53 protein-coding genes and 1 pseudogene are annotated in these 57,671 nt (G+C 76.4%); 14 read left to right on the top strand and 40 right to left on the bottom strand.

What is annotated here, in order from left to right:
- The first annotated feature begins 61 nt into the window (after positions 1-61).
- Entirely contained in the window at positions 62-1,489 is a 1,428-nt protein-coding gene (locus tag HK417_RS26590) for an FAD-dependent oxidoreductase (protein WP_222269563.1), read from the top strand.
- Positions 1,490-1,881: 392 nt separating this feature from the next.
- Here HK417_RS26590 and HK417_RS18975 read toward each other — a convergent pair whose 3' ends face one another.
- A complete protein-coding gene (locus HK417_RS18975) occupies positions 1,882-2,463 on the bottom strand; it encodes a TIGR03086 family metal-binding protein (protein ID WP_222269561.1) in 582 nt (193 codons plus the stop codon).
- On the opposite strand from HK417_RS18975, the gene HK417_RS26585 reads away from it, so the two are divergent.
- On the top strand, positions 2,451-3,095 hold the full coding sequence (locus tag HK417_RS26585) for a response regulator (protein WP_222269559.1): 645 nt from the start codon (positions 2,451-2,453) through the stop codon (positions 3,093-3,095). The two genes, HK417_RS18975 and HK417_RS26585, sit on opposite strands and share 13 nt — an antisense overlap.
- Here HK417_RS26585 and HK417_RS18965 read toward each other — a convergent pair.
- From HK417_RS18965 to HK417_RS18950, 4 genes are read right to left on the bottom strand one after another with little or no spacing between them, the layout of a single operon-like run.
- Positions 2,984-5,092 (bottom strand): hypothetical protein, encoded by a 2,109-nt coding sequence (locus tag HK417_RS18965; protein WP_222269557.1) that lies wholly within the window; start codon positions 5,090-5,092, stop codon positions 2,984-2,986. The two genes, HK417_RS26585 and HK417_RS18965, sit on opposite strands and share 112 nt — an antisense overlap.
- Positions 5,093-6,376 (bottom strand): sensor histidine kinase, encoded by a 1,284-nt coding sequence (locus HK417_RS18960; protein ID WP_222269555.1) that lies wholly within the window; start codon positions 6,374-6,376, stop codon positions 5,093-5,095.
- A gap of 28 nt (positions 6,377-6,404) precedes the next feature.
- A complete protein-coding gene (locus tag HK417_RS18955; protein ID WP_222269553.1) occupies positions 6,405-7,184 on the bottom strand; it encodes a sporulation protein in 780 nt (259 codons plus the stop codon).
- Between the two features lie 42 nt (positions 7,185-7,226).
- Positions 7,227-7,904, bottom strand: coding sequence for a response regulator transcription factor (locus tag HK417_RS18950; RefSeq protein WP_222269551.1), 678 nt, complete (start codon positions 7,902-7,904; stop codon positions 7,227-7,229).
- Between the two features lie 197 nt (positions 7,905-8,101).
- On the opposite strand from HK417_RS18950, the gene HK417_RS18945 reads away from it, so the two are divergent.
- A complete protein-coding gene (locus HK417_RS18945; protein ID WP_222269549.1) occupies positions 8,102-8,971 on the top strand; it encodes a CPBP family glutamic-type intramembrane protease in 870 nt (289 codons plus the stop codon).
- A gap of 5 nt (positions 8,972-8,976) precedes the next feature.
- Here the strand turns inward: HK417_RS18945 and HK417_RS18940 are convergent, their stop codons facing one another.
- Together HK417_RS18940 and HK417_RS18935 are read right to left on the bottom strand one after the other, a co-directional pair.
- Positions 8,977-9,183, bottom strand: a complete 207-nt coding sequence (locus tag HK417_RS18940; protein ID WP_261327275.1) for a DUF1932 domain-containing protein — start codon at positions 9,181-9,183, stop codon at positions 8,977-8,979.
- Positions 9,184-9,278: 95 nt separating this feature from the next.
- Complete coding sequence (locus HK417_RS18935) at positions 9,279-9,659, bottom strand: hypothetical protein (protein ID WP_222269547.1); 381 nt, start codon at positions 9,657-9,659, stop codon at positions 9,279-9,281.
- Between the two features lie 249 nt (positions 9,660-9,908).
- Here HK417_RS18935 and HK417_RS18930 point away from each other — a divergent pair, with 249 nt between their 5' ends.
- Positions 9,909-10,736, top strand: a complete 828-nt coding sequence (locus tag HK417_RS18930) for a helix-turn-helix transcriptional regulator (protein ID WP_222269546.1) — start codon at positions 9,909-9,911, stop codon at positions 10,734-10,736.
- An 8-nt stretch (positions 10,737-10,744) separates the two neighbouring features.
- On the opposite strand, the gene HK417_RS26580 is transcribed toward HK417_RS18930, so the two are convergent.
- Positions 10,745-11,050, bottom strand: coding sequence for a response regulator transcription factor (locus HK417_RS26580; protein WP_222269544.1), 306 nt, complete (start codon positions 11,048-11,050; stop codon positions 10,745-10,747).
- A 62-nt stretch (positions 11,051-11,112) separates the two neighbouring features.
- Between HK417_RS26580 and HK417_RS26575 the strand changes: the two genes are divergently transcribed.
- The 3 genes from HK417_RS26575 (at position 11,113) to HK417_RS18910 (ending at position 15,564) form a co-directional block, all read left to right on the top strand.
- Entirely contained in the window at positions 11,113-11,334 is a 222-nt protein-coding gene (locus tag HK417_RS26575; protein WP_222269542.1) for a hypothetical protein, read from the top strand.
- Positions 11,335-11,972: 638 nt separating this feature from the next.
- Positions 11,973-12,659, top strand: coding sequence for a hypothetical protein (locus HK417_RS18915; protein WP_222269540.1), 687 nt, complete (start codon positions 11,973-11,975; stop codon positions 12,657-12,659).
- 61 nt (positions 12,660-12,720) lie between these two features.
- Positions 12,721-15,564 carry a BTAD domain-containing putative transcriptional regulator gene (locus HK417_RS18910; RefSeq protein WP_222269538.1) on the top strand — a complete coding sequence of 948 codons (2,844 nt, stop codon included), beginning with the start codon at positions 12,721-12,723 and terminating at the stop codon, positions 15,562-15,564.
- Here HK417_RS18910 and HK417_RS18905 read toward each other — a convergent pair.
- The 3 genes from HK417_RS18905 to HK417_RS18895 all read right to left on the bottom strand — a co-directional run bounded on the left by HK417_RS18905 (position 15,500) and on the right by HK417_RS18895 (position 20,077).
- Positions 15,500-16,987 carry an FAD-binding oxidoreductase gene (locus HK417_RS18905; protein WP_222269536.1) on the bottom strand — a complete coding sequence of 496 codons (1,488 nt, stop codon included), beginning with the start codon at positions 16,985-16,987 and terminating at the stop codon, positions 15,500-15,502. The two genes, HK417_RS18910 and HK417_RS18905, sit on opposite strands and share 65 nt — an antisense overlap.
- Positions 16,988-17,074: 87 nt before the next feature.
- Entirely contained in the window at positions 17,075-19,201 is a 2,127-nt protein-coding gene (locus HK417_RS18900) for a putative bifunctional diguanylate cyclase/phosphodiesterase (RefSeq protein ID WP_222269534.1), read from the bottom strand.
- A gap of 69 nt (positions 19,202-19,270) precedes the next feature.
- Positions 19,271-20,077: a glycerophosphodiester phosphodiesterase gene (locus tag HK417_RS18895; protein ID WP_222269532.1), complete on the bottom strand. Its 807-nt coding sequence runs from the start codon at positions 20,075-20,077 to the stop codon at positions 19,271-19,273.
- Between the two features lie 163 nt (positions 20,078-20,240).
- On the opposite strand from HK417_RS18895, the gene HK417_RS18890 reads away from it, so the two are divergent.
- Positions 20,241-20,540 (top strand): hypothetical protein, encoded by a 300-nt coding sequence (locus HK417_RS18890; RefSeq protein ID WP_222269530.1) that lies wholly within the window; start codon positions 20,241-20,243, stop codon positions 20,538-20,540.
- A gap of 6 nt (positions 20,541-20,546) precedes the next feature.
- Here HK417_RS18890 and HK417_RS18885 read toward each other — a convergent pair whose 3' ends face one another.
- The 3 genes from HK417_RS18885 to HK417_RS18875 form a co-directional block, all read right to left on the bottom strand.
- Entirely contained in the window at positions 20,547-22,202 is a 1,656-nt protein-coding gene (locus HK417_RS18885; protein WP_222269528.1) for a bifunctional 3'-5' exonuclease/DNA polymerase, read from the bottom strand.
- A 39-nt stretch (positions 22,203-22,241) separates the two neighbouring features.
- The gene (gene ggt / locus HK417_RS18880; RefSeq protein WP_222269526.1) at positions 22,242-24,077 is read right to left on the bottom strand and encodes a gamma-glutamyltransferase; all 1,836 of its coding nucleotides are present in this window, start codon (positions 24,075-24,077) and stop codon (positions 22,242-22,244) included.
- Positions 24,078-24,290: 213 nt separating this feature from the next.
- The gene (locus HK417_RS18875; RefSeq protein WP_222269524.1) at positions 24,291-24,863 is read right to left on the bottom strand and encodes an AAA family ATPase; all 573 of its coding nucleotides are present in this window, start codon (positions 24,861-24,863) and stop codon (positions 24,291-24,293) included.
- Between the two features lie 216 nt (positions 24,864-25,079).
- Between HK417_RS18875 and HK417_RS18870 the strand changes: the two are divergent.
- Positions 25,080-25,991: pseudogene (locus tag HK417_RS18870) on the top strand (DUF222 domain-containing protein); the annotation flags it as partial.
- Between the two features lie 314 nt (positions 25,992-26,305).
- On the opposite strand, the gene scpB reads toward HK417_RS18870, so the two are convergent.
- The 8 genes from scpB to HK417_RS18830 form a co-directional block, all read right to left on the bottom strand.
- Positions 26,306-27,226: an SMC-Scp complex subunit ScpB gene (scpB, locus tag HK417_RS18865; protein ID WP_222269522.1), complete on the bottom strand. Its 921-nt coding sequence runs from the start codon at positions 27,224-27,226 to the stop codon at positions 26,306-26,308.
- Positions 27,223-28,044 (bottom strand): segregation and condensation protein A, encoded by an 822-nt coding sequence (locus HK417_RS18860; protein ID WP_222269520.1) that lies wholly within the window; start codon positions 28,042-28,044, stop codon positions 27,223-27,225. Before HK417_RS18860 ends, scpB begins: the two co-directional genes overlap by 4 nt.
- A 121-nt stretch (positions 28,045-28,165) precedes the next feature.
- Positions 28,166-28,690, bottom strand: coding sequence for a hypothetical protein (locus HK417_RS18855; RefSeq protein WP_222269518.1), 525 nt, complete (start codon positions 28,688-28,690; stop codon positions 28,166-28,168).
- Positions 28,687-29,574: a ParA family protein gene (locus HK417_RS18850; protein ID WP_261327273.1), complete on the bottom strand. Its 888-nt coding sequence runs from the start codon at positions 29,572-29,574 to the stop codon at positions 28,687-28,689. The genes HK417_RS18855 and HK417_RS18850 overlap by 4 nt, the downstream gene beginning before the upstream one ends.
- Before the next feature lie 226 nt (positions 29,575-29,800).
- Positions 29,801-30,796 carry a site-specific tyrosine recombinase XerD gene (xerD, locus tag HK417_RS18845; RefSeq protein ID WP_308123707.1) on the bottom strand — a complete coding sequence of 332 codons (996 nt, stop codon included), beginning with the start codon at positions 30,794-30,796 and terminating at the stop codon, positions 29,801-29,803.
- A complete protein-coding gene (gene ald / locus HK417_RS18840) occupies positions 30,766-31,875 on the bottom strand; it encodes an alanine dehydrogenase (protein ID WP_308123706.1) in 1,110 nt (369 codons plus the stop codon). Before ald ends, xerD begins: the two co-directional genes overlap by 31 nt.
- Before the next feature lie 153 nt (positions 31,876-32,028).
- Positions 32,029-32,568 (bottom strand): dihydrofolate reductase family protein, encoded by a 540-nt coding sequence (locus HK417_RS26570; protein WP_222269514.1) that lies wholly within the window; start codon positions 32,566-32,568, stop codon positions 32,029-32,031.
- The gene (locus HK417_RS18830) at positions 32,565-33,500 is read right to left on the bottom strand and encodes a helix-turn-helix domain-containing protein (RefSeq protein WP_222269511.1); all 936 of its coding nucleotides are present in this window, start codon (positions 33,498-33,500) and stop codon (positions 32,565-32,567) included. Before HK417_RS18830 ends, HK417_RS26570 begins: the two co-directional genes overlap by 4 nt.
- Before the next feature lie 125 nt (positions 33,501-33,625).
- Here HK417_RS18830 and HK417_RS18825 point away from each other — a divergent pair, with 125 nt between their 5' ends.
- Positions 33,626-34,255, top strand: coding sequence for a hypothetical protein (locus HK417_RS18825; protein ID WP_222269509.1), 630 nt, complete (start codon positions 33,626-33,628; stop codon positions 34,253-34,255).
- Positions 34,256-34,268: 13 nt separating this feature from the next.
- Here the strand turns inward: HK417_RS18825 and HK417_RS18820 are convergent, their stop codons facing one another.
- The 10 genes from HK417_RS18820 to steA form a co-directional block, all read right to left on the bottom strand.
- Positions 34,269-34,682 (bottom strand): GlcG/HbpS family heme-binding protein, encoded by a 414-nt coding sequence (locus tag HK417_RS18820; protein ID WP_222269507.1) that lies wholly within the window; start codon positions 34,680-34,682, stop codon positions 34,269-34,271.
- 46 nt (positions 34,683-34,728) lie between these two features.
- On the bottom strand, positions 34,729-36,417 hold the full coding sequence (locus HK417_RS18815) for a serine/threonine-protein kinase (protein WP_308123705.1): 1,689 nt from the start codon (positions 36,415-36,417) through the stop codon (positions 34,729-34,731).
- A gap of 134 nt (positions 36,418-36,551) precedes the next feature.
- On the bottom strand, positions 36,552-37,148 hold the full coding sequence (locus tag HK417_RS18810) for an NUDIX domain-containing protein (protein WP_222269505.1): 597 nt from the start codon (positions 37,146-37,148) through the stop codon (positions 36,552-36,554).
- Positions 37,148-38,869, bottom strand: coding sequence for a CTP synthase (locus HK417_RS18805; RefSeq protein WP_308123704.1), 1,722 nt, complete (start codon positions 38,867-38,869; stop codon positions 37,148-37,150). Before HK417_RS18805 ends, HK417_RS18810 begins: the two co-directional genes overlap by 1 nt.
- A complete protein-coding gene (locus HK417_RS18800; protein ID WP_222269503.1) occupies positions 38,844-41,240 on the bottom strand; it encodes a hypothetical protein in 2,397 nt (798 codons plus the stop codon). Before HK417_RS18800 ends, HK417_RS18805 begins: the two co-directional genes overlap by 26 nt.
- Complete coding sequence (locus HK417_RS18795) at positions 41,237-42,397, bottom strand: glycosyltransferase family 4 protein (RefSeq protein WP_222269501.1); 1,161 nt, start codon at positions 42,395-42,397, stop codon at positions 41,237-41,239. Before HK417_RS18795 ends, HK417_RS18800 begins: the two co-directional genes overlap by 4 nt.
- Entirely contained in the window at positions 42,390-44,024 is a 1,635-nt protein-coding gene (murJ, locus tag HK417_RS18790; RefSeq protein ID WP_222269499.1) for a murein biosynthesis integral membrane protein MurJ, read from the bottom strand. Before murJ ends, HK417_RS18795 begins: the two co-directional genes overlap by 8 nt.
- A gap of 43 nt (positions 44,025-44,067) precedes the next feature.
- On the bottom strand, positions 44,068-44,904 hold the full coding sequence (locus HK417_RS18785; protein WP_222269497.1) for a hypothetical protein: 837 nt from the start codon (positions 44,902-44,904) through the stop codon (positions 44,068-44,070).
- Entirely contained in the window at positions 44,901-45,854 is a 954-nt protein-coding gene (locus HK417_RS18780; RefSeq protein ID WP_222269495.1) for a copper transporter, read from the bottom strand. Before HK417_RS18780 ends, HK417_RS18785 begins: the two co-directional genes overlap by 4 nt.
- Positions 45,851-47,035: a putative cytokinetic ring protein SteA gene (gene steA / locus HK417_RS18775; protein ID WP_222269493.1), complete on the bottom strand. Its 1,185-nt coding sequence runs from the start codon at positions 47,033-47,035 to the stop codon at positions 45,851-45,853. Before steA ends, HK417_RS18780 begins: the two co-directional genes overlap by 4 nt.
- 173 nt (positions 47,036-47,208) lie before the next feature.
- On the opposite strand from steA, the gene HK417_RS18770 reads away from it, so the two are divergent.
- A complete protein-coding gene (locus tag HK417_RS18770) occupies positions 47,209-48,222 on the top strand; it encodes a TetR/AcrR family transcriptional regulator (RefSeq protein ID WP_308123703.1) in 1,014 nt (337 codons plus the stop codon).
- Between the two features lie 88 nt (positions 48,223-48,310).
- Here the strand turns inward: HK417_RS18770 and recN are convergent, their stop codons facing one another.
- From recN to HK417_RS18750, 4 genes are read right to left on the bottom strand one after another with little or no spacing between them, the layout of a single operon-like run.
- A complete protein-coding gene (recN, locus tag HK417_RS18765) occupies positions 48,311-50,113 on the bottom strand; it encodes a DNA repair protein RecN (RefSeq protein ID WP_222269489.1) in 1,803 nt (600 codons plus the stop codon).
- Positions 50,088-51,149 (bottom strand): NAD kinase, encoded by a 1,062-nt coding sequence (locus tag HK417_RS18760; RefSeq protein WP_222269487.1) that lies wholly within the window; start codon positions 51,147-51,149, stop codon positions 50,088-50,090. Before HK417_RS18760 ends, recN begins: the two co-directional genes overlap by 26 nt.
- Positions 51,146-51,943, bottom strand: a complete 798-nt coding sequence (locus HK417_RS18755; protein ID WP_222269485.1) for a TlyA family RNA methyltransferase — start codon at positions 51,941-51,943, stop codon at positions 51,146-51,148. Before HK417_RS18755 ends, HK417_RS18760 begins: the two co-directional genes overlap by 4 nt.
- Positions 51,943-52,179 carry a hypothetical protein gene (locus HK417_RS18750; protein WP_222269483.1) on the bottom strand — a complete coding sequence of 79 codons (237 nt, stop codon included), beginning with the start codon at positions 52,177-52,179 and terminating at the stop codon, positions 51,943-51,945. Before HK417_RS18750 ends, HK417_RS18755 begins: the two co-directional genes overlap by 1 nt.
- Before the next feature lie 271 nt (positions 52,180-52,450).
- Between HK417_RS18750 and HK417_RS18745 the strand changes: the two genes are divergently transcribed.
- Positions 52,451-52,768, top strand: coding sequence for a sterol-binding protein (locus tag HK417_RS18745; RefSeq protein WP_261327269.1), 318 nt, complete (start codon positions 52,451-52,453; stop codon positions 52,766-52,768).
- A 46-nt stretch (positions 52,769-52,814) separates the two neighbouring features.
- On the opposite strand, the gene HK417_RS18740 is transcribed toward HK417_RS18745, so the two are convergent.
- Both HK417_RS18740 and HK417_RS18735 read right to left on the bottom strand, forming a co-directional pair.
- Positions 52,815-53,879 (bottom strand): HAD-IIA family hydrolase, encoded by a 1,065-nt coding sequence (locus tag HK417_RS18740; RefSeq protein WP_222269479.1) that lies wholly within the window; start codon positions 53,877-53,879, stop codon positions 52,815-52,817.
- Between the two features lie 43 nt (positions 53,880-53,922).
- Positions 53,923-54,324 carry a tetratricopeptide repeat protein gene (locus tag HK417_RS18735; RefSeq protein WP_222269475.1) on the bottom strand — a complete coding sequence of 134 codons (402 nt, stop codon included), beginning with the start codon at positions 54,322-54,324 and terminating at the stop codon, positions 53,923-53,925.
- Positions 54,325-54,428: 104 nt separating this feature from the next.
- Between HK417_RS18735 and HK417_RS18730 the strand changes: the two genes are divergently transcribed.
- Positions 54,429-55,739, top strand: coding sequence for a DUF1015 domain-containing protein (locus HK417_RS18730; RefSeq protein ID WP_222269473.1), 1,311 nt, complete (start codon positions 54,429-54,431; stop codon positions 55,737-55,739).
- Positions 55,740-55,753: 14 nt separating this feature from the next.
- Here the strand turns inward: HK417_RS18730 and HK417_RS18725 are convergent, their stop codons facing one another.
- Positions 55,754-56,113, bottom strand: a complete 360-nt coding sequence (locus HK417_RS18725) for a single-stranded DNA-binding protein (RefSeq protein ID WP_222269471.1) — start codon at positions 56,111-56,113, stop codon at positions 55,754-55,756.
- An 84-nt stretch (positions 56,114-56,197) separates the two neighbouring features.
- Positions 56,198-57,052 carry a tetratricopeptide repeat protein gene (locus HK417_RS18720; RefSeq protein WP_222269470.1) on the bottom strand — a complete coding sequence of 285 codons (855 nt, stop codon included), beginning with the start codon at positions 57,050-57,052 and terminating at the stop codon, positions 56,198-56,200.
- Between HK417_RS18720 and HK417_RS18715 the strand changes: the two genes are divergently transcribed.
- A partial coding sequence (locus HK417_RS18715; RefSeq protein ID WP_222269468.1) for a hypothetical protein occupies positions 56,987-57,671 on the top strand: 685 nt, incomplete at its 3' end. The genes HK417_RS18720 and HK417_RS18715 overlap by 66 nt on opposite strands.

Genomic DNA, 57,671 nt, shown 5'->3' with positions numbered 1-57,671 from the left:
TGCTGCTGCTCTGTACAGCTTCCGGTCGATGGGCCTGGTCAGGTCGTGAGGCGGGTGAATCGTGGCCAGAAATTATGATCTTGTCGTTGTCGGAGCCGGGCCAGCCGGGGAGTCCGCAGCACAGATGGCGGCGAACCTGGGGTATTCGGTGGCGGTGGTCGAACGCGACACCGTCGGAGGGACGGTCGTGACCAGCGGCGGCGCCCCGACGAAGACCTTTCGGGAGGCCGCCCTCTATCTCAAGGGATTCGAGAAGGAGAGCACCTACGGGCTCTCGCTGGCCGCCCCACCCGAGCTCATGTACGCGGCGCTCACCACGCGGGTCCACGTGGTGAGCGCGGCCATGCAGCAGGCCACCTTGGACCGGCTGCAGACGTTCGGTGTGCAACTGGTGTCCGGATCGGCCCGGCTGGAGGACGGCCACACGGTGCTGGTGCGCTCGGCAACGGGCGAGGAGACGCGGCTGCGCGGCGAGCGCATCGTCCTCGCAACCGGATCACGATCGCTGCGTCCTGCCAGTGTGCCCTTCGAGGACCCGTCGGTCTTCGACTCCGAGCAGATCATGGAGATCAGTCGACGGCCCCGGGACATCCTGATCGTGGGTGGCGGTCCCGTGGGAGTCGAGTACGCCACGATATTCACTGCACTCGGGGTGCCGGTGACCATCGTCGACACTGGTCCCCGCTTGGTGTCGATGATGGACGAGGAGATCTCGGCACGTCTGGAGCAAGTGTTCCGACGACGCGGTACCGAGGTCATCACCGGCACCGGGATGGCGTCGGTGCAACGAGACGGCGACCGGCTGCGCACCATGTTGACCGACGACCGGGAGCTGCGGCCGGATGCCCTGCTCTTCGCTGCGGGTCGCAGGGTCGATGTCTCGGCCTTGGGTCTGGACACCGTCGGTATCGAGATCGACGGGCGGGGTCGGGTGGTGATCGGTGAGCGTGGGGAGACGAGCTGCCCTTCGGTCTTCGCCGCGGGAGATGTCACCGGCGCGGCGCTGGCATCGATCGCCACGGATCAGGGGCGGCAGGCGGTCTGCGGGGCCTTCGACCTTAACTTCTCCGTCCACGTCGACCAACTTCCGGTCAGCGCCGTCTACGGGATGCCCGAGGTCGCCCGGGCGGGTATGAGCGAGCAGGACTGCAAGTCGGCGGGCATTGCCTACGAGATCGGCCGTTGCGAGCTCGGCTCCACCCCGCGCGGTCTCATCGCCGGGGAAGACGGCCTGCTGAAGCTGGTGTTCCGGAGAGACGACGGAGTCCTGCTGGGCGTGCACGTGATCGGCCAGATCGCCTCCGAACTGACCGGCACCGGCCAGGCGATGATCCACGGTACGGCCACCATCGAGGACGTCCTTCGGATGTCCTACAACACGCCGACGTACACCTATGGCTACAAGCTCGCCGGCCTCGACGCCGTGCGGCGGTTCGACCCCGAGGTGCTCCGTGGCATGCGCCTGCCCTCGCGAGCCGATCGGGTGTGACCGCGCCCACGGTGCGGTGTCAGAGCCCCTCCGTGGACACCGGCCTGGCTGGACCACCCTCGGTCCGACCACCTGTGCACGGTGACCGCGGGCCGCCATCGGTGACGTCGGCAGTGGCGACGGGCCGCGCGTCGACGAGGACGTCGATGCGATCCAGCCCGAGGACGTCGTCCTGCAGCGTCAGGTCCCTCCGTCCCGTGGTCGCCGGGGTCACGCCCAGCCGCCGCCGCCGGGCGAGCAGCGCCCCGGCCGCATCGAGCAGGTCGACGTTCCCCTCTCGAGCACGCCCGCCGAGACGGTGTGGTCGGCGGGGAACGCGTCGTCGGCCGGTCGGCCTCCTCCTGCAGGACGACGGGCAGGCCGTCACCGCGCCGTCACTCGGCGGCGCGGGATCACGGCCTCCGGCCGAGGAGGGCAGCGAGCCGGTCGATCGCCGGGGCACCGTCGGCCACCGGGCGGGACGGCGCGAACGGCCGGCGCTCCTCCGGGATCCGGCCGAGCAGGTCGCGGCTGAACCGCAGCTCCCGCTCGCAGAGGTCCTCCGGGAAGGGTGCCGGCCGGCCGACGGCGCGGGCGCGGTCCCAGCCGTGCACGAGGGTCTCGACGGTCCGCAGGTGCACCACCCCGGGGCCGGGCAGCGTGCCGGCGGGGAGGGTGTAGGTCCGCTCCAGGACACCCGGGGCACGCAGCGCCTCGAGCAGCTCGCCGGCGGAGGCCCGGTAGGCGCTGCTGGGGTCGTCGCCGAGCTGGTCCAGGTGGCCGCGCCGGCCGAGCTGGTCCGGCGGCGGCAGCTGGTCGCCGCGCACCACGCGCGTCGTCAGCCGGTTGCCGCCGACGAGGTGGTTGACCAGCTGCCGGACCGTCCAGTCGCTGCACGGCGTCGGGTGGTCCCACTGGTCGTCCTCGACGGCGGCGACCAGGCGGGCGGCCCCGTCGTGCGCGGTGGCCAGCGAGGAGAGGCGTGCGTCGGTCACGGGTCCTCCGGTTCCGGGCGGCGGGCGTGCGGCCGCTCGTGCACTGCCCGAGGTGGCCACCGTTCCAGGAAGGCCTCGGCACCGCCATCGGCGCGCTGGACAGCACCGTTCACGGGCATTTCGTCCGGCTGGCCCCGAGCGCCCGGGAAGCCCGATCCCGGCGTCTCCCGGAGGGGGCTGACCCCACCTCCGGAGTGCGGGTCGCCACATGTCCGCCGTCCCGGGGGCCGGGCACGCTGACCGGCGGGACGGCGGGAGGTGGGCAAGTGGCGGAGGTCGGCGTCCTGGTGGTCGACGACCAGCGCGCGTTCCGCGAGGCCATGGCCGCGGTCGTGCAGGCCACCGACGGCTTCGAGCTGCTCGGGTCGGCCGCCTCGGCCGAGGAGGCGCTCGCCCTCGTCACCGCGCTGCGGCCACGGCTGGTCCTCCTGGACGTCCACCTGCCGGGCATCGACGGCGTCGAGGCCGCTCGGCGGCTCCGCTCCACCGCCGACCGGCCGGTGGTCGTCCTGCTCTCGACCTACGCGGAGGACGAGGTGGAGCTGGACGGGTGCGGCGCGGCCGCGTACGTGCCCAAGGGGGAGTTCGGCCCCGACCGGCTGGTCGACTGCTGGGCCGGGGTCTCCGCCTGACCTCCCGGGACGCGTGCCCGGAGCACCCCGTCGTCCAGCTCCAGCGAGCCGCCGACCGCTGCCACCCGGTCGGCGACCTCCGCGGCCGCCCGGGTCACGTGCCTGCCGCGGACCTCGAGGACGAGGTCCCCGTCGAGCTCCCGGAGCCGCACCGCCGCCGGCCCGGCCGTCGCCTGCACAGCCTGGCGGGCGCAGAGGTACAGCGCCGACTCGACCGGCTGGGGATGCCGCCGGCCCTCCAGCTCCGGGTCGACGTCGACGGTCGCCGGCGGGGTGGCCCCGGCGCCCAGCGCGCGCACCGCGGGCCCCAGACCCGACCGCGCCAGCTGCACCGGGAAGATCCCGTGGCTCAGCTCGCGCAGCCGCTCCAGGACGTCGGTGGTCGCCGTGATCAGCGACTCCAGGTCCGGCGCCGGCCCGCCGCGACCCCATGCCGCGCCGGCGGCCGCCAGCCGTCCGGGGAGCGCGGCCAGACAGGGCAGCACGTCGGTGGCGATGGCCCGCTCCAGCAGGATCCGTTCGGTGGTCCGCGCGTCGACGAGCCGTCTGCGCGAGTGCGCGAGCTCCGTCGTGCGCCGGTCGAACGCGGCGACCGAGGCGGCCAGCCCGACTTCCAGCCGCGCGTTGCGGAACGCCGGGGCGGCCTGGTCGGCGAGGTCGTCGAGGAGCCTGCGGTCGGCGGCGCGCAGCGACCGGCCGGGCGGGAGGACGACGGTGATCCGGCCGAGCACCTCCCCGGCGTCGCGCACCTCGACCGTGGTCCGGCCCGGCGGCGGGCGCGGGTCCGGTCCCGGTGCCCATCCCGCCTCGAGCGACGGCCCCTCATCCAGGTCCAGGCTCGCGGTGGCGCGCTGCGCCGCCAGGGCGGTGCCCGCGGCGGCGGCGGTCACCGCCAGGAGCTGGTCGGGTGGTGGAGCGCCGGCCAGCCGGGTGGTGAGGTCGGCCAGCGCCTCGTACGGCGCGGCCCGCGGACCGTAGGCCAGCCGGTCGGCGAGCCGCAGGACCCGGCGGCGCAGCGGCTGGAAGGCCAGCGCCGCGACGGCCGTGGCGGTGAGCGACGGCCACGGACCGCCGGCCGGGCCGCCCGGCAAGCCCCCGATCAGGACGACGACGGCCACGTACGCCACCGCGACGAACGCCGTCGTGACCGCGAGGACGACCGCCCGGCTGACCACGACGTCGATGTCGAACAGGCGGTGGCGGAGCACGGCGACGCCCGCACCGACCGGCAGGCCGGCCCAGCCGACGAACAGCGGCAGGTACAGCAGCGCCGCCACGCCCGGCCCGGGCGTCCCCTCCCCCGGCTGCGCGGCGACGACCAGCTCCGCCGTCAGGAGCACAAGCGGGCCGGCGGCCAGGACGGCGGCCGGCAGCGCGATCCACAGCAGCTGGGACCGTCGCTCGCCCTCGGCACCCCGCAGGCGCAGCACCAGGGACACAGCGCCGGCGACCAGGGAGCCGATGACGACCACCGTGCCGCCGGTGATCAGCAGCTGGTGCAGCGGTGCGATCCGCAGCGGCTGCCCGGAGGCATCCAGACCGGCCGGGCCGACCGCCGCCGTCGCCAGGACGTGGACGGCCAGGCCGGTCCCGCCGGCGGCGAGCGCGGGCCGCCACCGGCGCGAGAGCAGGTGCCCGTCGGGCGCCAGCAGGAGCAGGGCGGCGATCAGCGCGAGTCCCATCGTCGCGCCGAGGACCGCCCCGAGCCAGGTGGCCGGGTGCCCGGGGCCGGCCCGCGCCCCGGCGGATGCGGCGAACAGCCCGAGGGCCGTGGTCGCCTGGCCGGCGCACAGCAGCCAGCCGACCCGGTGCCCGGGGTGGCGGCTCACCACCAGGGCGCCGACCAGGGTGCCGACGACCGTCCCGGCGGGAAGCAGCGGCCAGCCCTCCAGGAACGCGGCCGCGGACAGCAGGGGCCGGTCGGCGAGCAGCACGGTCTGGCCGGCCGCGCAGACCGCGGTCAGCCCGCACAGCCCCCAGGCCAGCTGCCGGCGCACTCAGCCTCCCGGGACCGGCTCGGCCGGCGCCGTCGCCCGGACCCGCACGCCCCGGCCCGGCGCGGCCGCCACCTGCAGGGCGCCGCCGACCGCGTCGAGGCGGTCCCGCATGTTCGCCAGCCCCGCGCCCGGGTCCGCCCCGGGATCGAAGCCGCGGCCGTCGTCCTCGACGGTGAGCACCACGGCGCCGTCGTCGGTCGCCACCCGGAGCGTGACCTGCCGGGCACCGGAGTGCTTGACCGCGTTCTGCAGCGCCTCCAGGCCGGTGAAGTACAGCGCCGCCTCGACCCCGGCCGGGTACCGGCCGACGTCGTCGGCCGAGACGCGCACCGGTATCGGGCTGGCCGCCGCGGCCGCGGAGAGCGCGGCGGGCAGGCCCCGCTCGGTCAGGACGGCGGGGTAGATGCCCCGGGAGAGCGCCTGCACGGTGTCCACGGCGGTGCGCGCCGCGGCGGCCTGCTGCCCGAGCAGCTCGGTGGCCCGGCCGGGGTCCCGCCGGGCCACCGCCTGGACGAGCCGCAGCTGCACGGCGAGCGCGACGAGGTGCTGCTGCGCCCCGTCGTGGACGTCGCGCTCCAGCCTCCGGCGTTCGTCGTCCTGCGCGGCCACGAGCCGTTCCCGGGAGGCGCGCAGCTCCTCGGCGCGGGCCGACAGCTCGGCGAGCCGGTCGGTGAGCTCGGCCCGCAGCCGCGCTCCGCGCAGTGCCAGCCCGGCCTGCCCGGCCAGGGCGCCGACCAGCCGCTCCTCGGCGGCGGTGGCCGGGCGTCCCGGGGGTCGGTGCAGCCGCAGCTCGCCGAGCCGCTCCCCGGCGTGCCGGACCTCCAGCACGTGAACGAGCCCGTCGCCGTCCGGCGCTCCCGGCGGCTCCGCAGCGACGAGCGCGGGCCGGCCGCGGACGTCGAGCCACACCTGCGCCTGCGCCACACCGGTGGCCTCGGCGAGCGTGCGGGCGATCCGGCCGGGCAGCTCCTGCGCCGGAACGGCGGCGCCGGTCGCCGCGCGGAAGCGGCGGAGCGCCTCCTCCGGGGAGGGCCGGCCGGCCGAGGCGCGGCGGGCCGCCCGGCGCTCCAGGCGGGTCTGCACCGGCTCGATGCCGAGGGCGACGACGGCGGTGGCCAGGACGGACAGCGCCGGCGAGGGCGCCCCGGTCCGCCCCAGGAGCAGGCCACCGCCGCCCACGACGGCCGCGTACACCGCGGCGACGAAGGCGACCACGCCGGCGACCGTGGTCAGCGCGGCGCGCCGCTCCCGCCAGGAGCGCCCCGTCCGGCCCGGTCGCGGCATGCGCGCGGGAGGGTCGACCGCGGCCCGGTCACAGCCACCCGCGCCGGGCCCCCAGCTGGCGGATCGCGGCGTCGAGCCGGGCGCCCATCGCGGCGCCGTCGGTGTCGGCGTGGCCGACGTACACCCGGCCGCCGACGTCGCGTCCCTCGGTGAGCAGCCCGCCGCGGCGGTCGACCTCCAGCACCACCTCGACGCCCTGCGGGTCGGCGAGGAAGGTCACCTCGAGCTCGTTGACCCGCCCGCGCAGGTCGCGCGGCGGAGCGAACTCGACCTCCTGGTAGAAGGGCAGGTCGCTGCCGCGGAGCCGCCCCTTCTCCACGTCGGCGCCCTTGAACGAGAAGCCCCGGGCGGCGAGGGCCTGCAGCACGGTGCGCTGGACCGGCAGCGGCAGCACCTCGACCGGGTCGACGTCGCCGGGGTCGACGGCCTCGGGGATGTCCACGCGGGTGCGCAGCCCGACCTTCATGCCGTGCAGGCGCCACCCGTCCAGGGAGGTGAACGGGCACTGCAGGGGCACCCGGAAGCTGAACGGGATCCGCCGCTGCTCGCCGGGCTCGACGCGGAACGCCCCGCCGACCGCGGTGGTGCCGAAGGTGACGTCCTCCCGCCAGGAGTTGTCCCCGCTCTCCACCTCGACGGTGGCCACGAGCTCGACCCGGACCTCCTGGACGTCCTGGGCGATCCGGCCGCCGGTCACGGTGACGGTGCCCGAGACGGTGCCGCCGGGCGTGGTCTCGGGGTGGTCGAGGACGGCGTCGACGGTGGCGTTGCCGGCGCCGAGGCGCGCCATCAGGTCGCGGAAGGCCATCGGTACTCCTGTCGGGACGGGGCGGACGACGGGCCGCCGGGCTCAGGACCGGGTGCGCGTGGTGGCGTCGAGGAAGGTCAGGACGGCCATGACCCGCCGGTTGACGTCGTCCTCCTCGCTGAGCCCCAGCTTGGTGAAGACCGCGCCGACGTGCTTCTCCACCGCACGCTCGCTCATGTAGAGGGTCCGCGCGATGCTGCCGTTGGTGCGCCCGGTGGCCATGGCCGCGAGCACCTCGTGCTCCCGGTCGGTGAGGTCGCGCAGCGGCGAGCGGGCGTCGCCGGCCCGGCGCGCCATGAGGCCCTCGACCACCCGCGGGTCGAGCACGGAGCCCCCGCGGGCGACCTCGTGCAGGGCGCGGACGAGCTCAGCCAGGTTGGAGACGCGCTCCTTGAGCAGGTAGCCCAGGCCGGCCGCGCCGTCCTTGAGCAGCTCGTACGGGTTGTCGCCCGCCACGTACTGGGAGAGCACGACGACGCCGATGGAGGGGTGCTCGGCGCGGATCCGCCGGGCGGCGGTGATGCCCTCGTCGGTGAACGTGGGTGGCATCCGGATGTCGGTCAGGACGGCGTCCGGCTGCTCCGCCGCGACGGCGGACAGCAGCGCCTGCGGATCGGCGACCGCACCCACGACCTCGACGTCCTCCGCCTCGGCCAGCAGCGCCGCGAGGCCCTCGCGCACGAGGTAGTTGTCGTCCGCGACGAGCACCCGCAGTGCCATGCCGCGGGACTCTAGCCGCGCGGACCGGCTCCCGGGGCGCCTCGGGCGGCGCCCTCCGCCAGGGGTGGGCCGTCCCCGCCGGCACGTGCGGCCAGCCCCTGCGGGCGTGCGGTCCGCCCGCTCCCGGCGGGCCGCCGGGCTCCGCAGGATCGGGAGCGACGGCACCCGCCGCCCGTCCTCCCGATCGAGGAGCCCTCGTGACCACCACTCCGGCCGCCACCCACCCGGCCGGCCGGCTCCCGACGCTCCGGCAGCGCGTCGCGCGCCACCCGCTGACAGCCTTCCTCGTCCTCACCTTCGGCCTCGCCTACCCGCTCGTCGCGCTGCCGGTGCTGGCCGCGCACGGCGTCCTCCCCGGCGCCTCGCTGTTCTCCGCGCTGCACGTCGCCCCCGACGAGGTGGCCGGGCTGCTGCTCACCATCTCGTTGGGAACCGCGGCGGTCACGGTGACCTGGGCCGTCGACGGCGCGCCGGGGCTCCGGCGGCTCGCCCGGCGGGTGGTCCGCTGGCGGGTCGGCTGGGGCTGGTGGCTGGCCGCGCTGGCCGGGCTCCCGACCGCCGGCCTCACGCTCGCGGTGCTGGTCGGCGACGAGCTCCGGCCGGTGCAGCCGGTCGGGTTCCTCACCGGCCAGGTGCTGGCCCTCGCGGTCAACCTGCTGCTGGTGAACCTGTGGGAGGAGGCGGCCTGGTCCGGCGTCGTCCAGACCCGCCTGGAGCACCGGCACGGCCTGCTCGTCGCGGCCCTGCTGACCGCTGTCCCGTTCGCGCTCGTGCACTGGCCACTGGCGCTGTTCGGCGACCCGACGGTCGGCTCGGTCGCCGCCGCCCTGGTCGCCTACCTGGTGCTCGGCGCCCTGTTCCGGCCCATGCTCGCGGTGTTCCTGCGCGGCGGCCGGGGCAGCGTGCTGCTGGTCGCGGTGCTGCACAGCGTCTTCAACCGGACCAACAACGGGGACGGCGTCCTGGCCGGCCTGACCGTGCACGGCGGCGCGGACGGCTGGGCCGTCCTGGGCGCGACCGTCGTGGTCACCGCGGGAGCGGCGCTGGCGCTGCGGCGCCGGCCGTGAACGGCTCAGCCGGAGGCCACATCGCGGAGCCCGGCCAGCAGGTCGCGCGCGGCCGGCGCGACACGCGCCGGCACCCCCAGCTCGTGCAGCTGCTCGGTCGCCGCGGCCATCTCGTCCGCCCGCCGCCGGGCGTGCTGGTGCGTGCCGTCGACCAGCCGGTCGATGGTGCGGTCGTCGAACCTGGCCAGCTCGGCGCCGATGTCCCCGGCCAACCAGTCCCGGCACCGGCGGCCTCGGCGGCGGCCAGCAGCTCGGCGAACCGGTCGGCGCCCTCGCCGGAGGTCAGCACCGGGGTGCGCAGCAGGGCTCAGTGGGGTTCCCGGCCCATGTGGGCGTCCGCCGGCGGCCGGGGGTGCGGCACCACCGGCGCGGCCGAGGTCGGTGGGCGCGTCCTGGCGGGCGGGAGGCCGTAGCTCACGCCGAAGCAGTCCGGGACGGCGAAGGCGACGACCTGCGGCCGGCCGAGCCCGGTCGGTGCCAGCAGGTCCCCCAGGTCGGCGACGAACAGCTCGGCCTGCCACTCGTCGCCCCAGACCTCGGTCGCCAGCACCGCGCGGCCCTGTCGCCGTCGCTGCCGGGAGAGGCAGCCCGGCGGCGACCCGGGGCCCTCCGGCAGCGCCCGGCAGAGCCGCTCGTACTGCTCCGGGTCGACTCCGTCCCAACGCAGGTGCACGACGACGAGTGACATCGGTTCCCCCCATGGCAGCGGACTGCCGCCCCCGGGACGGACGCTAGGGAGGGGCGTCCGGGGCGTCTCTACGCACAAGTACGTACCGCGACACGCACCGGTGGCAACGCGGCGCACGCGCGGGCGGACGCACCGTTGACGTGCCCGGTACAGCCGAGGATCGTCGACCCCGCTCGAGCGGACAGCCGGACCCCGTGCCCGGCGCTCGACCCGGGACCGCGCCGGCGCAGCTGTCATCGGAGGCTCGCGATGGGGTCAGCCGTCCAGGAGATCACCGACTTCGCGATCGACGTGCTCGACCGGATGGACGGCCCGCAGCTGCCCGCCGAGGCGGTCTTCTCGTTCCTCTGCCCGCGGCTGGACTCCCCCGGAGCGGTCCTGCAGCGCACGACGTGGCGGACCGGGCAGACCGACATCCGGTCCTCCGGCCTCGCCCCCGCGGACGTCGCCCTGCTGATCGGGGCGACCCACGCGATGCGCTTCGAGCACCCGCTGATGGTCGCGACCGCGGCGGGCGACCTCACGCCGGCCACGGCGCAGACCGCGGCCGGCGGCTGGCTGAGCTGGCACCGGTCACCGGCGCGGGCGTTCCTCGTGGACCTGCGTGGCTGGGACCAGATCATCAGCCTCCCGCTGCGCGGGGGTCCGACCGAGGTGTGCGCATTCGCCTTCGCCCGGTCCGGCCGGGACTACGACGACCGGGAGCTGGCGCTCGCCGCGGCGGTCCAGCCGCTGCTGCGGGCCATGGACCGGCACGTGCGGGTGATTGGCCGGTGGCTGCGGGACGACGACGGCCGGCCGGGCACCCGGGAGGCCGGCGCCCGCGAGGCCGGCCTCACCGGGCGCGAGGTGAGCGTGCTGCTGTGCCTCTCCGAGGGCCTCACCGCCGCCGCCATCGCCCACCGGCTGGGCTGCTCGGTCCGGACGGTGGGCAAGCACACCGGGAACATCTACCGGAAGCTCGGCGTCAGCGACCGCCTCACCGCGGTGCTGGTCGCCCAGCGGCAGGGCATCCTGCGGGCCGCCGTCTGGGTGCCGGGCGTCGACGCCAGGCCGGGGCCCCCGGTCCCCCGGTAGGCGGCCCGTCAGATCAGCCCCTCTCGCAGCGCGTAGGCCACGGCGTGCGAGCGGTTGCGCAGCTGCAGCCGGCTGGTGACGGCGTGCAGGACGTTCTTCACCGTGCGCTCGCTGTAGCAGAGCAACCCGGCGATCTCGGCGGTGTCGTGGCCGTCGGCGACCAGCCGCAGCACCTGCGTCTCCCGCTCGGACAGCCCACGCAGGGCGAGGCCCCGGGGCGGCAGGGCCCGGCGGTGCACCAGGTCGAGCGGGCCGGCGGGCGGGCCGGCCGGGACCTCGCCCCGCCCCGCGGCCGCCCGGACGACCACCCGCACCAGCGCCTCCGCCGTCGCCTCCGTCCGGCGGAGCGCCCGAGACGCCCGCCCGCGCCGCGGCCGTGACCGCGGCGTCGTCCAGCGCCCCGGCGACCAGGACGGTGCGCGGGACACCGCCCCGCTGCACCGCGCGCAGCACCCGCCGGCTCTCGTCGTCCACGACGTCGGTGACGATGACGGCCACGCGCGCCCGGTCCAGGTCGGCCTCCTCGACGATGCAGACCTCGGGTCGCGGCCGCAGCTGGCTGACCACCCCGGCCTGCGAGATGGGGTCGCCGGCGTAGACGTACGTGGGAATCCGCTCGGGCATCTCCCTGTCCTCCCCCTGCCCCCCGCCCGTCGCGAGGGTTGGCCGCACTCTCCCGACGGGCGGGCCGCACCAGCCCGCCCGGAGCCCACCGTGGCCCCGTTCCGGTTCCGCGAGCGGCCGTCCGTCACCCGCTGTAGTTCACCAGGCACATGCGGCGAACGCGCTGGGTCGGGAACCGCGCCTCGGGACCGCAGGACGTGGGGCCGCCCGGACCACCCTCCCCGGAATGGTGGCGCGGAACACGGTTTCCCCGTGAATGGAAACTGTAGCGCCGGCGACGAAAACGAACACCGGCATGTCCGAGGCGGACGTTCACCATTCCTTGCCTTTCGGGCAATGGTGCGGCAATGCCGGTCGCCGACACTGGTCGCACGGAGCACCGCGGAGCAGCGCCGACCACGGCGCCCCACTGAGCAGCCCGTTCCGCCCTGCTGTGCCGGATGTCCCGGCGCTGTGGGCTTGACGACGACGACGCCGACGTCCCCGTCCGATGGATATCCCTCCCCGCCGTCGAATGGAAGTCCCGTGACCCTGCCCCGTGCCCTCAGCACCGATCTGGCGTGTGATTCCTGTGCCCGTCTCCCCCATCCCGCAGGGCCCGGCTCACCCTCAGTGAAACTGCTCGCGGTCTCGCCGCTCGAACTCGCCCTCCATGCCGCGGTCCTGTGGTTCCACCTGCTGCTGGTCCTGAGCGTCGCCCTGCTCGCCCTCAGCACCACGCTGCTCGTCATCTGGGTCGTGGAGCCCGCGGCGATGCGGCTGCTCCAGTCCTGGCTGCACGCACCCGCCGTCCGCTCCAGGGACCGGCTGCTCACGTCCCCCGCCCTGTGGCGGCTGCGGTCGGTCGTGACGGACCGTCCGGGGGACCTGGAGCGGCTGGCCGCCGAGCTGGCGCACCTCGACGTCAACGTGCTGGGCGTGCACGTGCACCCGCTGGAGCGCGGCGCCCTCGACGAGCTCGTCGTGGCCGCGCCCGCGTCGCTGACCGCCGACGCGCTCGTCGCCGCCGTCCGGGGCTCGGCGCGCACCACGTGCAGGTCTGGCCCGCGACCCCCCATGCGCTGGCCGACGGGCAGACCCGGGCCCTCGGGCTCGCCGCCCGGGTGGCGCACGACCGCGGCGAGCTGCCCTGGGCGGTCGCCGAGCTGCTGGGCGCCGCGGCCCGGCACCGGCCGCTGGACGCAGACCTGTCCCGTGGCCCTCGCGGAGCCCGGGCGCGGCCCGACGGCGATGCGGTGGCGGTGGGTACGCCCTTCCGTGACTGCCCGAACGAACGCGCCCCGCGCCGGGAGCCCTTGACCAGGCGGTTCCCGGCCGACAAGGTTCCCCGCTGACCGGGGCACGTGGCGAGGGGAACCGATTGGCGCTCGATCTGCACGTGCTCGGCCCGGTCACGGCCACCCTGGACGGCGCCCCCGTCGACCTGCGCGGACCCAAGCAGCGCGCCGTCCTGGCCTGCCTGGTCGCGGCCAGCCCGCGGATGGTCCCGGCCGACCAGCTGCGCGCCGACGTGTGGCCGGACGACGACCCGCCCGGCGTGGCGACCTTGCACTACTACGTCTCCCAGCTGCGCGCGGCCCTGGAACCGGACCGCCGCCGCGGCGACCCGCCCCAGGTCCTGGTCCGCCGCGGGCCGGGCTACGCGCTGCAGGTGCCGCCGGGCTCGGTCGACGCGACCCGGTTCGAGCAGCTGAGCAGCCGCGGCTGCGCGGCCCTCGCCGCGGGTGACCCGGCGACGGCGGCCCTGCTGCTGACCGAGGCGCTGGAGCTGTGGCGCGGCCCGGCGTACGCCGACGTGGGTCACCTGCCGGCGCTGACCCCGGACGTGGCCCGGCTGGAGGACCTCCGGCTGGCCGCCACCGAGGAGCTGCTCGACGCGCTGCTGCGCACCGGCCGGCACGCGGAGGTGGTCGGCCGCGCGCAGGAGCACACCGCCCGGCACCCGCTGCGCGAGCGCGGCTGGGAGCTGCTGGCGCTCGCGCTGTACCGCAGCGGCCGGCAGTCCGACGCACTGGCCGCGCTGCGGACCGTGCGTGGCGTGCTGGCCGAGGAGCTGGGCCTGGACCCCGGGCCGGGGCTGGTGGCGGTCGAGGAGACCGTGCGCAGCCAGGCCGCGGTGCCGGCGTCCGCGCCGCCGCCCCCGCCCGGCCCGCCGTCCCGGCTGCCCACCCCGCTGACCGACCTGGTCGGCCGCGAGCAGCTGGTCGGAGCGGTGGGCGCGGCGCTGCGCGCGACGCGGCTGCTGACCCTCACCGGCCCCGGCGGGGTCGGCAAGACCCGGCTCGCCGTGGAGGTCGCCCGCCGGCGGCAGGACGACGAAGGCCCCTGGTTCGTGGAGCTCGCCGCGCTCTCGGACCCGGCGCTGCTCGCCGCCACGGTCGCCGACGCCCTCGGGCTGCTCGGCATCCCCGACGCCGACCGGCTGGCGGCCGTGCTCGGCGCCCGGTCGGGGCTGCTCGTGCTGGACAACGCCGAGCACCTCGTCGACGCGGTCGCCGCCCTGGTCGCCACGGTGCTCCCCCGCTGCCCGGCGCTGACCGTGCTGGTCACCAGCCGGGAGGTGCTGGACGTGGACGGCGAGACGACGGTCGACGTCCCGCCGCTCGACCCGGCCGGCGACGCCGTCGAGCTGTTCACCCGCCGCGCGCACGCGGCCGCGCCGGACTGGCACCCGGGGCCGGGCGAGCTGGACGTCGTCCGGCGGATCGCCGCCGAGCTCGACGGGCTGCCGCTGGCCCTGGAGCTCGCTGCGGCCCGGGTCCGCGTGCTGTCGGTGGACCAGCTCGCCGCGGGGCTCGCGGACCGGTTCACCCTGCTGCGCGGCCGACGCGGCGCCCCGGCCCACCAGCGGGGGCTCGAGGACACCGTGGAGTGGAGCTACCGCTCCCTGGACGCGCGCGAGGCCGAGCTGTTCCGCCGGCTGGCCGTCTTCCCCGACGGGTTCGACCTGCAGGGCGCCGCCGCGGTCGCCGGGGTCCCGGTCCCCGACTCCGCGGTCGTGGAGCTGGTCGGCAGCCTGGTCCGCCGGTCCCTGGTGACCACGGTGCCGGGACCGGGGCCGCGGCGCTACCGGCTGCTGGAGACGCTGCGCTCCTTCGCCACCACCCACAGCGAGGGCGACGAGCTGACGGAGACCCGGCTGCGGCACCGGATGCACGTGCTGCAGCGGTGCAGCTCAGCGGCCCGCCGGGCGCGGGGTCCGGAGGCGGCCCGGGCGCTCGAGGAGCTGCGCCGAGGCCGGCCCGACCAGCGCACCGCGCTGGCGTCGGCCGCGGAGGCCGGGGACGGCGAGTACCTGCTGGAGCTGTGCGGGGTGCTGGCCTGGTCCTGGTACCGGGCCGGGGACATCGCCGAGGGCCTGGTGGCCACCCGCACCGCGCTCATCACCGCCGGGGACGCCCGCCCGGAGGACCCGGCGGCCGCCGCCCGCCGGGCCCGGGCGATGGCCGGCCTGGGCAGCCTCAGCTACCTCGCCGCCGACCTGGACACCGCCCGCGAGGTCATGCCGCAGGCCGTGCGGCTGGCCGCCGCGAGCGGTGACCCCGCGCTCGCCGCCCACGTCGCGGCGTGGACCGCCCACCTGGTCAGCTTCGGCGGGGAGCCCGCCGAGGTGGTCGCCCGCGCGGAGCAGGCGGTGGCGGCCGCGCGGGCCTGCGGCGAGCGCTGGATCGAGGCGGAGGCGCTGATGATCCTCGGCATGGCCCGCCGCTCGACGGGCGTCGGCGGCGCGCTGCCGGTGCTGCGCGAGGCCGTCGCCGTCGCCGAGGAGGCCGGCCACGCCTGGGGCGCGATCTCCACGACCTGGGCGCTGATGAAGGCCGCGATCGACACCGGCGACCTGGCCGAGGCACTGGCCGCCGGCGCGCACATGCGCGGCCCACTGGAGGCCGAGGGGGACGTCACCTCCTGGCTGGTGCTGCTGCACACCACCGCCTGCGCCCTGGCGCTCGCCGGCCGGGGCCGGGAGGCCGCGCTCCTCGCCGGGGCCGCCGGTGCCCACGGGGACAGGGTGGGCTTCGACCCGGCCCGGATGGACCCGGTCGACGGCCCCCGGGAGGCGGCCGCGATCACCGCGGCCCTGCCTCCCGAGGAGTTCCAGCGACACTGCGCGGACGGGCGCCGGCTGTCGCGGAGTGAGGTCAGCGCCCTGCTCGGGGAGCTGGTGGGCCGACCGGCTGCCGGCCGGCCTCCTCCGGGTCGGTGAGCTCGACGACCGGCTCGGCCTCCAGCGACCACCGGGCCGCCGGGGACAGCACGCCGTCCGGGTCGGTCGCGGCCCGCAGCGCCACCAGCCGCTCCCAGGTCTCCGCACCGAAGGCCTGCCGGACCCGCTCGACGGCCACCCGGTCGGTGCCGCCGGCGAAGTTCACCAGCGCTCCACCGGTCGACCAGAGCGCCAGCCGGGCGACGACGGTCTCCAGCGCCTCGGGCACCAGCGCGGCGATCGGGGGAACGGGCACGCCGATCGCCAGCAGCGAGTAGGCGGCGGACCGGCCGCCGACCGCGTTGGCCACGGCCGGCGGGCGGCCGAGGGCGCCGCCCAGCAGCCGGAGCTCCGCGACCATGATCGGCAGCCCGGTCGCCGGGGAGGTGACGTCGACGAACGCCTCGACCGCGGCCGGCGGCAGGTCGGCCAGCAGCGAGCCGCGCTCCATCGCCGGCAGCGGGTCCACCGGGTCGGCGTGGACCGCACCGAGGGCGGCGAACGGCAGCTCGCCGACCGTGTCCAGCAGCGGTGTGGCCGCGGCCCGGATCGGCGCGAGGAGCCGGGCGCCCTCCGCGGCGTCGCCGACGAAGGCGAACCGGACGTGGACGACCGAGCGCCCCCGCAGCGGCTCGGGCAGCTCCGGGGCCGGCGGGAGGTCGAGCCGGGCGATCGAGGTGCTCACCGTCTCCGGCAGTTCGCGGGTCCAGTCCCGCCAGCGGTGCACCACCGTGCGGGCCACCTCGGCGGAGAAGAAGAGCCCGCCGGCGTACAGCGTGCGGACCGGGAACAGGTCGATGGTCATGGCGGTCACGAGGCCGAACGCCGCGCCGCCGCCGCGCAGCGCCCAGAACAGGTCGGGGTGGGAGTCGGCGTCGACGTGCAGCAGCTCCCCGGCCGCGTCGACCACCTCGAACGAGCGCACGTGGTCGGCGGCGAACCCGAAGGTGCGGCCGACGGGGCTCAGGCCGCCACCCAGGGTGTACCCGACGGCGCCGACGCCGGGCGAGGACCCGGCCAGCGCGGCCAGCCCGTGCGGCGCCGCCGCGTCCAGGACCTGCTGCCAGCGGACGCCGGCGCCGAGGGTCGCGGTCCGCCGGGCCGGGTCGATCGCGAGGCCGGTGAGCTCGCGGGTGGAGACGAGGATCGTCCCGGGCCCGGCCGCGGCGGCGCCGTGGCCGGTCGCCTGCACGGCGACCCGCCGGCCGGTCCGGGCGGCCAGCCGGACGGCGGCCGCGACGTCGGCCGCGTCCGCGGCGACGAGCACCAGCTCGGGGCGGTGCTGCGTGGCGAGGTTGAAGGTGGCCAGGGCCGCGGCGTACTTGTCGTCCCCAGGGGCCAGGACGGGGGCGCGGGTCGTCGCGGCGAGCTCGGCGGCGAGGGCGGCCGAGGAGGTGGCGGTGCGGAACTGCAGGTCGGTCATGGGGCACGGCTCCGTGCTGTCGGTCTCCGTTGTGGACGGCGACAGTCCAGCGGGAGGCACTGAGAACCCACTGAGAGCCCGCGCGGGTCAGCCGCCGGCGCCCACGGGTGTCAGCGCCAGGGGCACCTGGGCCGGCGGTGCGGGCCGGGCGAGGAGGAACCCGCTGGCCGAGTCGACGCCCAGCGCCCGGAGAGCGGACAGCTGCTCGGGGGCCTCCACCCCCTCCGCGATGACGTGCGCGCCGATGGCGTGGGCCAGCGTCACGATGCCGGAGAGCACCGCGCCGCCGCGCGGGGTGCCGAGATCGGCGACGAACGACCGGTCGATCTTGATGACGTCGACCGGGCAGGCGGTGAGCCGGGCCAGCGAGCTGTACCCGGTACCGAAGTCGTCGATCGCGACGGCCACGCCCATCGCCCGGACCTCCTGCAGCGTCTGGATGAGCCGGGTCGCGTCGGCCAGGGTCGACTCGGTGACCTCGATGCCCAGCCGCTCCGCCGGCAGGCCGGCCCGCGCCAGGCGGCCGGCCAGCAGCTCCGCCAGACCCGCGACGGCGAGCTGCTGCGGGGAGACGTTGACCCACACCCGCAGGCCCGGCACGTCCGCCCAGCACGCGGCCTGCTCGATCGCCCGCGCCAGGACCCACTCCCCCACCCGGTGGATCAGCCCGCACTCCTCGGCCACGGGGATGAAGTCCTGCGGCGGCAGCAGGCCACGGACCGGGTGCCGCCAGCGCACCAGGGCCTCCACGTGCGTGACCCGGCCGCTGCACAGGTCGTACGCGGGCTGGTAGTCCACCAGCAGCTCGTGCCGGAGCAGCGCGTCGCGGAGGTCGCGCTCGGTCTCCACGCGGCGCACCGACTGTTCGTGCATGTCCCGGTCGAACCAGGCGATCTGCTCACGGCCGGCGTCCTTGGCGCGGTAGAGCGCCGCGTCCGCGTCCCGCAGCAGGCTGTCCAGGTCCTCGCCGTCCAGCGCGGTGGCGAGCCCGATGCTCGCGGTGACCAGCAGTTGCGGACCCACCTCGACGGCCTCCCGGCTGGCCGCGATCACCTGCTCGGCCAGCGCGCCGGCCTCCGCCGCGGACACGTCCACCATGGCCACGACGAACTCGTCGCCGCCGAACCGGGCCACCAGGTGGGCCGGGTCGGCCAGGTCCCCCAGGCGGTGGGCGAACACGGCCAGCAGCCGGTCGCCGGTGCCGTGGCCGAAGCTGTCGTTGACCAGCTTGAACCGGTCCAGGTCGATGAACATGACCGTCAGCCGGCCCCCCGGCCGGGCCGCCAGCAGCCGGTCGGCCTGCTGCAGGAGCCCGGTGCGGTTCAGCAGACCGGTCAGCTCGTCGTGGGTGGCCTGGTGCACCAGGTCGTACTGGGCCTGCTCGGCCTCGGCCCGGGCGGCCCGCTCGGCGGCGAACAGTCGCTCGCGTTCCTGCTCGCCGGCCCGCCGCCGGGCGACGTCCCGGAAGTAGATGCCGAGGCCGCCCCGGCGCAGCGGGTAGGCGCGCACCTCGCACCACAGGTCGGCCGGGGCGTAGTGCGCCTCCACCGTCGCGGGGCACCGCGTGTCCACCGCGCGGCGATGGGCCTCCTCGAACGGCGAGCCGATGAGCGCCGGGAACGTCTGCCACAGGTCTCCCCCGAGGACCTGCTGGCGGGTCACGCCCAGCCGCCTCTCGGCCTGGCCGTTGATGTAGGTGATCGTCCAGTCGGCGTCGACGCCGACGTACATGTCGCTGATCGCCTCGAGGCTGTCGACCACCTCGGCGGCGGCCCGCCGGTTCTCCACGGTCCGGACCGCCTCCGCCTCCTCGGCGCTGAGGTCGCGGAAGCTGACGTACGCGCGGGGGCTGCCGTCCTCGAGGTAGGCGGCGCTGGTCACCTCGGCGGGGAAGGTCGACCCGTCACCACGCTGCATCCGGAGGAGGCCGCGGAAGGCGCCGGTGCGGGCACGGGTCGCCACGGCCGCGGCCCACTGCGGGTCCGACGGGTCGGCGATCCCGTTCCGGCCGATCCGGACCAGCTCGTCCTCGGACCGGCCGAGCAGCTCGCAGGCGCGCGCGTTGGCCCGCAGCACCCGCCCGTCGGGCGAGCCCACCAGGACGCCGTCGAGGGCATGGGCGAACAGCGCCTCGTAGAAGCTGCCGGGCAGGGGTGCCCTCGGTGGTGCTCCGGCCATGGCGTAGGCATCGGCAGGAGCGGCGTCCGGGTTCATCCGGCTCCACGATAAGGGTGGGGCAGCACACCTGCCCGCTGCCGGGCGGGTACCGAGCGTGGCGGTCGCTCAGGCCGCGGGGAGGACGGCGAGCGCGCCGGGCACCGCGTCGACGACCACCGCGTCGGCGCCCGCCTCGATCAGCAGCCGAGCCGAGTCCGCGTCTGGGCACCACACGAGCAGCTGGCGGCCGCAGTCGTGCAGGTGCGACAGTGCCCGCTCGACGGCGGCCGTGTCGAGCGCGGCGTCGAGCGCGGAGACCGTGCGGGTCCACGGGTCCCGGGCGAGCGATCCGACGTGCAGGGCGAGGACGTCGACGTCCATGTGCGCGCAGCCGGCCACCGCCGTCTCCAGCGGGAACTGCCACCAGGTCAGCCACGCCAGGGACACCCGCGGTGCCACCGAGCGCACCCGGTGGAGCGCGGCCGGGTCGAACGACGAGACCAGCACCCGTCGGCGGGTGGCCTCGGCCGCCACCACCGGGCCGAGCAGGCCGGCCGCCGTCCGGGACGGTGGGCGCAGGCTGTCGTCGATCGGGGACTTGAGGTCCACGTTGACCCCGACGTCCCGGGGCAGCCGCTCGAACAGGGAGCTCAGCCGCAGCGCCCCGCGCCGGTCGGCCTGCGCGGCCGTGAGCTCGGAGACGGGGCTCCCGTCGGGGTAGACGGCGTCGTGCGCGACCACCAGGACGTCGTCCTGCGTCCGGCGGACGTCGACCTCCACCCAGCGCAGGCCGAGCTCGGCGGCCGCGGTGAACGACGCGAGCGTGTTCTCCCGGTGGCCGGACACCACACCCCGGCCCAGACCGCGGTGCCCGATGACCGCGGGGGTGCCGCCGAAGACGTCGGCGGCGGAGTGCACGCCGGAGCGCGTCATGTCGTCGTCCTCCTGGGCGGCGATGGTGCCCGGACGGCGCCGATCCTCCCGCGCCCGACCGCTCCACGGGCCGCCTGCCTGCGCCCGCCCTCGCCCGGGCGTGTCGGAGCGCCGACCCGCGGACCCCCAGGTCGCCGGGCCGTCCCGGGGGGACACTGGGGCCGTGACCGCTCCCCCGTCTGACGGGCCGACGGCGGTGCGCGGGGTCGTCCGCCTGCTCAACACCGCCGGCGGCCGGGTGCTGTGCCTGGCCGGCGAGGTCGACGCGGCCGCCGTCGAGTCCTTCCTGCGGCGGTACGGGCGTGAGCCGGTGCCGATCGACGGCATCGACGCGGGCTCGGTGACCGGCCTGTCCGGCCCGGCGCTCGAGCTGCTGCGCGACCACCTCGAGGCGGCCGGCCGGGCCGGCCGGCCCGTCGTGCTGCGCCGGGCCGCACTGCTGTCCTCCGTGCTGGACGGCTGACGCCGGTCAGTCCGCGTCGGCCCAGGACCGGACGACGGCGACGTCCAGCGGGAAGTCCACCGGGAACGAGCCGAACAGCAGGCGGCCCGCCTCGGCCGCGGCCCGGCGCACCGCGGCGGCGACGTCCTCGGCGAGCGCCGCGGGGGTGTGCACGACGACCTCGTCGTGCAGGAAGAACACCAGGTGCGGCCGCTCCTCCACCCGGCCGGCCTCCGCCAGGCGCCACAGCCGGTTGCGGAGGTCGGCCAGCCAGCACAGCGCCCACTCCGCGCCGGTGCCCTGGACGACGAAGTTGCGGGTGAAGCGTCCCCAGGCGCGGCGGTGCCGGTCCTGCTCGTCGCGGGGGCCGGCGTCCTCGGGCGGCTCGCCGAGCCCCACCGCGCGCTCCGCCCACGCGCCGGTGGGGCGCGGGGAGCCCCGGCCGAGCAGCGTGTGCACCACCTCGCCCCGCTCGCCCGCGCGGGCGGCCTCCTCCACCAGCCCGATCGCCCGGGGGTACCGGCGGGTCAGCCGCGGCATCATGCGCCCGCTCTCGCCCCGGGTGCCGCCGTACATTGCGCCGAGCATCCCGACCTTGGCCTCGGCCCGGGTGGCCACCGCCCCACTGGCGACCATGCCCTGGTAGAGGTCGGTCGAGCGGGCCGCCTCGGCCATCGCCGCGTCCCCGCTCATGCCGGCGAGCACCCGCGGCTCCAGCTGGGCGACGTCGGCCACGACGAACCGCCAGCCCTCGTCGGCGACCGCCGCCGGGCGCACCTGCGTGGGCACCGACAGGGCACCGCCGCCGTTCGACGCCCAGCGCCCGGTGACCACCCCGCCGGGCACGAACCACGAGCGGAACCGCCCGCTGCGCGCCCAGGTGTCGAGCCAGGCCCAGCCGTTCGCGGCCATCAGCCGGGACAGCTTCTTGTACTCCAGCAGCGGCGGGACGACGGGGTGGTCCAGCTGCTCGAGCGTCCACGAGCGGGTGTCGGTCACCGGCAGCCCGGCGGCCTGGAGGGCCCGCAGCAGCGCGCCGGGCGAGTCGGGGTTCAGGTCGGGGGCGCGCAGCGCGGTGCGGATCTCGGCGGCCAGCCGCTCCAGCACCGCCGGTCGTTGCCCCGCCGCCGGGCGGGGGCCGAGCAGCTCGGCGAGCAGGGCGTCGTGCACGTCGGCCCGCCAGGGCAGCCCGGCGTGGGTCATCTCGGCGGCCGCGAGCGCCCCGGAGGACTCGGCGGCCAGCAGCAGCCCGAGCCGTCCCCGCTGCGGGGAGGCCGCCACGGCGGCCTGCTGGCGGTCGAGCTCGGCGACCGGGTCGAGCCGGTCGGCCGGGTCGTCGAGGGGGAACAGCGCGGAGTCCGTCCCGGTCACCGGCGCCAGCGCGTCCCAGCCGGCGGTGTCCTCGCCGGTGACCTGCGCCTGGTCGACGAACGGCGAGCGGCGCAGGACGGCGTGGGCGAGCCGGAGGTCGGTGCAGCGCTCGACCCGGACGCCGTCCGCCAGCAACCCCGGGTACCACCGGGTGGTGTCGTCCCACACCCAGCGCACGGGCGACCGCTCCCGCTCGCGGACGAAGTCCGCCACCTCCTCGGCGGCGAGCCCGGTGACCGTCGCAGGGTCCGCGCCGGGCTCCCGCGCCTCGACGGCGCCCTCGCTCCGGCGCACGAGGACGATCCGGTTCACCCCAGCAGTGTCGCCGAGGGCACCGACACCTCGCCGAGGTCACCCGAGGTCCGGCGCCAGCCCGCCCGCCTCCACCGGGACGTCCTGCACCACGCCTGCACTGCCACCGCCCCGCCGTTCGGGCTCCGCGGCGGCGAGCAGCAGCCCGCCGGGGAGGAACTCGACGCCGGTGGCCGCGCCGAGCTCCGGCGTGGGGGTGAACGCGTGCCCGAGCGCGGTGAGCTGCGGTCCGTGCGCCTCGATGAACGCGGGCTCCGCCTGACCGGCCGCCGCGTTGCGCTGGCTGGCCCGGGGCGCGGCGATCGCGTCCAGGAGGGACAGGTCCCGGTCGACGCGACCGACCAGCGTCTGCAGCACCGTGGTGATGATCGTCGCCCCACCAGGTGACCCCAGAGCCAGGACGGGTGCGCCGTCCTGCAGGACGATCGTCGGCGCCATGCTGCTGCGCGGCCGCTTGCCCGGCGCGGGCAGGTTCGGCTCGGGCGTGCTGACGTCGGCGGGCGCGAAGGTGAAGTCGGTGAGCTCGTTGTTGAGCAGGAACCCGCGGCCGGGCACGGTGATGCCGCTGCCACCGGTCTGCTCGATGGTCAGCGTGTAGCTCGCGACGTTCCCGTCCGCGTCGGCGACGGTGAGGTGCGTCGTGGAGGGCCCCTCCTGGCCGGCCGGCGGGGTGGCCGCGGCCTCGGCGGGGCACGGGCCGTACTCGCCGTCCGGGTCGCCTGCGGGGAGCGGCTTGGTCAGCGCCCGGTCCGGCGCGATGCCGCAGGCCCGCTCGGCGGCGAACTCGTCGGACAGCAGCTCGGTCAGCGGCACCTGGCCGTGGGCCGGGTCGCCGACGTACGCGTTGCGGTCGGCGAACGCCAGCGCGCTGGCCTCCAGGTAGTGGTGCAGCGCGGCGTCCTCGGATACGGCGTCGAGCGGGAAGCGCTCCAGGACGTTGAGCGCCTCCCCCACGGTCGAGCCGCCGCTGGACGGCGGTGCCATCCCGTACACCTCCAGTCCCCGGTACTCGATCCGGGCCGGCTCGCGCACGAGGGCCTCGTACCGCTCGAGGTCGCCCAGTTCGAGGAGGCCCGCCCGGACCGGGGTGGCGTCCGGCGCCTCCGACGGGTCCTGCGCCGTCCGGACGACCTCCTCCGCCAAGGCGCCGGTGTACATCGGCTCGACGCCCTCGTCGGCGAGCAGCTCGTAGGTGCGGGCCAGGTCGGGGTTGCGGAGCCGGGAGCCCACCTCGGGCAGGGCGCCGCCGGGGAGAAACAGCTCCACGGTGGCCGGGAAGCGGCGAAACTTCTCCTCGTTCTCGGCGGTCTGCTGGCGGAAGGTCTCGTCGACGACGAAGCCCTCCTCGGCCAGCCGGGTCGCGCCCGCCAGCGCCTCGGACAGCGGGAGGGTGCCGAACAGCTCCAGCGCCCGCGCCCAGGTGAGCGGGGTCCCGGGGGTGCCCACCGACAGCCCGCTCTGGACCGCCTCCTGAAACGGCAGCGGATCGCCCTGCTCGTCGAGGAACGCGTCCGCGCCCATCGCGAGCGGCGCGGTCTCCCGGCCGTCGATCGTGGACACGGTGCCGGTCGCGGCGTCGTAGTAGACGAAGAACCCGCCGCCGCCGATGCCCGCCGAGTAGGGCTCGGTGACCCCCAGCGCGGCGGCCGCGGCCACTGCGGCGTCGACGGCGTTGCCGCCGTCGGCGAGGACCTCCAGGCCGATCCGGGTGGCGTCGGGATCGACGGTGGCGACCGCTCCCCCGGTGCCGACGGCGAGGGACCGCTTCTCGGGCAGCGGCTCCTGCGCGGCCGCGGGACCCGCGGGCCCGGCGGCGGCCAGCCCGCCGGCCAGCAGCGTGGTGAGCGCGAACAGGGTCGTACGGCGACGCGGCACGGCAACTCCTCGGCGGGCGGCGATGCGCAGGGACCCATCGGACACCCACCCGGACCGACGCGCCATCGCGGAGTGCCAGCGATGCGCCGGCGGCTCTCGCCCTGCCCCGTCTCACGACGGCGGCACTCCCGACCCCTCCTCGGCCCGGGCCGCGCAAGCATCTGCGCTGACCAACCGGCGTGGTGCGCGGTCGGTCTCCGGCCGCGCACCCCGTCAGGCTCCGGGACGGCCGGCGAGCAGGCCCGCCAGGGTCGACCGGTCGGCCTGCGCCCGATCGACCACCGTGAGGCCGGCCGCTTCTCCCACGCTCTGCCGGAACGCGGCCCAGCGGTCGGCGTGGCGGCGCATCGCCCGCGCCGGGAGGGTGCGGCCACGGGCGACCTGACCGTGTGCGGCCTCTTCCGGGGAGGCGTCGAGCAGCACCACCCGGACGCGGCGTCCCGCTGCTTCCGCTTTCCTTCGCACGGTGGCGCGCCATCGTGGGCTTGTCCAGGGGTCGGTGAGGACGACGACCGGGGTGTCCCCGCCGATGCCCCGGAGGACCCGCCACCGGTGCCAGGCATGCACCCACGGGCGCAGGACGCGGTACGGCAGGCGGATCCCCGCCGCGCGGAGCCGTCCGGCGACCTGCTCGGAGTCGAGACCGCGGACGCCGGGCAGCTCCTGCGCGAGCAGCCGCCGCAACAGCGTCGTCTTGCCGCTGCCGGGCAGCCCACCGATGACGAGCAGCACCCTGCGCTGCTCGTCCGCGCTGGGGGGTCCCTCCACGAGCGTTGCTGTCTGCACGGCGCCTCCCGACGGTTCGTCTGGCAGCGTCGGGGGCTCGCCTGATCACACCCCGTGTCCCCGGCTGGACCTCGCCTGTGAGTCGCGGCCCGCCCCCGGCCGTCAAGCCCCGCTCGGAAAAGTGTGGAAACCCGCTCTGACCTGGGGATACAAGCTGCGCCGACCGTGCTAGGCCAGTAAACTTCGTACACAGGTTCGAAGCTGTCGGGAGGTGTCGTGGGCGAGCTGCAGTCCTGCCTGGACGCGCTGGCGGCGGAGGACCTGTCGGGCCTGTTCGGGCCGCCGTTGCTTGTCCGGCTCAAGGACCTCTTGCAGGTGCAGAACCGGATCGCGGCCGAGGTGACCCGGACGGTGCGGGAGTGTGAGAAGGCCGGGTCGGCGGAGTTCGACGGGCTGAAGACCATGCCGGCGTGGCTGCGCGGGCACGCCCGGCTGTCCCCGGCCGCGGCTGGGCGGCTGGTGCGCTCGGGGCGGGCGCTGGAGCATCTGCCGGCGGTGGCGGAGGCGTTCGCCGCCGGGCAGGTGACCGCCGAGCAGGTCGCCGTCATCGCGCCGGCCGTGTCGGAGGAGGCGCTCGCCGCCGCGGCGGCGCAGCAGGTGGACCTGGGTGAGGTGGACACCGCGCTCGCGAGGGTGGCCACCACCCAGCCGTATCAGCGGCTGGGGGAGGTGGTGCACCGCTACCTGGACGCGCTGGACCCCGACGGGCCGGAGCCGGATTCGACCGAGGGCCGTCGGCTGGTCATCGCCCGGCACGCCGACGGCAGCATCACCGGCCGGTTCGACCTCGACGCGGTGGGCGGGGAGGAGGTGCAGGCCGCGCTGGAGTCGATCGTGCAGGCGGCCCGGCCGAAAGGGGACACCCGGAGCCGGGCGCAGCAGCAGGCCGACGCGCTGGTGCAGCTGGCCGACAACGCCCTCGCGCAGGGTGATCTGCCGTTCCTGCGCCGGGTGAAGCCGCACGTGATCGTGACCATCGACCTGCAGGACCTCGCCGACCCAGCCCGCGGGCCGGGGGCGGCGGGAACCGGGTTCGGCGCCACCCTGTCCGCCGCGCGGGCCCGCTGGCTGGCCTGCGACGCCATCCTCACCCGGATGGTGCTCAACCCCGACGGGCTGCCCCTCGATGTGGGCCGGGAGCTGCGCATCGTGCCCCCGCACCTGCGCAAGGCGGTGGAGCGGCGGGACCGGCACTGCGTGTTCGCCGGCTGCGGCGCGCCCACGCACTGGTGCGACGTCCACCACCCGGCCATCCCCAGGGGCCCGCGGCGAGCCTGCGAGTCGTGGGGAGGGGGTGGTCCTTCTGCACACCAAGGTCCACCACGGCTTCCGCGTCGACCGCGACGACACCGCCCCACCGGGCAGCCGATGGCGCACCTACCGCCCCGACGGCACCGAGATCCTCATCCACCCGCGGATGTGAGCCGACCTGGTCCCGAAGGTCAGGAGTCGGGGTGCTCCTCGAGGACGGTGCTCGTCTCCGGCAGCAGCGGCGCCAGCGGGGGCAGCTCGTCGAGACTGGTGAGCCCCAGCCGCTCCAGGAACAGCGGCGTCGTCACGTACAGCCCGCCACCGGTGTCCGGGTCCGAGCCGGCCTCGCGGATGAGGCCACGGGTGACCAGCGTCCGCACGACGGCATCCACCCCCACCCCGCGGATCGCCGACACCCGGGCCCGGGTCACCGGCTGCCGGTAGGCGATGACCGCCAGCGTCTCCAGGGCCGCCTGGGTCAGCCGGCTTCGCTGTCCCTCCAGCAGGTGGCGCTCCACCACCGCCGCGAAGTCCTCCCGGGTGTAGATCCGCCAGCCCTCCCCCACCCGCCGCAGCGTGATCCCGGCCCGGCGCTCGTCGTACCCGGCGGCCAGGGCTGCGAGCTCCCGGCGCACCCGCGGCACCGGGCAGTGCAGCGCGGCGGCGAGCGAGGCCTCGTCGATCGGCGCGTCGACGACGAAAAGCAGCGCCTCCAGCCCGCCCCGAAGGTCCCCGACGTCCAGCGGCAGCTCGTCCTGCTCGACCACCTCCGGAGCCGCCGCCTCCTCCACCCGGGCCTCCGGCTCGGGCACGACGATCAGCTCCACCGGCACCCGCGGGGCGCGCTCCAGCGGTGCGGCCGGCACCTCCTCGACGGTGGCGGCCTCCTCCGCGGCACCCGGATCCGCGGCACCCGGATCCGCGGCACCCGGATTCGCAACAGGTGCCGCGCCCGCCGGCGCGGTCAGTCCCTCGGCCAGCCGGGCCGCGACGGTGTCCCAGCCCTCCGCCGCGACCTCGTCGTCGTCACGGCCGACCGCCAGCTCCGCCGCCGCCAGCTCGGCCGCCACTTGGTCCCAGGAGAACGACCGCGGCTCCTCGGGCTCGCTCACGAGTACTCCTCCACGCGCTCGTCCACGTCCTCGTCGACACCCGCCAGCCGGCCGTCGACTAGCGGCGGGCCGGTCCACCGCACGTGCAGCTCCCCCAGCGGCGTCACCTGGTCGAAGGTGACCAGCTGCTGCCGGTACAGCTCCAGCAACGCCAGGAACCGGGCGACCACCTCCAGCGTGTGCGCGCAGTCGCCCGACAGCGCGCGGAACGTCGCCGTCCCCCGGGCGGCGAGCCGGCCGCGGACCAGGACCAGCTGCTCGGTGAGGCTGACCGGCAGCGCGTGCAGGTGCGAGACGCTGACCGTCGGCGGCGGCTTCGGGGTGAGGGCCTGCGCCGCGAGCGCCCCGAACTGCTCCGGGCTGATCCCGAGCAGGACCTCCGGGATCAGCTCGGCGAAGCGCGGCTCCAGCGCGACGTCCCGCGGGAACCGCCGCGCGGCGTCGGCCTCCCGCCCGCGCAGGAAGGCCGCCGCCTGCTTGTAAGCGCGGTACTGCAGCAGCCGGGCGAACAGCAGGTCCCGCGCCTCCAGGACGGCGAGGTCGTCCTCGTCCTCCACGTCCGCGGCGGGCAGCAGCCGGGCGGCCTTGAGGTCCAGCAACGTCGACGCCACGACGAGGAACTCGCTGGCCTGGTCCAGGTCCAGCTCGTCCCCGAGCGCGTGCAGGTGCGCGATGAACTCGTCGGTGACCTTCGACAGCGCGATCTCGGTGACGTCGAGCTTGTGCTTGCCGATCAGCTGCAGCAGCAGGTCGAACGGGCCCTCGAAGTTGGTCAGCCGGACGGTGAACCGCCCGTCGCCCGCCTCCTCCGTGGTCACGCAGGTCAGGTTAGGTGCGGGCACCGACGGGACCCGGGCGCGCGAGGTGCGGACGGGACCCCTGCAACGCCTGGGACGTGATCCGCAGCGGCTCGGCGTCCGGGACCCGAGGGGGCAGGCCTCAGTGCTTGCGGAGGCGGCGCACCAGGACGGAGTCCTCGCCGTGCAGCTCGTAGTCCGAGAGCAGCACCGCAATCGCCTCGCGGACGATCCGCCCGCGGTCGGCGACGACGCCGTGCTGCCCGCGCAGCGTCAGCCGCGCCGACTCCAGGGTGAGCAGCTCCTCGGCCGAGCAGTAGACGGTGATCTTCTCCTCGTGGCGGGTGCGCCCCTTCTCGGTGCGCGCCCGGACGGGCTTGGGACCGGGCGTGGGCAGCGCCGCGCGGTGGGCGGCGAGCTCGTCGACGACGATCCGCGACGCGCCTCCGGCGACGTCGGGCACCAGCGTGAGCGGCGGCGCGCCCGGCTCCGGCGCGGGCGTCCCGGTCACCGGCAGAGCCGGGGCCGGGTTGTTGCCGCGCAGGGCCGGCGACGACCGGGCAGCGGCCAGGCTGGGCAGCTCGGTCACCGCGGACGCCTCGGACGCCGGGTTGTCGGTCCGACGGAACAGCTCGTTCGCCCCCGGGAGAACAGGGCGGCGTGTCACAGTGCTATGACCTCCTTGGCCAGGTCCCGGTACGCGGCCGCACCGGTCGACGACGGGGCCCACGTGGTGATCGGCTGACCGGCGACCGTGGTCTCCGGGAAACGCACCGTGCGGGTGATGACGGTCTGGAAGACGGTGTCGCCGAACGCCTCGACGACCCGGCTGAACACCTCGCGGCAGTGCACCGTACGCGAGTCGTACATGGTCGCCAGGATCCCGGAGATCTCCAGCGCCGGGTTGAGCCGTTCCTTGACCTTGTCGATCGTGTCCACGAGCATCGCCACGCCGCGGAGGGAGAAGAACTCGCACTCCAGCGGGATGATCACGCCGTCGGCGGCGGTCAGCGCGTTCACCGTCAGCAGGCCGAGCGAGGGCTGGCAGTCGATGAGCACGTAGTCGTACTCGTCCCGCACCGAGGCGAGCACCCGCGTCAAGGTCTGCTCGCGGGCGACCTCGCTGACCAGCTGCACCTCGGCCGCGGACAGGTCGATGTTGCTCGGCACCAGGTCCAGCCCGGCGATGCCGGTCTGCACCCGCACGTCGGCCAGCGGGGTGTTGCGCTCCATGAGCGCGTTGTAGATCGTCCGGTCCAGGTGCTGCGAGGGGACGCCGAGGCCCACCGACAGCGCACCCTGCGGGTCGAGGTCGAGCAGCAGCACGCGGCGCCCCTGCTCCACCAGCGCCGCACCCAGGTTGATGGTCGACGTCGTCTTGCCCACGCCGCCCTTCTGGTTGCACATCGCGATGATCTTGGCCGGGCCGTGCGTGGCCAGCCGCGGAGGGGTGGGCAGCGGGCGCTGACGGGCCCGGGCAGGGTCGAGACGGCTGGCCGGGGCGCCCATCTCGCCGCCGCGGGCCGGGTCCCCGACGTGCGGGAGCGCCATGGCGGAACCCGCAGCCTCGGCTCGTGTCGACATCGCTGCGCCTCTTCCCTCGGTGTGCGGCCGGCGGAATCTGCCGGTCGACGGTCCCGTGCCCGCCGGTCGGTGGGCACGCCGGGAGCCGTGCAGGTCCGGCGGGGGGAAGCCGCGGTCCGTTCTCCCGACCTTCTTCTCGGCAGACCTGACCCCGACCGGAACCACCTCCCGGGAGGTGATCTGGGCCGCGGTCTCAGCGCAGCGCGCGGGGGTGGCTGGTGGCGTACACCTCACGCAGCCGCTCGACGGTGACCAGCGTGTACACCTGCGTCGTCGTCACCGACGCGTGGCCGAGCAGCTCCTGCACGACCCGGACGTCGGCACCGCCGTCGAGCAGGTGGGTGGCGAATGAGTGCCGCAGCGTGTGCGGGGACAGCTCGACGGCCAGCCCGGCCCGCTCGGCCGCGCTGCGCAAGATCGACCAGGCGCTCTGCCGGGTCAGCGGCCCGCCGCGGGCGTTGAGGAACAGCGCGCCGCCGCGGACTCCCCCGCGTCCCTTGGCGGCCAGCGCCGGCCGGGCGCGCACCAGGTAGTCCTCCACGGCGCGGACCGCGTAGCTCCCCACCGGGACGACGCGCTCCTTGCCGCCCTTGCCGGCCAGCCGCACCGCCGCCGACGCCAGGTCCAGGTCGTCGACGGCCAGCCCGACCGCCTCGGAGATGCGCGCCCCGGTGCCGTACAGCAGCTCCAGCAACGCCCGGTCCCGCAGCCCCCGCGGCCCCTCCACCGAGGCGGCGGCGGTCAGCAGCGTCTCGATCTGCTCCACGGTGATCGCCTTGGGCAGCCGGCGGGCCGGGGCCGGCGGCCGGATCTCCGCGGCGACGTCGTCGGGCACCAGCCCGTCGAGCAGCGCGAACCGGTGCAGCCCGCGCACCGCGACCACCGCCCGGGCCGCGGAGGTGGCCGACAGCGGCGGGTGGTCGTCGTCCCCCTGCCGCAGCGCGACGAGGAACGCGGCGACGTCGGACTCCCCCACCTCCCCCATCCCCCGCACGCCCGTGGCGGCGAGGAACTCGGCGTACCGGCGCAGGTCGCGCCGGTAGGAGGCGATCGTGTTGGCGGCCAAGCCGCGCTCGACGGTGAGGTGGTCGAGGTACCCGGTCACCACCCGCTCGACGGCGGGGCCGGGGGCCGCGCGCGGCGCGGGGACGACGGCGGTCAGGACAGCACCTCCGTGACCTGCTTCCACGGCAACCCGTGCGCCTCCGCCACGCTGGCGTGCACCAGGTGCCCGTCGACGACGTTGACCCCGCGGGCCAGCGCCGGGTCTGCGGCCACGGCGGCCGCCGTCCCCTGGTTCGCCAGCGCCATGACGTAGGGCAGCGTGACGTTGGTCAGCGCGTAGGTCGAGGTGTGCGGCACCGCGCCGGGCATGTTCGCCACGCAGTAGAAGACCGAGTCGTGCACGGCGTACGTGGGGTCGTCGTGGGTGGTGGGGCGGGTCGCCTCGAAGCAGCCGCCCTGGTCGACGGCGATGTCCACCAGCACCGAGCCCGGCTTCATCCGCGCCACCAGGTCGTTGCTGACCAGGGTGGGCGCCTTGGCGCCGGGCACCAGCACCGCGCCGATCACCAGGTCGGCCTCCAGCACCGCCCGCTCCACCTCCAGCGCGTTGGAGGCGACGGTCTGCAGGTGCCCGCGGTAGAGCCGGTCGGCGGCGCGCAGCTTCTCCAGGTCCCGGTCGAGCACGGTGAGCTGCGCCTGCATGCCCAGCGCGATCGTGGCGGCCGCCATCCCCGACACCCCGGCGCCGAGGACGACGACCTTCGCCGCGTGCACGCCGGACACCCCGCCGAGCAGCACGCCGCGCCCGCCCTGCGCCCGCTCGAGGGTGTGCGCGCCGACCTGCGGGGCCATCCGCCCGGCGACCTCGGACATGGGTGCCAGCAGCGGCAGCGCCCCGCCGTCGAGCTGCACCGTCTCGTAGGCGACGGCGGTGGTGCCCGAGGCGAGCAGCGCGTCGGTGCAGGCGCGGGAGGCGGCGAGGTGCAGGTAGGTGAAGAGGGTCTGCCCGGCGCGCATGCGGGCGTACTCCTCCTCGACCGGCTCCTTGACCTTCAGCAGCAGGTCGGCGGTGCCCCAGACCTCGTCGGCGGTGGGGACGATGCGCGCGCCGGCCGCCACGAAGTCCGCGTCCGGGATCGACGACCCCGCGCCGGCGTCGTGCTCCACGAGCACCTCGTGGCCGGCGGCGACCAGCTCGGTGACCCCGGACGGCGTCAGGGCGACCCGGTACTCGCGGTTCTTGACCTCTCGAGCGACTCCCACGTGCACGGTGCGACCCCTGTCCCCGGTGCGGCGCCCCCGGGTCACGGGAGAGTCCGCGGCGTCGATGCCGGCCCGGTCAGGACCGGTGGTGATCGGAGTCTGGCACGCGGAACCCGCCCCGGGGGTCACCGGACGGGGTGAACGCGGGCCGGGTCAGGCGGGTGGCTCGCGCCGGACGGCGAAGCGGATGCAGACCAGCTCGCCGTTGCGCTCCACCTCCCGGACCTCCAGCTCGATCCGGCGCGGCAGCAGCGGCGCACCGCCGCCCAGGGTGACCGGCGCGATGGCCACGACCACCTCGTCGAGCAGGCCGGCGTCGGCGAACTGGCCGGCCAGGTCCCCGCCGCCGATCACCCACACGTCCTTGTCCGGGCCGGCGGCCTCGACCATGGCGGCGTGCTCGCGCGCGACGTCGCCGGCGGTGAACCGGAGGTCCGCGCCGGCGATCGGCGCCAGCTCCCGGTGGGTGAACACCCAGGCGGGCTTCTCGGGCATCCAGTCGGGGTCGTGCTCGCGGACCCACAGGTAGGTCGTCGCGCCCATCGCCATCGCGCCGATGCCCTCGATGAAGTCCTTGTAGCCCATCGGCCCGTTCTCGTCGGTCTGCCGGGAGAGCAGCCAGTCCAGCGAGTTGTCGGGGTCGGCGATGAAGCCGTCGAGCGAGGTGGCGGTGTAGAAGACGGTGCGGGTCACGGGGTCCTCCTCCGGAGCCATTCGATCGGGTCGCCGGTGTCGACCGGGACACCGGCCTGCCGGAGCCAGTGCCGGGCCAGCTGCCGGCGGTGGGCGCTGAACGTGAGCACGTGCGCCACCACGCTGCCGAGCACGAACGTCTCCGGCGGGTCGCACAGCGCGTCGACCAGCCGGTCGCCCCAGGCGCCGCGGCGGGAGACGTCCCGCACAGCGGCCAGCCAGCGGGGCGCGACGGCGTCGTGGCGGCCCAGCAGGGCGCCGGGGTCGTCCCCGCCCTGGACCGGGAGGTCGGCGCCCTCCACGGAGGCCAGCCACACCTCCGTCGTCCAGACCAGGTGGGCCAGCACCGCGGCGAGGGACTCCTCCGGCCCGTCCCAGGGGAGCACCTGCAGGCCGGGTGCGCGCGGCAGCCGGTACTCCTGCTCCGGCAGCTCCTTGGCCGTCTCCAGCAGCGCGCGGGTGTCCTCGAGGTCGTGGTGGACCAGCAGCGCGGTCACCTCGTCCCCGCTGCGGTGGCCCTGCTCGCCGGCCACCCACAGCGAGGTCGGCGGGTGGAAGTGGATGCCGTTGGGCGCGGGCAGCCAGTGCTCGTCGCGCGTGCGCGGGCCGACCAGGTGTCCCGGCGTGTGCCCGTAGGCGCGGGCGAACGCGCGGCTGAACCCCTCGACGGACTCGTAGCCGGCGGCGAACGCCACGTCGGTGACGCTGCGCCCCTGCCGGAGCTGCCAGGCCGCGCGCTCCAGCACCACCCGCCGGCGCAGCGCGACCGGGGACTCCCCGGCGCCCCGCGCGACCTGCCGGCTGAAGTGCCACGGGGAGGCGAAGGCGTCCCCGGCCATGTCGGTGAGCGTGTGGTTGTCCTCGTCGAGCACCGCGTCGAGGAGTTCGCGGAGCCGGTCGCGCCCGGCGGGCACCTGCTCGGTCTCGGCCATGCGCAGAGTCTGGCCGTCGTCCACCGCCCGGTGCCCGACCGTTCTTGCTCAATGCCCCGGATCGCCGCCCGGGCCGCGGTGCCGCACCATGCCGGGGACCGTCCCCTCGTTCCCGGAGCCACCCGATGCGCCTGTACGCCGACCGCCCCGACCGCCGCGCCCGGCAGCTGGCCGGCGACCTGGGCCTGCTGGCGTGGCTGGTGCTCTGGGTCCTGGTGGCCCGCACCGTCCACGGCGCGGTGCTCGTGCTCGCCGAGCCGGGCCGGGCGGTGGCGGAGCTCGGCCGCTCGATGTCCGAGTCGATGGGCAGCGCCTCAGGGGTCGCCGAGGACGTCCCGGTGGTCGGCGACGAGCTGGCCTCGCCCTTCGACGCCCTCGGCCGCGCCGGGGAGTCGGTGACCGGCGCGGGTCAGAGCACCCAGGACGCGGTGCAGACCCTCGCTGCGGTGCTCGCCGTCGTGCTCGTCGTGCTCCCGGTGGGCTGGCTGCTGCTGCGCTGGGTGCCGGCTCGGCTGCGCTGGGCGCGGGAGGCCGGCGCCGTCGACCGGTTGCTCCGGTCCGGCGCTCCGGGGGCGCCGGACCTGGAGCTGCTCGCCGCCCGGGCGATGGCGACCGCGCCCCTTCCCGAGCTGGCCCGGCTCCCTGCGGGGACCGGGGCGGGGTGGCGGGCCGGCGACCCCGGCGCGGTGCGGGCCCTGGCCGAGGTCGAGGCCCGCCGGCTGGGCGTGCGGCTGCCCGCCGGCGGGGCGGGCTGAGCGCCCCGGAGGGTCAGCTGACGCTGTAGCCGCCGGCCGCCACGGCGGCCGCGCAGACGTCCTCGTCCTGCTTGCCGGTGCCGCCGCTGGCGCCGAGGGCACCCAGGAGCTGCCCGTCGGAGTACACCGGCACCGCGCCGGTCTGCGGGGTGTACCGGCCGTTGGTCATCGTGGTCAGTGCCGCGGCGAAGTTCGGCATCGGCTCCATCTTCGACTTCTGCGCGTCACTGGGGGCACCGTAGGCGGCCGCCGTCCACGCCTTGCCCTGCGCGACGTCGGTGGAGATCCACGGCGCGCCGTCCATGCGCACCAGCGCCACCAGGTGCCCGCCCGGGTCCATGACGGCGAAGGACATCGGCACGCCCAGCTTCGCGGACTCCTCGCGGGCGGCTTGCAGCAGGGTCAGGGCCTGGTCGTGTGTCAGCACCCCGACACCTTCACAGGCGCGGGGTCGGCGGGGCAACTCCGGGGGGTCACCCCTCGCCGGTGGTCTCCGACGGCTCCGAGCTGTCCGACGACTCCTCGCCCGACTCCCCGGAGGACGGCGGGGGCTCGTCGTCGTCGGTGGTCTCCGCCGGCTCCGAGGTCTCCGGCGCGGAGCTCTCCGCCGGCTCCGAGGTCTCCGGCGCGGAGCTCTCCGGCGGCTCCGAGGTCTCCGGCGCGGAGCTCTCCGGCGGCTCCGAGCTCTCCGGCGGCTCCGAGCTCTCTGCCGGCTCCGAGGTCTCCGGCTCGGAGCTCTCCGGCGCGGACGTCTCCGGCGCGGACGTCTCGGGCGCGGAGGTGACCGGCGCCGAGCTGGTCGGGGTCTCCGGCAACGGCGCGGTCTCAGGGGTGGACGACGGGACCGCGGCCGCCGTGGTCCGCTGCGCCCGCTCGACCGCGGCCGTCGGTGGGTCGTCGGACGGTTCCGGCTCGGGGGCCGGAGCGGACGGCGCGGCGACCGCGACGGACAGGCGCACCAGGTCCCCCGCGGTCAGCTCCTCGCCCACCGGCTCCAGCCCGATGACGGTCCCGGGGACGGCCTCCGGCGCCACCTCCCGCCGCTGCTGCACGAGCAGCCCGAGCGCGGACAGCTCCCGGGCCACCTCGGCGGCGGGCCGGCCGAGGTGGTCGTCGAGCTCCAGCACGATCGGGACGACGGTCGGCGACTGCTCCGCCACGGCCCCCGCGTTCCCCGTGCCCGGATCGGGGGTCCGGCCCAGCAGCAGTACGGCGACGCCCAGCCCGAACGCGACCGCGAGCGCCGCCGCGACCACGGCCGGCACCCACCGCTGGCGAGCCACCGGGGGCCGCCGGACGTCGAGCGTGGGCGCCGGGTCCTCCTCCGGTGGCCGCCCCTGCCGGACGCGGTCGATCGCGGCCACGAACGCGTCGGCGTCCGGCGGCCGCGCCCGGGGGTCTCGGGCCACGGCGGCGTCCACCAGGTGCCGGACGCCGGAGGGCAGCTCCGCCGGCAACGGCTCGGGCTGCTCCTGGACGTGCTTGAGGGCGATCGTCAGCGGGTTGTCGCCCCGGTAGGCGGCGTGCCCGGTCAGGCACTCGTAGCCGACCAGCCCAAGGGAGTAGACGTCGCTGGCCGGGCTCGGCGGGCGGCCGGCCACCTGCTCGGGAGCCACGTACTGGGGGGTGCCCACGACCTGGCCGGCCTGGGTGATCGGCGCACTCCCCGCCGACCAGGCGATGCCGAAGTCGGTGATCTTCACCCGCCCGCCCGGCTCGACGAGGATGTTCCCGGGCTTGACGTCGCGGTGGACCAGCCCCGCGTGGTGCGCCTGGGCCAGCGCGAGGGCGGTCTGCCGCAGCACCGACAGGGTGGCCTCGGGGCCGAGCGCCCCCTGGCGCAGCCGGGCGGACAGCGGCTCACCGTGCACGAGCTCCATCACCAGGTAGGCGAGTTGCTCCCCGTCCGCGTCGTCCACCTCGCCGTAGTCGTACACGGCCGCGATGTTCGGGTGGCTCAGCGAGGCGGCGTGCACCGCCTCGGCACGGAACCGGGCGAGGAAGGTCGGGTCGGCGGTGTACTCGCTACGCAGCACCTTCACCGCGACCGGCCGGCCGAGCAGGGTGTCCCGGGCGCGCCAGACCTGACCCATCCCGCCCGCGGCGATGAGCGCCTCGAGCTGGTACCGGCCGTCCAGGATCCGCGGACCTGCCTGCCCCACGATGGGCCGCTCCTCGTTCGCCGGACAGGCCGGGGCCGAGGGCCCGGACCTGGGGCCGCGGTGCGCGCGCCGCTCCTCTCAGTTTCCCCCTCGGCCGCCGCCACCACACGTGCCGGCAGCGCCCGGGCGTGGCGTCAGGTCGCGTCGACCGGACGCAGCCGCGGCGGCACCGCGCGGGCCCGGGCCGCGGCCAGCAAGCCGATCACCGCCGAGGCGTTGCGGATCGTGCCGTCGAAGACCTGCTGCACGGCCTCGTCGAGCGGGATCCGCTCGACGGTCATGTCCAGCTCCTCATGCTCCACGGTGAACCCGTCGGGCCGGCGGACCTCCGACAGTCCCTCGGCCAGGTAGACGAGCACCTGCTCGTCGCAGAAGCCCGGGGTCGAGTAGCTGGTCACCAGCAGCGACCAGCGTTCGGCGGCCAGCAGCGCCTCCTCGGCGAGCTCCCGCTTCGCGGTCTCCAGCGGCGGCTCGCCGTCGGCGTCGCGCAGGCCGGCGGGCAGCTCCCACAGCCGGTCGGCCACCGGGTGGCGGTACTGGCGCACCAGGACGACGCGGTCGTCGTCGTCCAGCGCGACGATCGCCACCGCCCCCGGGTGCCGGACCACCTCACGGACGCTCTCGCCGCCCCCGGGCATGGCGACGGTGTCCCGGCGCAGCGAGATCACCCGGCCCGTGTAGACCTCCTCGCTGCCGAGGAGTGCGTACTCGTGCGGCTCGGCCTGCGTCATCAGATGCCCACCGGCTCCTCGGTCGGCACGGGCAGCCGCGCGGAGTCCTGGTGGGTGGCCGCGGCCTGCACGAAGGCGGCGAACAGCGGGTGCGGCCGGGTGGGCCGGCTCTTGAGCTCCGGGTGCGCCTGGGTGCCCACGAAGAACGGGTGGACCTCGGCGGGCAGCTCGGCGAACTCGACCAGCGTGCCGTCGGGCGACGTGCCGGAGAAGACCAGCCCGGCCGCGGAGAGCCGGTCGCGGTAGGCGTTGGCCACCTCGTACCGGTGCCGGTGCCGCTCGGTGATCTCGTCGGCGCCGTACGCGACCGCCACGACCGACCCCTTTTGCAGGTGGGCCGGGTAGCTGCCCAGCCGCATGGTGCCGCCCATGTCCCCGCGACCGGCGACGACGTCGAGCTGGTCGGCCATCGTGGAGATGACCGCGTCGGGCGTCTCCGGGTCGAACTCGGTGGAGTTGGCCTCCTCGATGCCGGCCAGGTTGCGGGCGGCCTCGATCACCATGCACTGCAGGCCCAGGCACAGCCCCAGGGTCGGGATGCCGTTGGTGCGGGCGTGCCGGATCGCGCCGAGCTTGCCCTCGATGCCGCGGACCCCGAACCCGCCGGGGATGCACACGCCGTCGACCCCGGCCAGCGCCGCGGCGGCGCCCTCGGGGGTCTCGCAGTCGTCGGAGGGGACCCAGCGGATGTCGACCCGGGAGCGGTGCGCGAACCCGCCCGCGCGCAGCGCCTCGGTCACCGACAGGTAGGCGTCGGGCAGGTCGATGTACTTGCCGACCAGCGCGACGGTCACCGTCTGCTTCGGCTCGTGGACCCGGTCCAGCAGGTCGCCCCACACCGTCCAGTCCACGTCGCGAAACGGCAGGCCCAGCCGGCGGACGACGTAGGCGTCCAGGCCCTCCCGGTGCAGCACCTTCGGGATGTCGTAGATCGACGGCGCGTCGGGGCAGGAGATCACGCCCTCGACGTCCGTGTCGCACATCAGGCTGATCTTGCGCTTCAGGTTGTCGTTGATCTCCCGGTCCGACCGGCAGACCAGGGCGTCGGGCTGGATGCCGATGCTGCGCAGCGCGGCCACCGAGTGCTGGGTCGGCTTGGTCTTCAGCTCGCCGGAGGGGGCGATGTAGGGGATCAGCGAGATGTGCAGGAAGAAGCAGTTGTCCCGGCCGATCTCGTGCCGCACCTGGCGGGCGGCCTCGAGGAAGGGCAGCGACTCGATGTCGCCGACCGTGCCGCCGATCTCGGTGATGACCACGTCGACCCGGTCGGCGGTCTCCGCGCCGGCCAGGATCCGGGCCTTGATCTCGTTGGTGATGTGCGGGATCACCTGCACCGTGTCCCCGAGGTACTCCCCGCGCCGCTCCTTGGCGATCACGTCCGAGTACACCTGGCCGGTGGTCACGTTGGCCCGGCCGGTGAGGTCGGTGTCCAGGAAGCGCTCGTAGTGCCCGATGTCCAGGTCGGTCTCGGCGCCGTCCTCGGTGACGAACACCTCGCCGTGCTGGAACGGGTTCATCGTCCCCGGGTCCACGTTGAGGTACGGGTCCAGCTTCTGCATGGTGACCCGCAGGCCCCGGCTGGAGAGCAGTGCCCCCAGCGAGCTCGCTGTCAGGCCCTTGCCCAGGGACGACACGACGCCGCCCGTGACGAAGACGAACTTCGTCGGCTGGGAGTTGAGGAGAAGAGGTCCGCGGTCACGTCGTTCTGCCAGTCGACCCACGGAGACCCACGTTAACACCCGGGTCCGCCGCGGCTCGGCCGGGACCCGGCGCACCGCCCGCCGCGTCCCCGGTCGCCACCAGGTTCACCAGCAGCGGCACCAGCAGTGCCGCCGCGGTGGCGGGCACCGCCACCCCGCTGTCGTTGACCAGCGCGCCGAGGGTGAGGCTCAGCGCCGCGGCGGTCAGCCCGGCGCGCAGCACCCGCACCCGGGACGGGGGCAGCCCCGCGGCCGGCCGGTCGGCGCCGCTGCGCAGCAGGCCGCCGGGCCGCAGCAGCCACACGGCGGCGACCAGCGCCACCAGCAGCATCCAGGACAGCGCGCTGCCGACCAGGATCGAGATGTTGGCCTCGGCCTTGCGGCCGACCACGGTCCACGCCTGCCCGTCGATCACCTGGCCGACGAAGCGGCCCAGGTGGGTGCGCTGCGCGGCAGGCCGCAGCCAGTCCAGGACGGCGACGGAGCCGACGACGACCACCGCCGCACCGAGGACGGCGACCAGCCGGACCACCGTCACCCGCATCCGGGCCAGCAGCATGCCCAGCACCAGGAAGCCGGGGACGACCGCCAGCACCCCGCCGAAGTCACGGCCCAGCGACGGCGCCCCGACGAGGACCACGCACACCGCACCGGACAGCAGCACCGGCAGCAGCCAGCGGCGCCGTCCCGGCCCGGTGCCGGCGACCCGCGCCGCGAGCGCGGCGGTGAGCAGCAGCGCGCTGACCGACAGCAGGCCGAGGGACAGGTTCCCGTAACCGGTGAAGCGGCCGGCCACGACGGCGTCGTAGCCGAGCAGCCCGTCCAGCTCCAGGTTCGACCCGGTGAGCACGTCCGCGGCGAGGGTGGTCAGCGTGACCGCCAGGACGGCGCCCGGCGGGCCCAGCCGGCCGTGGCGCCACGGGCCGCCCACGGCGACCGCGGTCACCACGACGTCGGCCAGGAGCACCGCCGCGGCCATCGCCAGCCGCGGTGTGCCGGCGCGCTCCCACGGGAGCAGGTTGGCCAGGTAGGTGGACACCGGCAGCGCGGCCACGGCCAGTGCGGCCACCCGCACGGCCGGCACCGCGCCCGGGACCGCGTGCCGTCCGCGCAGCCACGCCCGCAGCCGCGGCGGCAGCGGGCCGCGGTCCCAGCCGCCCAGGGTCAGCAGGGCGACCCCGACCAGTGCCGCGTTCAGCGCCACGAGCACCCAGTAGAAGGTGCCGGTGCTGCGGTGGTGCGCCACCGCCCGGGTGTTCACGTCGGCCAGCTCGGCCAGCGACGTCGCGAGGTCGGGCCGGCTCCCGGCGACGCTCAGCGGCTGCCCGTTCATCGACGCCGGGACGTCGAGCTGCAGGGCGCCGAGCACGGTCGGGGCCAGGTCGATCAGCTGGGCGAAGGGGGCCCGCCCGGTCGACGACGAGGTGAGCCACCCGGCCGGCAGCCCCGGCGCGCTGGCCAGCCCGACGTGCAGCTGCGGATCGCCGTCCCCCACCTCGGAGGTCCCCGCCAGCAGCAGGAGGGTCTCGCCGGGCACCGCGGCCACCGCGGCGCGCAGCAGCCCGACGGACTGGTCGACCTCGGCGACGGCCGCGACCCGCCGGGCGGCGTCGGCCTCGGCGTCCGCGGTGGCCGGGCCGGTGCCGGCCAGCTGGTCGAGGGCGACCAGCGTCAGCGGGCAGTCCGACAGCAGGGCCGACGTGGTGCCGGCGTCGGCCGGGAGCGTGTCGGTGACGGCGAACTGCGCCTGCTCGCCCGCGACGGCGAGGGAGGCGGGCCGCCCGACGGCGGTGCTGCACGGGACCGCCTCCCCCAGCGCGCCGGGCTCGGCGCCGAACCGCGCGGTGCCGGGGTCCTCGGCGATGCGGGCGGTGGTGCGCCGCGGGTCGTCGAGGCCGACCCGCGCCACCTGCTCCTGGAAGGCGCAACCGGTCGGCACCAGCTCGGCGGTCTCCTCGGCCCCTTCGGCCTCCCCGGCCCCCCCGGTGGCCGGGGTCGAGGGGTCGGCGGGGGCGTCGGTGGTCCCGTCGTCCTCCTCGGGCAGCGGCGCGCTGGGCAGCGGCACCGGCGGCACCGGCTCGTCCGGCCCGGGGTACCGCGCCCGGTTCCCGGCCCCGAGGCTGGCCCAGCCGTCGAGCAGGCAGGTCGTCGACCGCGCGGCCCGCACCGACAGCGCGGCGACCGCGGAGCCCTCGGCGAGCGTCCACAGCTCCGGCGTCCGCTCCGGGTCGAGGTCGGCCCAGGTGAGGCCGGCGACGCCGACCACGAGCACCCGGTCGGCCTGCCAGGCGGCGGCCCGGTCGTCCGCGGCCGCGGCCGGACCGGCGAGCAGGCCGAGGACGGCCAGCAGCACCGTGAGGACGACGCCCGCGCGCCGGACCCCGGAGCTCACCGCTCCGCTCCGCCCGGGCGGCCCAGCAGCTCGGCGTACAGCTCGACCAGCTGCCGGGCGGTGGCGGCCTCGTCCGGCCAGGTCGCCGCCTGGCGGGGGCCGGCGGCACCGAGCCGGGCGGTGCGTGCGTGGTCGGTGAGCACGCCGGTGACCGCGTCGGCCAGCGCGGCGGCGTCCCCGACCGGAACGAGCTCGGCGGCGTCCCCGACCAGCTCCGGGATGCCGCCGACCCGGGTGGCCACCAGGGGCGTGCCGGCCCGCAGCGCCTCCTGCGCGGTCAGCGAGCGGGCCTCCCACACCGACGGCAGCACGCACACGTCGGCGGCGCCGAGCAGGTCCGCGACGTCGGTGCGCCGGCCCAGCAGGGTCACCGGCAGCTGCTCGGCGCGGATGCGCGCGGTCAGCTCCTCGTGCAGCGGACCGTCGCCGGCGATGGCCACCAGCGGCGCCGGGCTCAGCCGGGGATCGGCGATCCAGCGGTGCACGGCGCCGAGCAGGACGTCGTAGCCCTTCTGCGGGTGCAGCCGCCCGACCGCGACCACGAGCGGCCGCGCGTCGTCCTCCAGCCCCACCTCGCGGCGGACCTCCCGCCGCGGCCGCTGCGGCCGGCCCAGCGGCGGCGCGGCGACCGGGGCCACGCGCACGTCCCGGGCGCCGAGCCGGCGGGCGTTCCCGGCCAGGTCGCCCGAGGCGGCGAGCACGACGTCGGCCCCGCGGATCGTCGCCAGCTCGGCGGCCTGGAGCACCTGCCGGCGCAGGCCGGCGCCACCGGGCAGGGCGTTGTGCAGGGTCAGCACCAGCCGCGGCGCCCGGGTGCCGGGCACCCGGCGGGCGGCCGCGGCGACCAACCCGGCACGCAGGCCGTGGGCGTGCACGAGGTCTGCGCCGGCGGTCGCCCGCCGCAGCGCCAGCACCGCCCGCAGGTCGGCGGCGGGCGCGAGGCCGGCGGAGATCTCGACCGCGCGGAAGTCGGCCCCGGTGGCGGTGAAGCCGAAGAGGTCCTCGGTGGCGCGCGGGCCGCACACCCGCACGGAGGCCCCCGCCCGCCCGAGCGGGACCAGCAGCGAGCGCAGGTGTGTGCCGACCCCGCCGGTGCTGGTCGCCAGCACCTCGGCGATCCGCCGGTCGGCCAGCGGACGCCCCTGCTGCTCAGCCACCTGTCACCTCTCGCCCGCCCGTTCCGCGCAGCCCGCGCACGGCCGCGGTCAGCGGCCCGCGGGCGGTCCCCATCATGACCACGCCGGCCACCGCCAGCACCACCCCACCGGCGCCCAGTCCGGTGCCCACCACCGCCAGCATCCCGCCCCGGGGCACCGGTGCGGCGCCGAGCGCCTGGGCCGTCCACAGCCCGGCGACGGCGGCCAGCGCGGCGGCGGCCAGGGCGAGCAGGCCGGTGCGGAGCAGGCCGGCCAGCGCCCCGGTTCCCGCGGCCCGGGCGGTCACCAGCAGCAGCGCCAGCCCGGCGACGGTGACGCCGATGCTGTGCCCGGCCGCGAGGGCCAGACCCCGGTCGGCGGGCGGCAGGACGGCGGAGAGGACCAGGTCGGCGGCGACCGCGACCAGCCAGCCCGCGGTGACGCACACCGTCGGCGCCCGCCACAGCCCGCGGGCGTACAGCGCCCGGGTCAGCACCGCGACCAGGCCGTAGCCGACCAGGCCCAGCGCGAAGACCGCGATCGTGCCCTGCAGCGCGGCCGCGGCAGCGGCGTCGTCCCCCGAGATGAGGAACAGCCGGGCGATCGGCCCGGAGACCGCCACCAGCCCGGCCGCCGCGACGGCGGAGCCGACGACGGTCAGCACGGTCACCGGCGCCAGGGCGGACCGGTAGCCGGCCTCGTCGCCCGCCTCGGCACTCGCGCTCAGCTGCGGGTACACCGACGTGGCCAGCGGCACCGCCACCGCCGCCCAGGGCAGCAGGAACATCGCCATGCCGGCGAGGTAGACGACCTGGGTGCCCTCGGGCGCGCCGGCGCTGGCCAGCCGGATCGCGACCAGCGCCACCAGCTGCTGCCCGGCAAGGGTGACCACGCCCGCGATCGCGAGCCGGCGCACCCGCGGAGCGGCGCCGACCGGGAACCGCAGCGCGGGCCGGAGGCCGAGGTGCAGCCGGCGCAGCGGGAGGAGGAGCGGCAGGGTCAGCGCGACGACGCCGAGCGTCGTCCCGACCCCGAGCACCAGTTCCGCGGTGCGGCCGAGGTCGGCCACCGACCGGCCGCCGTCCAGGACGGCGAAGAGCAGGTAGGCCCCGGCCACGACCACGGACGAGACCAACGGCACGATCGCCGGGCCGACGAAGCGCCGGTGCGCCTGCAGGATCCCGGTGAACACGATGCCCAGCCCGTACAGGACCACCTGCGGGGCGAAGACCACCAGGAACCGCGCGGCGAGGTCGATCTTCGCCGGGTCGGCGGCGTCGCCGCCGAGCAGGCCGGCCGCGATCGGCCGGGCGAGCACCGCGAGCAGCACCGCCATCGGCACGAGCACCAGCAGGGTCCAGCCCAGCAGCGCCGACGCCGTCCGGCGGACCTGATCCCGGTCGCCGACGGCGATGCCCCCGGCGAGCATCGGCACCACCAGGCTGGCCAGGGCGCCCCCCGCGACCACCTCGTAGACGATGTTCGGGACGTTGTTGGCGGCCAGGTAGGTGTCACCGGTGCTGCCCGCGCCGACCGCGTTGGTGAAGACCAGGGTGCGCCCGAACCCGGCGAGCCGGGCCAGCAGGGTCAGCACGGAGATCAGCAGCGCGGCCCCGGCGACGCCCAGGGCGGCCCGCCGCGCGGTCACCAGCGTGCTCCGATCCGTGCCGCCCGCCCCTGTCTGCGGCGGCTCACGCGGGCCGGCGGCCGAGCCGGTCGAGCTCGCGCAGCCCGGGCGTGGACTCGATGACCCGGGTGAAGCTCACCTTCTCGCTCGCCAGGGTCAGCGCCGTGACGACGGCGAGCACGGCGGCCCGGGTGCCGCGTCCGGGCACCGCGGCCAGCCGCAGACCCAGCAGGGCGCCGACCGCGTTGGCCCCGCAGTCGCCGAGCATGACGCGCTCGCCCAGGTCGTCGGGCAGCACGCCGAGCGCGGCGCCGAGCGGCCCGGCGGCCAGGCCCCCGGCCGGACCGCCGGAGGTGGCCGCGGCCAGCAGCCCCGACGCCTTCGCCGCGCGCCCGGGGCGGAGGTCGAGCAGGTTCAGCAGGTTCGCCGTCCCGGCGACCAGGCCGGTGGTGAGCACGCCGTCGACGAGCGCGGAGCCGCCCCGGCCGCGGCGTGTGAGCACCGCGGCGAGGGCCGCGGCGGCACCGATCGCGGCGACCTTCACCGCGCCGGCGGACACCCGGCCCTCCCGCAGGGCGGCGAGGTGGCCCGCGAGCCCCTTGTCGCGGGACTGCTCGGGGCGCGCGCCGGCCACGTCGTCATAGCCGCCGACCGCCCCGGCCACCGTGCCGACGACGGCGGCGGCCGCGCGGTACCCCGCGGGCGCGCCGAGCACCGCCGACCCGGTCGCCGCGGCGGCGAGCACCGGGCCACCCAGCAGGCTCACCGGACGCCGCGCGTAGTTGGTGCGCTGCCAGCGGGCCCCGGCCGGCGCAGCGGCCAGCCGGCCGGCCGCGGCCAGGCCGGCGCGCGCGGCGAGCGCGCCGCCGGCCGCCAGCGCAGCGAGTCTAGGGGTGCTCACGAGACCGGCGCGGGCACCGGCTGGGTGTCCTCGCCGACGCCGTACTCACCGGAGGTGCCGCGGCCCTCGGCGGCCAGCGCGAGCACGGTGCTGATCCGGCCGGCGGGCGTGGTCACGTTGTCGACGGAGGAGACGGCGCCGGACACCGCCTGGTCGCCGCGGACGGCGGTCACCAGGCCGCCCTCCCCGGCGGAGGCCGGGTCTCCGGCGACGACCGCGCCCGAGCCCGACGCGTCCAGTGCCTGGGCCAGCTGGACCAGGCCGGTGGTGCGGTCGTCGGCGGCGTCGCTGGTGAGGGCGCCGGCGGTCAGGACGACGGCGAAGTCCGCCGGGCTCACCGAGGAGGTGTCCTGGCTGAGCACGTCGAGCTCCTCCAGCCCGGCGAGCACCGAGGACGTGGCCGCGGTGTCGGGGACGGTGCCGGCGGTGGGGCTGTTCGCTCCCGGGACCATCAGCACCTGCGCGAGCAGGGAGGCCACCAGCTGCCCGGTGTCGTCGGTCTCGGGCAGGGTGATGCCCGGCGGGCGGCCCGGGCCGGTGACGTAGCTCTGCAGGCTGGTCGCCGAGGCCGGGTCGGTGTAGCCCTCGGTCAGCCGCACCGTGCCGGTCACCGTCGCCCCGGCGCTGCCCAGCAGCGCGGTGACGCCCTCGACGACCTCGGCGGGCACCTCGCCCGGGGTCAGCACCAGCACGACGCTGCGCTCCGCGAGGCTGCCGGCGACCAGCGTGGGGCCGACGGCCTCCTCGAAGGCGCCGACCTCGTCGATCTGGGCCTGCAGCACCTGGGTCTGGTCCTCCAGGTCCCGCTTGTCCGCCTGCAGGTCGCTGACCTGGCCCTGCAGGTTGTCCAGCACCGGGCCGTTGAGCTGCGTCGTCCCGATGACGATCCCCAGCGCGACGGCGAGGAAGACCGCGATCAGGGAGACCAGGTGGTAGCGGAAGTCGATCACGAGAAGAGGTTCTCCAACCAGAACACGAAGCTGTCCCATTGGTCGATGAGCAGGTCGAGGTAGACGCGCCCGGCGGTGGAGACAGCGAGCGCGGCGACGATCGACGCCAGGGCGGCGAGGACCAGCAGCACGAGCGCGAGGGTCGAGATGCGGCTGCGGTAGAGCCGGCTCACGCCCTTGGCGTCGACCAGCTTCCCGCCCAGCCGCAGCCGGGTGAGGAACGTCGAGGCCATGCCGCCGCGACCCTTGTCGAGGAACTCGACCAGAGTGGCGTGGGTGCCGACGGCGACGATGAGCGAGGCGCCCTTCTCGTCGGCGAGGAGCATCGCGATGTCCTCGCTGGTCGCCGCGGCCGGGAAGGTGATGGCGTCCACGCCGAGGTCCTGGACACGCTGCAGGCCCGGCGCGCGGCCGTCGGCGTAGGCGTGGACGACGACCTCGGCGCCGCAGCGGAGGACGTCGTCGCTCACCGAGTCCATGTCGCCGATGATCATCTCCGGCTGGTAGCCGGCCTCCCGGATGGCGTCCGCGCCGCCGTCCACGCCGATCAGCACCGGCCGGTAGTCGCGGATGTAGGACCGCAGTGCCGCGAGGTCCTCCTTGTAGTCGTACCCGCGGACGACGACGAGCGCGTGCCGGCCCTCGATCTTGGTCGACACGTCGGGGACGCCCACGCCGTCGAGGAGGAGCGCGCGCTCGCGCTTCATGTACTCCATCGTGTTGGCGGCGAAGGCCTCCAACTGCACCGACAGGCCCGCCCGCGCCTCGGCCATCGCCTCGGCGACCGACTCGGTCGTCTGCTCGACGCCCTCGGCGACGAGCGTCTCCCCGGCGAAGACCTGGTTGCCCTCGACCCGGACCGGGGTGCCCTCCTTGAGCTTGGTGAAGACCTCCTTGCCGACGCCGTCCACCAGGGGGATGCCGGCCTCGACGAGGATCCCGGGGCCGAGGTTCGGATAGCGGCCCGAGGTGCTGGGCGCGGCGTTGATCACCGCGGCGACCTTGCAGGCGACGAGCGAGTCCGCGCTCACCCGGTCGACGTCGACGTGGTCGATGACCGCGACGTCACCCGGGCGCAGCCGCTTGGTGAGGTTCTTGGTCCGTCGGTCGAGGCGGGCGGTGCCGGTGATGCCGGGTTCGGTCTCGGACGGCCGTCCGCGCCGCAGAGTGCCGATGCGCATGGCCTGGATGGTCCCACGGGGGCCGGACGAGCATGACTCGACGCGCAACAGTGACCGATCGCTCACACTCTGCGCCCGACACCGGACTGCCCGCGACACGCTCGGAAATCACCCGTCGGCGCCTGCATGTCGCTGCCCGGGGACGGGACCGTCCCGTCACTACCGTGACTGCTGTGACTGGAGGGGCCTCCGCGCGCCGGAGTACAGCAACTGTCCTCGCCGACGACCTGGTCGAAGGGCTGGCCGACGAGCTCGCCGGCGTCCGGGGTCCAGGTGCGTCGCCGGCCGGTCCCGGGACCGGACACGCGGCGCCCCCGACCGCCCCGGCCGACGTGGCCGAGGCGTTCGTCCCGGTCGTCGAGGAGGCCGTTCCCGCGCCGGTGCTCCCGCTGCCGCCGCGCCCGGTCGCGGACGCGCCGGTCGAACAGGTCCCGCCAGCGCCGCTGGTGGACGCCCCCGCCGCGGCGGGTGACCGGGACGGCGCGGGGGACCGGGACGGGGCGGGTGACCGGGACGGCGCCGGCCCCGGGCGGCGTGCCCGGCGCCGGGAACGCCGCGGGCCCACGCTGCGGGAGCAGCGGCGGCTGCGCACCCGGGAGGCGATCATCGATGCCGCCACGCAGCTGTTCTCCGAGCGCGGCTTCGACTCGGTGAGCGTGGTGGAGATCGCCCAGCGGGCCGGGGTGGTGGAGAAGACCGTCTTCAACCACTTCCCGGTCAAGGAGGGGCTGGTCTTCGAGGCCGACCCGCCGATGCGGGCGCTGGTGCTGGAGGCGGTGCGTCGTCGCCCGGCCGGCGAGTCCGTGGCCGCGGCGGCCGGGTCCTTCGTCGTCGCTGCGGTGAGCCGGCTGGGCTCGCCGGCCGCCGCGGAGGGGGTCGCGGAGATGGCCCGGGTCATCCGCGGCTCGCGCACCCTGCAGGTGCGGGAGCGGGAGATCCTCGACGGCCTGACCGACGCGCTGGCCGAGCAGATCACCATGGAGACGCGGCCGGCGCTCGGTGAGCTGGAGCCCTGGCTGGCCGCCAACGCCGTCGTGGGCCTGTACACCGCGCTGCTGGAGCTCGCCCGCGACCGGGTGCTCGACGGCCAGGCCGGGCCGGAGCTCGAGGACGAGCTGCGCCGTCGCGGTCGCCGCGGGCTGGCGCTGCTGCAGTTCGGCCTCGCGGGCTACGCCAAGCGCCGCTGACACAAGGACCCTCCTGCCCCGCACCGCTCGCGAGCTCGCGGCGGGTCCCTGCAGGAGGACCCGCCGGGCGGGTCCCCGGACGGGGCCGCTACTGCCGTTCGGCGGCCACCGCCAGCAGCTCCCGGGCGTGCGCCTGACCGGTGTCGCTGTCGGCGAGCCCGGACAGCATCCGGGCCAGCTCGCGGACCCGGTCCTCCTCCTGCACCGCCCGGATGTCGGTGGCGGTCACCCCCGCGCCGGAGTCCGGTGTCTTGTCCACGACCAGGTGCGTGTCGGCGAACGCCGCTACCTGGGCCAGGTGGGTGACGACGACGACCTGGTGCTCCCGGGCCAGGCGCGCCAGCCGCCGGCCGATCTCCCCCGCGGCCTGACCGCCCACCCCGGCGTCCACCTCGTCGAAGACCATCACCGGTACCGGGTCGGCGCCGGCGAAGACGACCTCGATCGCGAGCATCACCCGGGAGAGCTCACCGCCGGAGGCGCCCTTGTGCACCGGCCGAGCCGGTGCCCCTGGGTGCGGTGACAGCAGCAGCGCGACCTCGTCGACGCCCTCGGGACCGGGCCGGTCAGGGTCGCTGTCGATGCGGAAGGACACCTGGGCGGTCTTCATCGCCAGGCCGGCGAGCTCGGCGCCGACCTCCGCGGCGAAGCCCTCCGCGGCGGCGCGCCGCCCCGCGGTGACCCGGGCGGACCGCTCGGCCAGCTGCGCGCGGGCCGCGTCCCGCTGGGCCTCCAGCGCCTCGAGGGCCGCGTCGGAGACGTCCAGCTCGGCCAGCCGCTCCTGGGCGTCAGCGGCCCAGGTCAGCACCCCGGCCAGTCCCGCACCGGGATCGGCGTACTTGCGGACCAGCGCGGTGATCGCCGCGCGCCGGTCGAGCACCTCGGCGAGCCGGGCCGGGTCGGCGTCCAGGTCGGCGACGTAGCCGGCGAGCTGCACCCCGACGTCGGACACCACGGCGACGGCGTCCCGGAGGTCCTGCGCGAGCAGTACCAGCGTGGGGTCGTCGGACCCGCCGAGCGCCCGCTCGGCGGTGGCCAGCGCGCTGGTGGCGTCCTGCGGGAAGCCGCCGTCGTCCCCGCCGAGGTCACCGGTGACGTCCCCGACCAGCGCGAGCCGGGCCTCGTCGGCGACGGCGCGCAGGGCGTCCGCGTCACCGAGCCGCTTGGCCTGCGTGTCGAGCGCCTCGTCCTCCCCCGGCTCCGGCGCCACCGCGGCGATCTCCTCCAGGCCGTGGCGCAGCACGTCGGCGGTCTGGGCCAGCTCCCGCGCCTGGCTGCGCCGCCGGTCGAGGTCGTCGGCCAGCTCGCGCCAGGTGGCGTACGCGGCGCGGTGCTCCTCCAGCAGGGCCAGGTGCTCGGGACCGGCGTAGCGGTCCAGCGCGCGCCGCTGCTCGGCGGGGCGGGTCAGCCGCAACTGGTCGGTCTGGCCGTGCACGGCCAGCAGGTCCTCGGCGAGCTCGGCGACCACCCCGACCGGCACGCTGCGCCCGCCGAGGTGCGCCCGTGACCGCCCCTCCGCGCTCACGGTCCGGGCGAGGATGAGGCTGCCGTCCTCGTCCGGCTCGGCGCCGGCGTCGGCGGCCCGCGCCCACACCGGGGAGTCCGGCGGCAGCACCAGGCGCCCCTCCACGCCGGCCCGGCCGCCGGCGCGGACCCGCCCGGGGTCGGCCCGGCCGCCGAACAGCAGCGTCAGGCCGGTGACGACCATGGTCTTGCCGGCGCCGGTCTCACCGGTCACCACGGTCAGCCCCGGACCGAGGTCCAGGGTGACGTCGTCGATCGCGCCCAGCCCGCGGATGTGCAGCTCCGAGAGCGCACCGTTGCGGGGAGCCGCTGGCGGGGCGGGCGGCTGCTCCCGAGGTCGCTCACGCCGCGCCGTCCTGGTGGCCACCGCTCACCTCCTCCGCGGGGCGGGCGAGCCCGTTGTCGCTGAGCAGCGCGTCCTCGACGCTGCTGATGTCCCGGGTGAGCACGTTCGGCCGCGGCGCCTCGTGGCCGGGCCCGTGCGAGCGGGCGTCGCGGAACCCGCGGACCGGCAGCCCGAACTTGGCGACCAGCCGGTCGCTGAAGGAGGTGGGGTTGACCCGGGCGATGCGGACCGGGTGCTCGGAGCGGCGGACGTCCACCCGGCCGCCGTCGGGCACCTCGACGACCCGCCGGCCATCCGCGGAGATCCGCGCCCGATGGCCGTCGGGCGGGATCGCGATGGTGAGCACCGAGTTGGGTGAGGTGACCAGCGGGCGGCTGAACAGCGCGTGCGCGTTGGTGGGCACCAGCAGCAGCGCGTCGACGTCCGGCCACACGACGGGCCCGCCGGCGGAGAACGCGTAGGCGGTCGAGCCGGTCGGGGTCGCGCAGAGGACGCCGTCGCAGCCGAAGCTGGTCAGCGGGTGGCCGTCGACGGCGAGGACGACGTCGAGGACCCGGGACCGCTCGACCTTCTCCACCGACACCTCGTTGAGCGCCCAGGTGCTCCCGGTGGGCCGGCCGTCGAGATCCCGGACGGTGGCCTCGAGCGTGAGCCGCTCCTCGACGTGGTACTCGCACCGCTCCACGGCGGCGAGCATCTCCTCGACCGCCTCGGGCTCGGTCTCGGCGAGGAAGCCGACCCGGCCCAGGTTCACGCCGGTGATCGCCGCGTCGGTGGTGCGGGCCAGCTCCGCGGCCCGCAGGAACGTGCCGTCGCCGCCGAAGACGAGCAGGATCTCGGCGCCGTCGGCCGCCTGGGGGCCGGAGCTGCAGACCTCGGCGCCGGGGATGGCCAGCGCCGCGGCCTCGTCGTCCAGGACCCGCACGGTGAAGCCGTCCTGTGCCAGGCGGGCAGCCGCCGACCGGGCGAGGTGCACGATGTCGGCCCGTCCGGTGTGCACGGCGAGCAGCACACGCCGGGTCCGGGTGCCCGACGTGCCTGGGGTGCCCTCGGTCACTGTGGTCCCTCCTGAACAGCTCGGTCGACGTCTGCCTGGTCCGGTGGCGCGGCGTCCTGCCGCAGCCAGAGGAAGAACTCCACGTTGCCCGCCGGGCCGGGCAACGGGCTGGCCACCACCCCGGCGGTGCCCCAGCCCAGCGCGGCTGCGGCCCGCGCCACGGTGAGCACGGCGTCCGCGCGCAGCGCCGGGTCGCGGACGACCCCGCCGGCACCGAGCCGGTCGCGGCCGACCTCGAACTGGGGCTTGACCATCGGCAGCAGGTCGGCGCCGGGCAGCGCGCAGCGGGTGAGCGCGGGGAGCACGAGCCGCAGCGAGATGAAGGACAGGTCGGCGACCACCAGGTCGACGGGCCCGCCGATGGCCTCGGGGGTCAGCTCGCGGACGTTGGTGCGCTCGTGCACGGCCACCCGGTCGTCGGTGCGCAGTGACCAGGCCAGCTCGCCGTAGCCGACGTCGACCGCGACCACCTCCCGGGCACCCCGGCTCAGGAGCACCTCGGTGAACCCGCCGGTCGAGGACCCGGCGTCCAGGGCACGGCGACCCTCGACCGCGACGGGGAAGGCGTCGAGCGCACCCAGCAGCTTGTGCGCGCCGCGGGACACCCAGCTGGGCTCGTCGGGGTCGGTGCGCACGACCACGGGGGTGCCGGCCTCCACGCCGGTCGCGGGCTTGGCGGCGGCCTGGCCCGCCACGGTCACCCGTCCCTCGGCGATGAGGCTCACCGCGTGCTCGCGGGAACGGGCCAGGCCGCGCCGCACGAGCTCCGCGTCGAGCCGGCTTCGTCGCGCCATCAGAGCTGGTCGATCGTGGAAAGCTCGCGCCGGAGCCGGTCGTGCTCGGCCTCGAAGACGCCGACGTGCTCGGCCACCGGACGCTCGGCGAGGTCGTGGAACGGCGCCGGCCGCTGCGCGGGAACCGGATCTCCCGCCGCAGCCGACCCGCCGGCTGGACCCGTCCCGACCGCCGGCGCCGGGACCGACGGGCGTGCCGGGCCCGGCACGGGTCGGGGCCGGTCGGGGTGGCTCACGGGCTAGTCCTCCGGGTGGTCGTCGGTCGAGGGGGTGGCGGCCCGCGGACGGCGGGTGCCGGTGTCCGGCGGAGCCGGGGCGAGGCGTGCACCGGCCACCTCGCAGGTTACCGGCCGGGAGCCACCCGGCCGGGGCGGCGGACTGCAGCGACCGCCGCCGGGGTAGGGCGCGAGGGTCCGGCGGGTACCGTGCCCCGGACCGCGGGTCCGGGACCGGCCCGGTCGGCAGCGGGAAGGGGAACTGGCGCAGGTGGCGACGCTCGAAGAGTGCATGACGGCCGTCGAGGGTTTCGTGGGGACGCTCGCCAGGTCGGACGCGGCCCGCGACCTGGACCGCTCGGTGTCCTGCCGGCTGACCGACCTCGGCCATGTCGTGCAGGGCCGGCTCGCGCGGGGCTCGGTGCGCGACATGGCGGCGCTGCCCGACTCCCCCGCCGTCCCGAAGGCCGACATCCGGCTGACCATGTCCAGCGACGACCTGCTCGCCATGACCGCGGGCCGGCTGTCCTTCGGCCCGGCCTGGGCGGCCGGCCGGGTGAAGCTGGAGGCCGGACTCCGGGACATGCTGCGGCTCCGGTCGCTGCTGTGAGATCCGCGGTCCCGCCGTCCGCCGCACCGCGGGACCGCCCGCCAGCTCAGTCGTGGGCAAGCCCCCAGCGCACGAGCGCCGCGCCCGCCTCGGCGTCGCCGGCCCGCACGACCGCGGGCTGACCCCCCTCGGGGTGCTGGGTCCAGTGCGCGATGGCGAGGGCGCGCAGCCCGTCGAGGCCGTCGCCGTCGTCTCCCGGCCCCGCCTGCAGGACGAGGTCCGCGCCGCCGACCCGGGCGCTCCAGCGACCGCACCGCCAGCCGCCGTCGACGGCCGTCACGGCCGGGTGCGGGGTGAGCACTCCTCCCGCGTCCTGGGCCAGCAGGTCCGGTCGGTGCTCCGGCACCGCGGACAGGAACGTGGCCGGGGTGGTCACCCCGGTGAGGACCAGCAGGCTGGCGGCCCCGGCGCGCGCTGCGCCTTCGATGTCGGTGTCCAGCCGGTCGCCGACCACGAGCGGGCGCCGCGCACCGGTCCGCCGTACGCACTCGGCGTGCATCGCGGGGTCCGGCTTTCCGGTGACGAGCGGTTCCTGGCCGGTGACGGCACTGACCACGCCGACCAGGGCGCCGTTGCCGGGCAGCACGCCCCGCGGCGAGGGGATCGTCGCGTCGGTGTTGGTGGCCACGTGCCGGGCGCCCCGCCGGATGGCCACGACCGCCTCGGCCAGCTGCGCCCAGCCGACCTCCGGCCCGTACCCCTGGACGACGGCCCGTGGCTGGTCCTCCGCGGTGGCCACCACGGTGAGCCCGGCCGCCGCGAGCGCCGCGGACACACCGGGCCCGCCGACGGGGAGCACGGGCGCACCCGCCCCCAGCAGGTCCGCGACCACCGTCGCGGCGGCCTGGGAGCTGGTGATGACGTCCTCGGGGCCTGCGGCGACGCCCAGGTGGGTGAGGTGGGCAGCCACCTGCTCGGGCGTCCGGGCGGCGTTGTTGGTGACGTAGCCGAGCCGCATGCCCGCGGCGCGCGCCGCCGCGAGGGCGTCGGGTACCCCGGGGACGGCCGCCGGACCGACGTAGACCACGCCGTCGAGGTCCAGCAGCGCCACGTCGTACGTCCGGGCGGGTGGCTCCGCTGCGCCTGCCGCGAGCGGGTGCACGGCGCTCACCGGGACGTTCCGCGGCGGGTGCGACGGGAGGTGGGGGTACTGGTCACGGCATCTCCTCTGCGAGCCCCCGGCGCGCGCGGACTCCGCGCAGCGCCCGGGCGTAGTGGGTCTGGTCGGGCCGCAGGGCCACGGCCAGGGCGAGGTGTTCGGCGGCCAGCTCCAGCTCGCCGGCGCGGCTGGCAGCCAGCCCCAGGCCGAACTGGGCGTAGTCGTCGGTGGGGTTGACGTCGATGAGCCGGGTGAAGCTGTCCATCGCCGCCCGGTACCGCCCGGCGTCGTACTGGGCACGGGCGAGGGCCTCGAGCACGCTCCGGGACGCGGGCTCGGCATCCGCGGCGCGCGCGAACAGCGTGGCCGCGGCGTCCGGGTGGCCGTCGCCGAGAAGCTGGAGTCCGCGCTGGTACCACTCGTAGACGCCGCCGTCCGGCTGCCCCGTCTCGGCCACCGACCCTCCCTCCAGCTCGACCGGCCCCGACGCGGGGCGGGACCAGCGGCGGCCCGGCCGGTGCCGGCCCCCGCGGCCGGCGGGCGCGCTCCTACGATCGGTGCGTGCCCTCGACGTCGGCGGACGCCCCGCCCCCTGACTCGACGGGCCTGGACGTCCGTCCCTTCCGTGCGCTGATCTACCGCGACCACGAGCCGGGGCACCTGGCCCGGGTCAGCTCGCCGGCCTACGACCTCGTGACGGCAGCCGGCCGCGACCGGTTGGCCGCGGCCGATCCGCACAACATCGTCCGCCTGATCCTGCCGCACGTCGACCCGGTGCAGGGTCAGGGGCCCAACCGCGCGGCCCGGCAGGACGCCTCCGCGGACCTGGCGGCGTCGACGCTGCGGCGCTGGCTGTCCGAGGGCGTGCTCACCGAGGACCCGGCACCGGGGCTGTGGCGCTACGAGCTGGCCCCCGCCTCGGGCGCGCCGACCATCGGGTGGCTGGGCGCCGTGACCCTGCCTTCCGCCGGGAGCTTCGCGGTGCTCCCGCACGAGGACACCTTCGCCCCGGCCGTGGACGGACGGCGGGCCCTGCTGGACGCGACGGGAACGGATCTGGAGCCGATCGTGCTGGCGCACGACCCCGACGACGAGGTCGCTGCCCTGACCGCGGCGACGGGTGCGCAGCCGCCGACGTTGGAGGTCGCCGACCCCGACGGGGTGCGTCACCGGCTCTGGCGGGTGACCGATCCGGAGCTAACCGGCCGGCTGACCCGCGCCCTGGCGCGAGCCCGGGCGGTCATCGCGGACGGGCACCACCGGTTCGCCGCCGCGCGGGACCACCGGCGCGACGGCGCCGCGGGTCGCTGCGCCGTGCTCGCACTCCTGACCCCGATGGGACCGGGCGGGCTGCGGGTCCGCGCCATCCACCGGGTGCTGCCCGACCTGGACCTGGAGACGGCCGTGGCCCGCGCCCGGACGGGGATGGCGGTGCGCGAGCTGCCGGTCGCCCCCGGCGGGCTCGAGGCGGTCGCCGAGGAGTGGTCGACGGGCTCCGCCGGGCAGGTCTTCCTGCTGACCGACGGGGAGCGAGCCGTCGAGCTGTCGGTGCCGGCGCCGTCCCTGCTGGCCCGGGTGCCCACGGAGGCCCCCGCGGCCTGGCGGCGGCTGGACGTCGTGCTCGCCCACCACGGCCTGATCACCGGGCTGTGGGAACGCGCGGACGACCCGGCCGCGGTGCTGGTCGCGCACGACGTGGACGAGGCGCTGCGGCTGGTCGCGGAGCGGGCGGGCACCGCGCTGCTCCTGCGCTCGCCGTCCCCGAGGGACGTTGCGGCGGTCGCCCGCGCCGGGGCCCGCATGCCGCGCAAGTCCACGCTGTTCGTGCCGAAACCGCGCACCGGACTGGTGCTGCGCCCGCACACCGACTGAGGGCGGCGGACCGGTCACGCCGACCTCGGGGTGGCCGGGGAACCGCTCTTCGCGACCTTCCGCCCGCGTCGGCAGTTGACCTCGTAGGCGACGGCCGTACTGGTGGGGGTGCGCCAGAATCGTCGCTGGAGGGCGCCCTCCACCTCGACGACGTCCTCGGCGACCCAGGCGGCGGCGTAGCGCTGCAGGGCGGGCAGGTAGCTCACGCAGGTGATGACGTCGCACTTGGGTCCGCGGGGTCGCGGGTTCTCCCGACGCACCACCAGCTTGAACACCAGCAGCGTGTCGCCGCTGGGCAGGGGACGCAGCTCCGGAGCAGCGGGCAGCCGCCCCCGGAGGACGACGTCGTTGCGGTCGATGACGGCGAGGCTCATGGCACGACCCTTGCCGGGGGCGGTCGCACCGGCCAGGGACGACGACGATCTGTGGAAGCCCCTGGCCGATGTGGACGACGCCGATCAGTCCGTCGGTGGCTGCTGCTCGTCCTTCGACGCGGGCGGCTCCTGGAACAGCCGCGTGTGGTCGCGCTCCACCGGCGGCGGGACCTCGCCGAGCAGCTCGGCAACCTCGGCCTCGATGTCCTGCTCGCTGACGTGGTCGAACCGGTCGTCCAGCTCCTCGTCGCCGTCGTCCTCGTCCACCGCGGGCAGGGCGGCGTCGGACGCCGCGTCGTCCCCGTCCTCGTCCTCGTCGTCGAGTTCGACCTCATCGACCTCGTTCTCGTCGGGCTCGAGCTCGACCGCACCGAAGTGCTGGGAGACGCCGGTCAGGTCGTCGGGGTCGGCTGCGGCGATCGCGGCGTACCACTGCGCCGCGAGATCGGCCTCACCGCGGTCGGCGAGCAGGTCGGCGTAGGCCGTCGCCAGCCGAAGTCGGCCGAGGTCGGCCCGACCGAGGCCCTCCGGCCTGGGACGTCCGCCGAGGGCGGCCTCGAGCACCAGGGCGGCGGCCGGCCCCTCCCCCAGGTCCTTACGCGCACCCGCCTCCACCAGTCGCAGCTCGACCAGCTCGTCGCGGTCGGGCGCGTCCTGCAGCGCCTCCTGGACGAGCCGGAGGGCGTTCTCCGGGCGGCCGAGCGCGCGCTCGCAGTCGGCCAGGACGGCGCGGTAGCTCTGGTCGCCGCTCATCCGGGCATAGGCGCGCAGCTCGCGCGCGGCCTCGGCAAAGTCGCCGGCGTGGTACGCCGCGACGCCGACCGCCTCGCGGACGACGGCCAGCCGGGACGCCCGGTCCCGGGCCGCCCGCGCGTGGGCGAGCGCCAGCTCGGGGTCCTCGTCGAGGAGACCGCCGGCCGCGACCAGGTGCCGCGCCACGGTGGCGGCGTTCCTCGAGTCGAGGCCGCGCAGCGCAGTGCGCACCGACGGGTCGAGGTCGGCGGGATCGGCCCACTCCGGGACCTCGGGCCCGCTGGGACGACGCTCGACGTCATCCCGTGGCGCGCTGGGGCGTCGCTCCTGCCAGGCGGGGCGCTCGCTCGGCTCGGGACGGCGGTCCCGGTCGGCCGGGCGCTGGCCGGCGTCGCGGCGCTCGGGGCGGCGCTCCTCCCAGGCCGAGGCGCCCTGGCTCCGGTCGCCAGCGGGTCGGCGGTCCTGCCACTCTCGCCGCTCACCGCCGGGGCGCTGCGGACGGTCCCCGCCGGCATGCTGGGGACGATCGCCAGCCGGGCGGCGCTCCTGCCAGGACGAACCGCTCCGGCTCCGGTCGCCGCCGGGACGGCGGTCCTGCCACTCACGACGCTCGCCGCCGGGACGCTGGGGACGATCGCCACCGGCACGCTGGGGACGGTCGCCACCGGGACGGCGGTCCTGCCACTCTCGCCGCTCACCGCCGGGGCGCTGCGGACGATCGCCGCCGGCGCGCGGCGGGCGATCGCCAGCCGGGCGGCGCTCCTGCCAGGACGAGCCGCCCTGACTCCGGTCCCCGCCGGGACGG

The sequence above is a fragment of the Modestobacter marinus genome (genome assembly GCF_019799945.1).
Classification (GTDB): domain Bacteria; phylum Actinomycetota; class Actinomycetes; order Mycobacteriales; family Geodermatophilaceae; genus Modestobacter; species Modestobacter marinus_B.
Note: the sequence above shows the minus strand (reverse complement) of the source record. Positions and strands in the feature narration are given on the sequence as shown.

Bases quoted from the DNA above. Each gene is read 5' to 3' on its own strand.
- HK417_RS18960 (WP_222269555.1), bottom strand. From the start codon at position 6,376: ATGCCGCGACCGGGCCGGACGGGGCGCTCCTGGCGGGAGCGGCGCGCC.
- HK417_RS18955 (WP_222269553.1), bottom strand. From the start codon at position 7,184: ATGGCCTTCCGCGACCTGATGGCGCGCCTCGGCGCCGGCAACGCCACC.
- HK417_RS18950 (WP_222269551.1), bottom strand. From the start codon at position 7,904: ATGGCACTGCGGGTGCTCGTCGCGGACGACAACTACCTCGTGCGCGAG.
- HK417_RS18935 (WP_222269547.1), bottom strand. From the start codon at position 9,659: ATGTCACTCGTCGTCGTGCACCTGCGTTGGGACGGAGTCGACCCGGAG.
- HK417_RS18930 (WP_222269546.1), top strand. From the start codon at position 9,909: ATGGGGTCAGCCGTCCAGGAGATCACCGACTTCGCGATCGACGTGCTC.
- HK417_RS18905 (WP_222269536.1), bottom strand. From the start codon at position 16,987: ATGACCGACCTGCAGTTCCGCACCGCCACCTCCTCGGCCGCCCTCGCC.
- HK417_RS18900 (WP_222269534.1), bottom strand. From the start codon at position 19,201: ATGAACCCGGACGCCGCTCCTGCCGATGCCTACGCCATGGCCGGAGCA.
- HK417_RS18895 (WP_222269532.1), bottom strand. From the start codon at position 20,077: ATGACGCGCTCCGGCGTGCACTCCGCCGCCGACGTCTTCGGCGGCACC.
- HK417_RS18850 (WP_261327273.1), bottom strand. From the start codon at position 29,574: ATGGCGCTCCCGCACGTCGGGGACCCGGCCCGCGGCGGCGAGATGGGC.
- HK417_RS18830 (WP_222269511.1), bottom strand. From the start codon at position 33,500: ATGGCCGAGACCGAGCAGGTGCCCGCCGGGCGCGACCGGCTCCGCGAA.
- HK417_RS18825 (WP_222269509.1), top strand. From the start codon at position 33,626: ATGCGCCTGTACGCCGACCGCCCCGACCGCCGCGCCCGGCAGCTGGCC.
- HK417_RS18810 (WP_222269505.1), bottom strand. From the start codon at position 37,148: ATGACGCAGGCCGAGCCGCACGAGTACGCACTCCTCGGCAGCGAGGAG.
- steA (WP_222269493.1), bottom strand. From the start codon at position 47,035: ATGCGCATCGGCACTCTGCGGCGCGGACGGCCGTCCGAGACCGAACCC.
- HK417_RS18755 (WP_222269485.1), bottom strand. From the start codon at position 51,943: ATGGCGCGACGAAGCCGGCTCGACGCGGAGCTCGTGCGGCGCGGCCTG.
- HK417_RS18745 (WP_261327269.1), top strand. From the start codon at position 52,451: ATGACGGCCGTCGAGGGTTTCGTGGGGACGCTCGCCAGGTCGGACGCG.
- HK417_RS18725 (WP_222269471.1), bottom strand. From the start codon at position 56,113: ATGAGCCTCGCCGTCATCGACCGCAACGACGTCGTCCTCCGGGGGCGG.